This is a genomic window from Novosphingobium sp. PASSN1, assembly GCF_002278815.1.
This window is the reverse complement of record NZ_NKIS01000002.1, coordinates 226,083-283,753: the sequence shown is the minus strand read 5'-3', so window position 1 is coordinate 283,753 and position 57,671 is coordinate 226,083. Positions and strand designations below refer to the sequence as shown.

General features: G+C 67.6%; 32 protein-coding genes (2 of these 32 cut by a window edge). 18 read left to right on the top strand and 14 right to left on the bottom strand.

The features are described 5' to 3' along the window. Positions 1–14, bottom strand: partial view of a helix-turn-helix transcriptional regulator gene (locus CFE35_RS04160; protein ID WP_292928248.1) — the beginning only. Its footprint begins 832 nt before the window's first position; only the first 14 of its 846 coding nucleotides appear in the window; it begins with the start codon at positions 12–14; its stop codon lies off the left edge, out of view. Positions 15–207: 193 nt separating this feature from the next. On the opposite strand from CFE35_RS04160, the gene CFE35_RS04155 reads away from it, so the two are divergent. From CFE35_RS04155 to CFE35_RS04145, 3 genes are all read left to right on the top strand, one after another. Further along, positions 208–2,469 carry a TonB-dependent receptor gene (locus tag CFE35_RS04155; RefSeq protein ID WP_292928246.1) on the top strand — a complete coding sequence of 754 codons (2,262 nt, stop codon included), beginning with the start codon at positions 208–210 and terminating at the stop codon, positions 2,467–2,469. A 46-nt stretch (positions 2,470–2,515) separates the two neighbouring features. Continuing rightward, a complete protein-coding gene (locus tag CFE35_RS04150; protein ID WP_292928244.1) occupies positions 2,516–3,244 on the top strand; it encodes a tRNA (guanine(46)-N(7))-methyltransferase TrmB in 729 nt (242 codons plus the stop codon). A gap of 195 nt (positions 3,245–3,439) precedes the next feature. Beyond that, positions 3,440–3,988 (top strand): hypothetical protein, encoded by a 549-nt coding sequence (locus tag CFE35_RS04145; protein ID WP_292928242.1) that lies wholly within the window; start codon positions 3,440–3,442, stop codon positions 3,986–3,988. Positions 3,989–4,069: 81 nt separating this feature from the next. On the opposite strand, the gene CFE35_RS04140 is transcribed toward CFE35_RS04145, so the two are convergent. Then, complete coding sequence (locus CFE35_RS04140) at positions 4,070–5,806, bottom strand: DEAD/DEAH box helicase (protein WP_292928240.1); 1,737 nt, start codon at positions 5,804–5,806, stop codon at positions 4,070–4,072. Positions 5,807–6,034: 228 nt separating this feature from the next. Between CFE35_RS04140 and adh the strand changes: the two genes are divergently transcribed. Together adh and CFE35_RS04130 are read left to right on the top strand one after the other, a co-directional pair. Beyond that, entirely contained in the window at positions 6,035–7,540 is a 1,506-nt protein-coding gene (gene adh, locus CFE35_RS04135; protein WP_292928238.1) for an aldehyde dehydrogenase, read from the top strand. Between the two features lie 4 nt (positions 7,541–7,544). Further along, entirely contained in the window at positions 7,545–7,886 is a 342-nt protein-coding gene (locus tag CFE35_RS04130) for a DUF779 domain-containing protein (RefSeq protein WP_292928236.1), read from the top strand. A gap of 304 nt (positions 7,887–8,190) precedes the next feature. On the opposite strand, the gene CFE35_RS04125 is transcribed toward CFE35_RS04130, so the two are convergent. From CFE35_RS04125 to CFE35_RS04095, 7 genes are all read right to left on the bottom strand, one after another. Continuing rightward, complete coding sequence (locus tag CFE35_RS04125; RefSeq protein ID WP_292928235.1) at positions 8,191–10,953, bottom strand: calcium-binding protein; 2,763 nt, start codon at positions 10,951–10,953, stop codon at positions 8,191–8,193. Positions 10,954–11,093: 140 nt separating this feature from the next. Next, positions 11,094–31,631, bottom strand: a complete 20,538-nt coding sequence (locus tag CFE35_RS04120; protein ID WP_292928234.1) for a hypothetical protein — start codon at positions 31,629–31,631, stop codon at positions 11,094–11,096. 133 nt (positions 31,632–31,764) lie between these two features. Next, positions 31,765–33,903, bottom strand: coding sequence for a TolC family outer membrane protein (locus CFE35_RS04115; RefSeq protein WP_292928232.1), 2,139 nt, complete (start codon positions 33,901–33,903; stop codon positions 31,765–31,767). 127 nt (positions 33,904–34,030) lie between these two features. Then, positions 34,031–34,378, bottom strand: a complete 348-nt coding sequence (locus CFE35_RS04110) for a PilZ domain-containing protein (RefSeq protein WP_292928230.1) — start codon at positions 34,376–34,378, stop codon at positions 34,031–34,033. Further along, on the bottom strand, positions 34,378–36,054 hold the full coding sequence (locus CFE35_RS04105) for a hypothetical protein (protein ID WP_292928228.1): 1,677 nt from the start codon (positions 36,052–36,054) through the stop codon (positions 34,378–34,380). The genes CFE35_RS04110 and CFE35_RS04105 overlap by 1 nt, the downstream gene beginning before the upstream one ends. Before the next feature lie 80 nt (positions 36,055–36,134). Continuing rightward, positions 36,135–36,881 (bottom strand): hypothetical protein, encoded by a 747-nt coding sequence (locus tag CFE35_RS04100; protein ID WP_292928226.1) that lies wholly within the window; start codon positions 36,879–36,881, stop codon positions 36,135–36,137. Between the two features lie 91 nt (positions 36,882–36,972). Next, on the bottom strand, positions 36,973–39,225 hold the full coding sequence (locus CFE35_RS04095; RefSeq protein WP_292928224.1) for an ATP-binding cassette domain-containing protein: 2,253 nt from the start codon (positions 39,223–39,225) through the stop codon (positions 36,973–36,975). Between the two features lie 156 nt (positions 39,226–39,381). On the opposite strand from CFE35_RS04095, the gene CFE35_RS04090 reads away from it, so the two are divergent. The 4 genes from CFE35_RS04090 (at position 39,382) to CFE35_RS04075 (ending at position 46,049) form a co-directional block, all read left to right on the top strand. Further along, positions 39,382–40,788, top strand: coding sequence for an HlyD family type I secretion periplasmic adaptor subunit (locus CFE35_RS04090; protein ID WP_292928222.1), 1,407 nt, complete (start codon positions 39,382–39,384; stop codon positions 40,786–40,788). 217 nt (positions 40,789–41,005) lie between these two features. Further along, positions 41,006–43,666 carry a TonB-dependent receptor gene (locus CFE35_RS04085; RefSeq protein WP_292928220.1) on the top strand — a complete coding sequence of 887 codons (2,661 nt, stop codon included), beginning with the start codon at positions 41,006–41,008 and terminating at the stop codon, positions 43,664–43,666. Positions 43,667–43,786: 120 nt separating this feature from the next. Then, on the top strand, positions 43,787–45,511 hold the full coding sequence (ggt, locus tag CFE35_RS04080; protein ID WP_292928218.1) for a gamma-glutamyltransferase: 1,725 nt from the start codon (positions 43,787–43,789) through the stop codon (positions 45,509–45,511). Between the two features lies 1 nt (position 45,512). Next, positions 45,513–46,049 carry a GNAT family N-acetyltransferase gene (locus tag CFE35_RS04075; protein ID WP_292928216.1) on the top strand — a complete coding sequence of 179 codons (537 nt, stop codon included), beginning with the start codon at positions 45,513–45,515 and terminating at the stop codon, positions 46,047–46,049. Positions 46,050–46,051: 2 nt separating this feature from the next. On the opposite strand, the gene CFE35_RS04070 is transcribed toward CFE35_RS04075, so the two are convergent. Continuing rightward, positions 46,052–46,342: a GNAT family N-acetyltransferase gene (locus tag CFE35_RS04070; RefSeq protein WP_292928214.1), complete on the bottom strand. Its 291-nt coding sequence runs from the start codon at positions 46,340–46,342 to the stop codon at positions 46,052–46,054. A 59-nt stretch (positions 46,343–46,401) separates the two neighbouring features. Here CFE35_RS04070 and CFE35_RS04065 point away from each other — a divergent pair, with 59 nt between their 5' ends. After that, complete coding sequence (locus tag CFE35_RS04065; RefSeq protein WP_292928212.1) at positions 46,402–47,418, top strand: beta-eliminating lyase-related protein; 1,017 nt, start codon at positions 46,402–46,404, stop codon at positions 47,416–47,418. Then, the gene (locus tag CFE35_RS04060) at positions 47,415–48,365 is read left to right on the top strand and encodes an EamA family transporter (protein WP_292928210.1); all 951 of its coding nucleotides are present in this window, start codon (positions 47,415–47,417) and stop codon (positions 48,363–48,365) included. Before CFE35_RS04065 ends, CFE35_RS04060 begins: the two co-directional genes overlap by 4 nt. Here CFE35_RS04060 and CFE35_RS04055 read toward each other — a convergent pair. Then, a complete protein-coding gene (locus CFE35_RS04055; protein ID WP_292928208.1) occupies positions 48,275–49,123 on the bottom strand; it encodes an SDR family NAD(P)-dependent oxidoreductase in 849 nt (282 codons plus the stop codon). The genes CFE35_RS04060 and CFE35_RS04055 overlap by 91 nt on opposite strands. 113 nt (positions 49,124–49,236) lie before the next feature. Between CFE35_RS04055 and pepN the strand changes: the two genes are divergently transcribed. After that, positions 49,237–51,870: an aminopeptidase N gene (gene pepN, locus CFE35_RS04050; protein ID WP_292928206.1), complete on the top strand. Its 2,634-nt coding sequence runs from the start codon at positions 49,237–49,239 to the stop codon at positions 51,868–51,870. Continuing rightward, a complete protein-coding gene (gene pgeF, locus CFE35_RS04045; RefSeq protein ID WP_292928204.1) occupies positions 51,867–52,634 on the top strand; it encodes a peptidoglycan editing factor PgeF in 768 nt (255 codons plus the stop codon). The genes pepN and pgeF overlap by 4 nt, the downstream gene beginning before the upstream one ends. On the opposite strand, the gene CFE35_RS04040 is transcribed toward pgeF, so the two are convergent. From CFE35_RS04040 to galE, 3 genes are all read right to left on the bottom strand, one after another. Continuing rightward, the gene (locus CFE35_RS04040) at positions 52,631–53,239 is read right to left on the bottom strand and encodes an HAD family phosphatase (protein ID WP_292928202.1); all 609 of its coding nucleotides are present in this window, start codon (positions 53,237–53,239) and stop codon (positions 52,631–52,633) included. The genes pgeF and CFE35_RS04040 overlap by 4 nt on opposite strands. 142 nt (positions 53,240–53,381) lie before the next feature. Next, on the bottom strand, positions 53,382–53,507 hold the full coding sequence (gene ykgO / locus CFE35_RS04035) for a type B 50S ribosomal protein L36 (protein WP_054122357.1): 126 nt from the start codon (positions 53,505–53,507) through the stop codon (positions 53,382–53,384). A gap of 96 nt (positions 53,508–53,603) precedes the next feature. Next, complete coding sequence (gene galE / locus CFE35_RS04030) at positions 53,604–54,611, bottom strand: UDP-glucose 4-epimerase GalE (protein ID WP_292928200.1); 1,008 nt, start codon at positions 54,609–54,611, stop codon at positions 53,604–53,606. Between the two features lie 136 nt (positions 54,612–54,747). Here galE and CFE35_RS04025 point away from each other — a divergent pair, with 136 nt between their 5' ends. From CFE35_RS04025 to CFE35_RS04005, 5 genes are all read left to right on the top strand, one after another. After that, the gene (locus CFE35_RS04025; RefSeq protein ID WP_292928198.1) at positions 54,748–55,452 is read left to right on the top strand and encodes a DUF4136 domain-containing protein; all 705 of its coding nucleotides are present in this window, start codon (positions 54,748–54,750) and stop codon (positions 55,450–55,452) included. Further along, positions 55,449–56,033, top strand: coding sequence for a DUF4136 domain-containing protein (locus tag CFE35_RS04020; protein ID WP_292928196.1), 585 nt, complete (start codon positions 55,449–55,451; stop codon positions 56,031–56,033). The genes CFE35_RS04025 and CFE35_RS04020 overlap by 4 nt, the downstream gene beginning before the upstream one ends. Beyond that, on the top strand, positions 56,030–57,175 hold the full coding sequence (locus CFE35_RS04015; protein ID WP_292928194.1) for a M14-type cytosolic carboxypeptidase: 1,146 nt from the start codon (positions 56,030–56,032) through the stop codon (positions 57,173–57,175). The genes CFE35_RS04020 and CFE35_RS04015 overlap by 4 nt, the downstream gene beginning before the upstream one ends. A 42-nt stretch (positions 57,176–57,217) precedes the next feature. Further along, the gene (locus CFE35_RS04010; protein ID WP_292928192.1) at positions 57,218–57,343 is read left to right on the top strand and encodes a hypothetical protein; all 126 of its coding nucleotides are present in this window, start codon (positions 57,218–57,220) and stop codon (positions 57,341–57,343) included. Between the two features lie 160 nt (positions 57,344–57,503). Continuing rightward, positions 57,504–57,671 carry the beginning of a TonB-dependent siderophore receptor gene (locus tag CFE35_RS04005; RefSeq protein ID WP_292928190.1) on the top strand. 1,950 nt of this gene lie beyond the right edge of the window, so only the first 168 of its 2,118 coding nucleotides appear in the window; the start codon lies at positions 57,504–57,506; its stop codon lies off the right edge, out of view.

The following is a 57,671-nucleotide window of genomic DNA, read 5'->3' as shown; positions in this document are numbered from 1 at the left end:
GCCATGGACGACATGATGCCTGATCACCACAGGCCCCGGTACGCGTCCATCCCAATTTTCTTGGGGCCGATGGTGCGCGTTGCCTGAGTTGCCGCAAGCCCCTAACCGGCAGGGACCTGCCAACCACGCTTGAAGGACCCATTCGACGTGCGCCGCGCTTCCTGTCTCCTCCCCGCTGCCGCTTTGCTTGTCGTTGGACTGCCCGCGATGTCTTCTGCGCAGGAGGCCGGAGATGCCGCCGAACAGCCCATTCTCGTCACCGCCCCCGGCGCCGGGATGGATAGCGACGATGCGCTGGGCCTGTCCCGCGCAGATCTGGCGCGTGGCGGGCAGCCCGATCTGATTGGTGCGCTTACCCGTCAGCTGCCCGGCGTCACCGTGCAGGATGCGCAAGGCAATCCGTGGCAGCCGGTGCTGGTCTATCGCGGGCAGACCGCCTCGGGCGCGCAGGGCCAAGCGCAAGGCCTTGCCGCCTATCTCGATGGCGCACGGTTCAATCTGCCGTTCGGCGATACGGTGTCGCTCGATCTCGTGCCCGATGCCGCGCTGCGCAGCGTGGAACTGCTCGATTCGAGCCCGGTCTACGGCCTCAACGCGCTGGGCGGCGCGCTCGTGCTCGAAACCGCGACCGGGCGCAGCGATCCCGGCCTGACCGGCAGCGCGTCCTACGGGGCCTATGGTGCGCATGATGTCAGCCTGGCAGCGGGCGGCGCTGCCGGGCGGTGGAGCGGCTTTGCGGCAGTGCAACTGCGCGGCGAGAATGGCTGGCGCGATTTCAGCTCATCGCGCCTCGCCAGCGGCTACCTCGATGCGGGCTATGATGGCGCGGCGGCGGGGCTTCATGCCAAGCTGCTCCTCGCCAGCACTGGCCTCAGCGGCAATGGCGCTGCACCCGAAGAACTGCTGGCGGTTCGGCGCAGCGCGGTGTTCACCCACCCAGACCGCACCGAAAACCGTTTTGCGCGGTTCAGCCTGCACCCCTGGGCCGATCTTTCGCCGACCACGCGGCTGCAGGCGGCGTTCTATGCGCAGTGGCAAAGGAGCCGCGCGCTCAACGGCGATGCCGCCGATATCGAAGCCTGCGAGGACGAGCCTGCCCTGCTTTGCCTCGAAACCGCGAGTGAGGGCGAGGAAGCATCGCAGGTCCTGACCGATCGCCTTGGCCGCCCGATCCGCGCACTGGCGGGCGACCCGACTTACGCCGTGTTCAATCGCGGCGCGCTGCGGTCGCGCGCGTTCGGCGTTCTGGCTCAGATCACCGACCGGCGGCCGCTGCTGGGCGGCAAAAACGTCCTCACCATCGGCACCAGCCTCGATTATGGCCGCAGCGCGTTCGCCGCCTCGACCACGCTCGGCACGCTTGATGAAACGCGCGGGGTTGAGGCGGCTGGTCCGGACATCGCGCAGGCAGACAACGCCATTGCCCCGGTCTCGGTCATCACGCGCAATCTCTATGCCGGGTTCTTCGCGGCGGAAACGCTGCCGCTGGGGCCGAACTTGCGGCTGGAGGCGGGGCTGCGTTTCAATCTCGCCGCCATCAAGCTGGAAGACCAGATCGGTACCGCGCTCGATGGGCGGCACCAGTTCACCCGGCTCAATCCAGGGCTTGAGCTGGATTGGGACGCCGCCCCCGGCCTTTCACTGCGCGCGGGCTATGCCGAAACCAACCGCGCGCCCACCCCGGCAGAGCTATCCTGCGCCGATCCGGAAGCGCCATGCAGCCTGGCCAACTTCTTCGTCGCTGATCCGCCGCTGCGGCAGGTGGTGGCGCGCACGTGGGAACTGGGCGCTGCGGGGCGGAGCACGGCCGGCGGCTGGCGGCTGGAATGGCTTGCCTCGGCCTACCGCGCCGATAGCCGCGACGAGATCCGCCGTGTTGCTGCGGGCGTGCGGGGCCGTGCCTATTTCCAGAACCTTGGCGATGCGCGGCGGCAGGGGATCGAGCTTTCATTCACGGCGGAGCGTGGCGGGCTGCGCGTGGGGGCGAACTATGCCTTCAGCCATGCGACAAATCGCTCGCTGGTGCGCATCGCCAGCCCCGCCAATCCGGCGGCGGAAGCGGACGGGGCGATTACCGTGCGGCCCGGCGACCGGCTTCCCGGCGTGCCCCGCCATACCGCCAATCTCAATCTCGATTATGCCGCAAAGGCCGGGGCATGGCGGCGCTTCAGCGTGGGCGGCACGCTGGCGGCGCGCTCTGGCCAGATCCTGCTGGGCGACGATTTGAACCGCGCCGCGCCGGTGCCGGGCTATGTGGTGGTTGATCTGCGCGGCCGCATCGAACTGCTGCGCGAACTCGCGCTATTCGGCGAAGTGCGCAACGTGCTGAATCGCCGCTTCGGCACGTTCGGCACGTTCGGAGAGATCGGCGAAGTGGCGCTGGCCGAAGCGCCCCATGCTGCCTCGCCGCGCTTCCTTGGCCCGGGCGCGCCGCGCCGCTGGACGATCGGCATCCGGCGCGGGTTCTGACTGCCCGGTTGACCACCAATGGCCGCCCTGCCAGAGGCCCCGCACCATGACCGCACACAAGCCGGGCGATCCGCTCACCATCAACCGCCTCTATGGCCGCGCCAAAGGCAAGCCGCTGCGCACCGGCCAGCAGGCGCTGATCGATACGCTGCTGCCGCAGATTGCCGTGCCGACCGAAGGGCCGGTGACGGCGGAGGCGTTGTTCGGCCGCGATTGCCCGCTGCACTTCGAAATCGGCTTTGGCGGCGGCGAGCACATGGCGGGCCGGGCGGACATGCTGCCCGATCATGGCTTCATCGGGGCCGAACCCTTCCTCAACGGCGTGGCGCAGGCGCTGGTCCATGTCGATGGCGGGCGCGGCTCTGATGGCACGGCCACGGGGATGCCGATCCGCAACGTGCGCATTCACCACGGCGATGCGCTGGAAGTGCTGGCCCGTGTGCCCGATGAGGCGCTGTCGTTCGTCTATCTGCTCCACCCCGATCCCTGGCCGAAGGCGCGCCACGCCAAGCGCCGGATGATGAACGACGGGCCGGTTGATCTGATCGCGCGCAAGCTGAAGCCGGGCGGTGAGTTCCGCTTCGGCACCGATCACCCGGTCTATCTGCGCCACGCACTGATGGTGATGCGCCGTCATACGGACCAGTTCGAATGGCTGGCGCAGACGGCTGCCGATTTCCAGAAGCGCCCCGGCGGCTGGCCCGAAACCCGCTATGAAGCCAAGGCCCGGGCGCAGGGGCATGAGGTCTGGTACTTCCGCTTCCGCCGCCGCTGAAGCACTTGCCCGTCATCCCGCGCGAGGCATCGCCCCTCCGGGATACCCAAGTCATGGCTTGCAAAACCTTGGCGCACCCACCCGGCCTGCCGCGCATTAACCAGTTAACCTGTTCCTAACCAACGAGGCGTACCTTCATCGACAAGGCCGGGCGAAATCTTGGGTTTCCGGCGCGAGAAGCGGAGCGAAGGGCCCATGGCCACGATCGACACAGCGCAGACCATTCTGTCCGAAATGCGGGAGTTCGCCGGATTTTCGCCGAGCGAACAGCGCTATATCCGGCGCAGCCTTGATGTCGGCCTTGGCCGCCACGATGCCTTCCGGCTCTGGGCTCGTGGTCCTGCCGAAGCCGCCTCGATCCGCACGCAATATGTGATCTATCAGGATCTCAAGCTGCTGCGCGGCCTGTTCCGCAGCGATGAGGAAAACGGCGAAGGCGCTGGTCTTGAAGATCTCGAAACCGTGATGGGCCCGCTGCTGCGCGTCACCACCTTCGATCTCGCGCAAGGCCGCCTCGAAAGCTTTTCTGCCTACCGCTTCCTCTACGAACGCCTGCTGGGCGCGGAAGTGCGGCCATGGCTGCCCGGCGCGTTCTGCGGAGCTGCCGCGCTGCCGCATATCCGCCCGGAACGCCGCAAGGAACTGCTCCAGTCGATCAGCGAAGCCGCCGCGACCGCCCCGGGCTGGTCGATGCGCGCGCCGCGCTTTTTCCCGGAGTTCGTGGAGCTTGAAGACGCGGCCTGAGGTCTGGCGTCTTCAGGTCTGGCCTCTTCAGGCCTGCGGCGGGAAAGGTGAAACCCTTGCCCGCCAGCGGCCTGTTCACCCTTACTTAGCCCGATCCGGCTTGGCCTTCCACGCGCCCTTGCGGTGGGGCTTTTTCGGCGCTTCGGGCCGGCCCGTCTGGCGAAAGGGCTTGGGCGCGTAGTTCGGCTTGCCTTCGCGGCGATGGCGGCGGGCGTCATCGCGCGGGGCACCGTCCATCACCGCAATCTCGAACTCGTCGGCTTCTTCGGTCGTGCGGCGCACTGCGTCCATGAAGCGCGCGGCGATGGCAGTGGGCACTTCGAACAGGGTTTCGTGCGCGGTGATGCGGATCGCGCCGATCTCGCTGCGGCTCACGTGGCCGCGGCGGCACAGCAGCGGCAGCACCCAGCGCGGATCGGCGTTCTGGTCGCGCCCGATGTTGAGACGCATCCACGTGCTTTGTTCAAACCCGGCGCGCGGTTCGCGCGGGGGCGGCGGCCCGCCCGGATCGCTGACCATCAGATCTTCCGGCTCGGGCATCCGGGCGCGGTGGACTTGCACCAGCGCCATGGCGATATCCTCGGCGCTGCGTTCGGCCAGCAGGCGGGTGGCGAGTGCGCGGTCTTCCTCGGTCGCTTCGACCGGAGCGAGCAGCACGGACATCAGGCGCGTGGAGTCTGCCTCGCGGATGTCGGCGGCGGAGGGCACCGGCACCCAGCGTGCAGGAATGCGCGCGCCGCGCAGCATGGCTTCCACGCGCTTGCGGCGCGGATAGGGCACGATCAGCACGGCGGTGCCCTTCTTGCCCGCGCGCCCGGTCCGGCCCGAACGGTGCTGGAGCGTTTCGGCATCGCGCGGAATCTCGACATGGACGACGAGGCTGAGCGTGGGCAGATCGATCCCGCGCGCGGCGACATCGGTGGCGACGCAGACGCGGGCGCGGCGATCACGCAGGGCTTGCAGCGCGTGGTTGCGCTCGTTCTGGCTGTGCTCGCCCGAAAGCGCGACCACGGCAAAGCCGCGCTCGGTCAGGCTGGCGTGGAGGCGGCGCACGTTGTCACGCGTGGCGCAAAACAGCATCGCGGTTTCGGCTTCGTGGAAGCGCAGCAGATTGACGACAGCGTTTTCGATATCGGCAGGCGCCACGGCCATGGCCTGATAATCGATATCGCCGTGGCCGCGCTCTTCGGACACGGTCGAGATGCGCAGCGCATCGCGCTGGTAGCGGCGGGCCAGCGCCACGATGGGCGAGGGCATGGTCGCGGAGAACAGCAGCGTGCGGCGTTCATCCGGCGTGGCATCGAGGATCGCTTCCAAATCTTCGCGGAAGCCCATGTCGAGCATTTCGTCCGCTTCATCGAGCACGGCGGCGCGCAGGGCCGAGAGCTGGAGTGCCCCGCGTTCGAGGTGATCGCGCAGGCGGCCCGGCGTGCCGACCACGATGTGCGTGCCTTGCGCCAGCATCCGCCGTTCGCGCGAGGCGTCCATGCCGCCGACGCAAGTGGCAATGCGTGCGCCGGTCTGTTCGTAAAGCCAGGCCAGTTCGCGGCTGACCTGCAGCGCGAGTTCGCGAGTCGGCGCGATCACCAGCGCCAGCGGCGCACCGGCATAAGGCATGCGGTCTTCGCCGCCGAGCAGCTCTGCCGCCATGGCAAGGCCGAAGGCAACGGTCTTGCCCGAACCGGTCTGCGCCGAGACGACGAGATCGCGGCCAGCGGCCTCTGCTTCGAGAACGGCGGCCTGAACCGGGGTGGGCGCGGCATAGCCGCGTGCTGCCACGGCGGCGCCGAGGGCGGGGGGAAGCTGTGAAAAGGGCATGGTGTTTCCGGGGAGTCTGAACAGTGGCCCGATCAAGCGGCGGAGGCCTTCATGGCCAGCTCCCGCGCCGGGCGAAGCGCGGCCCATAGCGCAATCGCAGCGGTTTGGCTTCAACTGATTGCAGGAGAAACGGCAGCACTTGTTTCTGGCCCGCCCAGCGATAGACTTCGCCGGGTCAAACCACGTGCGGACGCCAGATTCCGTGCGGGACACACGAGAGGAACGAGCATGACCGGCGCACTGCCCCCGCATCCCTTCAAGGACTATTACGGCAACTTCATCGGCGGACGCTGGGTCGATGCCGCAGACGGGCGGCGGTTCGACAATCCCTCGCCGATCACCGGCAAGGTGATCACCTCGCTCGCGCGCTCGTCCGCCGCCGATGTGGAAGCCGCGCTCGATGCCGCGCACGGGGCGAAGGACGCGTGGGGGCGGACGAGCGCCGCCGAGCGCGCGCTCATCCTGAACCGCATTGCCGACCGCATGGAAGCCAACCTCGCGCTGCTCGCCACGGCGGAGACGTGGGACAACGGCAAGCCGATCCGTGAGACGATGGCGGCGGACATGCCGCTCGCCATCGACCACTTCCGCTATTTCGCGGGCTGCATCCGCGCGCAGGAAGGCGGCATTTCGGAGATCGACAACGATACCGTGGCGTACCATTTCCACGAGCCGCTGGGCGTTGTCGGCCAGATCATCCCGTGGAACTTCCCGATCCTGATGGCAGTGTGGAAGCTTGCCCCGGCGCTGGCGGCGGGCAATTGCGTGGTGCTGAAGCCCGCCGAGCAGACCCCGGCCTCGATCCACGTGCTGCTGGAACTGATTGCCGATCTGCTGCCGCCGGGTGTGCTGGGCGTGGTCAACGGCTTCGGGCTGGAGGCGGGCAAGCCGCTGGCGCAGAGCCGCCGCATCGCCAAGATCGCCTTCACCGGCGAGACGACGACCGGGCGGCTGATCATGCAGTACGCCAGCGAGAACCTGATCCCGGTGACGCTGGAGCTGGGCGGCAAATCGCCCAACATCTTCTTCGCCGATGTGATGGATGCGGACGACGATTTCTTCGACAAGGCGCTCGAAGGGTTTGCCATGTTCGCGCTCAACCAGGGCGAAGTCTGCACTTGCCCGAGCCGCGCGCTGATCCAGGAATCAATCTACGACCGCTTCATGGAGCGCGCGATCGCCCGTGTGGAGAAGATCGTGCAGGGCAGCCCGCTTGATGCATCCACGATGATCGGCGCGCAGGCCTCCTCGGAGCAGATGGAGAAGATCCTCTCGTACTTCGAGATCGGCCGCAATGAAGGCGCGAAGGTGCTCACCGGCGGTGAGCGTGCGCTGATGGCGGGCGACATGGCGGGCGGCTTCTACATCAAGCCGACGATCCTTGAAGGCCACAACAAGATGCGCGTGTTCCAGGAGGAAATCTTCGGCCCCGTTGTGGCGGTGACGACCTTCAAGGACGCCGACGACGCGCACGCCATCGCCAACGACACGCTCTATGGTCTTGGCGCGGGCGTGTGGACGCGCAATGGCACGCAGGCCTATCGCACCGGCCGCGCGGTGCAGGCCGGGCGGGTGTGGACCAATTGCTATCACGCCTATCCCGCGCACGCGGCGTTCGGCGGCTACAAGCAATCGGGCATCGGGCGCGAGAACCACAAGATGATGCTCGATCACTACCAGCAGACCAAGAACCTGCTGGTGAGCTACAGCCCCAAGGCGCTGGGCTTCTTCTGAGGGCATGAGCGGCGTTTCCGCTACCCCGGCGGCGCTGGCCCTGCTTGGCGAGATCGTGGCCGAGCATGGGCCGGTGCTGTTTCACCAATCGGGCGGGTGCTGCGATGGCTCCTCCCCGATGTGCTATCCGGCGGGCGAGTTTCGCGTGGGCGAAAGCGATGTGCTGCTGGGGCAGGTGGGGGATGCCCCGTTCTACATCGGCGTGCGCCAGTTCGAGGCGTGGAGCGCCGCGGGCGAGGCGGTGGACCTGCTGCTCGATGCCGTGCCCGGGCGCGGGGGCATGTTCAGCCTCGATAACGGGCGCGAGCAGCGCTTCCTGATCCGTTCCGGAGCCTGCGCCGTCTGAGCCGGAAAAAGGGTGGCACCCGGGCAGGGGCTGCGGGGGGAGGGGGCCTGCCCGGGTGCGCTAGGCTCTGCGCGGCCGAAACCGGCCACCAGAGCGCAGAGAGCCGCCGGGAAGGGAGGGGGACCGGCGACCTGCTCTACTTAGGTAGCGTGATGCGCCTGCGGTAGGGGGATAAACCGGAACAGAATGTTTCATTTTCTGAAAGGGCGGCGAGCCGTGCCCCTGTCACGGTGATCAGGTCACGGTGATCAGGTCACGGTGATCAGGTCACGGTGATCAGGTCACGGTGATCAAGTCACGTCTTTCAGGCGACCAGAATGATATCGGCAAAGCTGAGCGCGGGGTGGCTCGAAGTGCCAAGCTGCGCGATCAGGATCGGCACGACCACGCCAAGCCCGTCGGCATCGTACCAGAGCTTCCCACTGGCGGTGTCGTACAGAATACGATCGCTGCCATCGTGCACCTGATCGACCCCCGCGCCTGACCAGAACTGATCTGCGGTGATCGGGCCGAGCAGCCGCCCCAGCCCGCGAAACGCGCTGCGGCCCAGTTCGATCGTGTCGCCCTCGGCGCTGTCGAAATCGCGGATCGTATCGAACGGATCGCCAAAGCGCGGTGCGGCGGCAAACTGGAACGCATCGCTGCCGCTGCCCCCGTCCAGCGTATCGGCCCCGGCACCGCCGATCAGCCGGTCGTTGCCGCCCATGCCCCGCAGCACGTCATCGCCCTTGCCGCCATCAAGGCGATTGATGCCGGAATTGCCGATGATGGTATTGGCATCGCTGCTACCGGTTCCGGACATATCGGCGCTGCCAGTCAGGATCAGCGTCTCCACCCCACTGCCGAGCTTGAAGCTGACCGATGCGTAGACGGTGTCTGCGCCGCCCAGTTCGCGCTCTCTGACGCGGTCCTTGGCGTTGTCGACATAGTAGGTGTCATCGCCGCCGCCGCCAGACATGGCATCGTTGCCCACGCCGCCATCGATCGTATCGGCAAAGGCGGTGCCGACGATGCGGTTGCTCCCGGCGTTGCCGATGATGGTTACCCCGTTCAGCACCTTCGAGGCGGAGACGGTAATGTCTGCGATGCCGGACGTATCGGCGCTGGCACCCGTGCCCGTGCCGATCACGATGCGCTCGATGCCGGTGTCCTTGTCGTTGAAGGTCGCATAGCCCAGTGCCGTGAAGCCTACGCGCACCTCGTCGATGCCGCTTGTCCCGGTGTCCTGGATTTCACCCTGATAGGAATCGCGGGCGGTGCGGATCATGTAGAGATCACCGCCATCGCGCCCGTCGAGGGCATCCTTGGCGCCGCCGCCGTCGATCACGTTGCGGCCGCTGTTGCCGGTGATCGCATTGCTGATCGTGTTGCCGGTTGCGGCCAGATCGGCGCTGCCCGTCAGTACGAGGTTGTCGGCAAAATCGACGAGTGCATAGGATACAGCCGCAATCACCGTATCGGTGCCGCCCCCGCGCACGCTTTCGATCACCTCGTCGGCGGTGTTGTCGACATAGTAGGTATCGGCACCGGCGCCGCCGTTCATCTTGTCGATGCCGGTGCCGCCGTCGATCACGTTGTCGCCGTCATTGCCCGTGATCGTGTTCGCAAGCGCGTTGCCGGTGCCGTTGATCGCGGCTTTGCCGGTCAGCGCAAGGTTTTCGATTGTGCCTGCAAGCGCCCAGTTGAGCGAGGCCTTCACGGTGTCGTCGCCGCTGCTGTCGGTGGTGCTGTCATTGGCATCGTCGACGAAGTAGGTGTCATCGCCTTCACCGCCGTCCAGCGTGTCTGCGCCCTTGCCGCCATCCAGCACGTCATCGCCGCCAAGGCCATTGAGCGCGTTGGCAGCGTCGTTGCCGATCAGCACGTTGGCTGCGGTGTTGCCGGTGCCGCTGATTTGCGCTGCGCCCGTGAGCGTAAGGTTATCGGTGTTGGCGACCAGCGTGTGGCTGACCGAGGCGCTGACCGAATCGGTGCCCTCATCGGCATCTTCGATGATGAGATCATCGGCCGAATCGATGACGTAGCTATCGTTTCCTGCGCCGCCGATCAGCGTGTCGCCGCTGCCGCCGCCATCGAGCGTGTCGTTGCCGCCCAGCCCGATAAGCGTATTGGCAGCGCCATTGCCGATGAGGATGTTGTCTGCCCCGCTGCCGGTGGCATTCACCGCCGCGCTGCCCGAGAGCGTGACGTTCTCGAAATCATCACTCAGCAGCCAGTCGAACCCGACAACCACGGTGTCGTTGCCCTGGTTCACTTCCTCGACGATCACGTCATCCGCGCTGTCGATCACATAAGTGTCGTTGCCCGAACCACCGATCATCGCATCGGTTCCGGAGCCGCCGTCCAGCGTATCGGCGCCAGAACCGCCGATCAGCGTATCCGCACCGCCGCCGCCCGCAAGCGTATCGTTGCCGTCCTCGCCAGACAGGATGTTCGCGCCGTCGTTGCCGGTGAGCGCATTGGCCAGCACATTGCCGACGCCGGAAAAATCGCCCGTGCCGAGCAGCACGAGGTTCTCGACGTTCTTGTCGAGTGCGTAGGAAAAGCTGGCGCGGATCGTGTCGCTGCCTTCCAGGTCTGCTTCCACGATCACATCGTTGAGCGAGCTCAGGACATAGGTGTCGTCCCCTTTGCCGCCGATCATCGTGTCGTTGCCGGCCTTGCCGTCCAGCGTGTCGTTGCCCAGCCCGCCGTTGAGCAGGTTGGCGGCGCTGTTGCCGGTCAGCACGTTGTCGAGCGAATTGCCGATCGCATTGATCGCGCTCGTGCCCAGCAGCGTCAGGTTTTCAAGGTTGGCGCCAAGCGCAATCGAAATGGAAGCGTTGACGAGGTCCACGCCCTCGCTGGCGGCTTCGATCACCATATCGCCGGCATTGTCGACATAATACGTGTCGTCGCCTGCGCCGCCGGTCATCTGGTCCGCGCCGGTGCCGCCGTCGATCTCGTCATTGCCGCCAAGGCCGCTGATGATGTCCGCACCGCCAAAGCCGTTGATCACATCATCGCCGCTGGTGCCGGTGAGCACGTTGGCGGTTTCGTCGCCATCGATTGGGGGTGGCGGGCTCATGAGCGGGGCACGCAGATGGCGGAACGGGCAACGGACATGGCGCGAATCTCCCGGAGGCAGTGCCCCTGAATGACGGTCGCCATGCCCCTCGCATGCCTGCGTGACGGTTTGGTGTCGCTGCTCTCTCTCAGGCCCCGCTCTCAGGCAACTGTCAGCTGCGCCACGGTCGTGGTCATGCTGCTGTCGCTGTAGAACGTGTAGTCGTTGCCGGACTGCGTATAGAACGCGCCGCTGCCGATCTGCAGCGTATCGCCCGCATTGAAATCCACCGTGAGGTGTGAGGCATTGCCCGCCCCCGCCACGCCCTGGATGAAGCTGGCGTCCACCGCCAGATTGGCGTTGGTGCCGCTGCCGGTGAAGTCGATCGTCTCGACCCGGCTGAGCACGCTGGACAGCTGGGCCGAAGAGACGGTGCCCGCGTTCGCGGCCAGGGTCACGCTGTCGGTTCCGCCGCCGCCATCGACCGAGAAGCCATTGCCGAGCGCGAGCGTGAAGCTATCGGCAAAGCCTGATCCGATCACGTTCTCGATGCCGGAAAGGCTGTCGCCCGCCGCATCGCCGCCGCTCCCCGTGCCGGTGCCTGCGCCGCCGCCGCCAAGGTTGAGCGCAATGGCCCCGCCCGCCTGCGAATAGTCCGCCGTATCGGTGCCGCTGCCGCCGATCAGGCTGTCGGCGCCCGCGCCGCCGGCCAGCCGGTCGTTGCCGTTGCCGCCATCGAGCACGTTGGCCCCGCCATCGCCGGTCAGGCGGTCGTTGAACGCCGAACCGATGAGATTTTCGACTGCGTTGTAGCTGTCACCGGCCGCTTCGTTGGTGTTGAACCCGCTATCCGCAAGGTTGGCGGCCACGCCCAGCGCCGAATTGGCGTATGTCGCCGTATCGCTGCCGGCGCCGCCGTCCATCGCATCGCTGCCCGCGCCGCCATTGAGGAGGTCGTTGTCCGCCTCGCCAAACAGCGTGTCGTTGCCGCCCCCGCCGGTCAGCGTGTCGTCGCCGCTGCCGCCGCGGAAAGTTTCGTCTGCCGCAGAGCCGATGAAGGTGTCGGCCAGCGCTGTGCCGATGACGTGTTCGATGCCCGAAAGCACATCGCCGGCCGCATCGCCGCCGCCCGATGCCGTGCCATCGAGCCGGGCGGTGATCGCACTGGCCGAGGCGGAATAGTCGATCGTGTCGAACCCGCCGCCGCCGGTGATGGTGTCCGCCCCGGTGCTGCCATAAAGCGTATCGTCGCCCAGCCCGCCATCGAGCAGTTCGACCCCTGCGCCGCCGCGCAGCGTATCGCCCAGCGCCGAACCGACCACGCCTTCGATCGAGGTGTAGCTGTCGCCCACCGCATCGGCTGCGGTGACCACCAGGCTGCCCGTGGCGAAGCTTGCGGTGATGGCGCTGGCCGAATTGGCGAACGAGACGCTATCGGTGCCTGTGCCGCCATTGAGCGTATCCCCGCCGTCTCCGCCGACCAGCACATCGCTGCCGGTGCCGCCTTGCAGCGTATCCGCGCCTGCCGTGCCCAACAGCGTATCGTCGAAGCTGGAACCGATCAGGATCTCGACGCCGCTGATCAGGTCGCCGGTGGCCTCGTTGCCTGTGCCTGCGGTGCCATCGAGATAAGCGGTCACGCCGCCGGTCGAATTGGCATACGTCAGGGTATCGGTGCCCGCGCCGCCATCAATCGCATCAGCCCCGGTGCCGCCATTGAGCAGGTCGTTGCCATTCCCGCCGGTCAGGGTGTCATCGCCGACGAAACCGCTGATCGTGTCGTTGCCGTCGCCGCCGCTCAGCGTTTCGTTGGAGTTCGAACCGACCAGCGTATCGGCAAAGGCCGAACCGACGATGGCTTCGACCGAGGTGAGCACATCGCCCTGGGCAAAGCCGCCGTTGGCCGAGGTGCCATCAAGATAGACCGAGACGGCCGCGTTCGAGTCCGAATAGTCCGCCGTGTCGAAGCCATTGCCGCCGTTGAGCGTATCGGCCCCGCCGCCGCCGCGCAGGAAGTCGTCACCTGCGCCGCCGGCCAGCACGTTGGCATTGCCGTCGCCCAAAAGTGTATCGGCGCTGCCCGAACCAGTCAGGTTTTCGATGCCCACATACGTGTCACCTGCCGCATCGCCCGCGCTGCCATTGCCCGCCAGAAGGCTCGCCGAAACGCCGCTGCCGGAGGCGGCATAGCTCACCGTGTCGGTGCCGCTGCCGCCGTCGAGCACGTCGTTGCCGGCATCGCCGCGCAAGGTGTCGTTGCCTTCCATGCCATAAAGCGTGTTGCCGCCTGCACCGCCCCACAGCGTATCGTCGAACTGGGTGCCCTGCAGGATCTCCACATTGGTGACGATATCGCCTTGCGCCTCGCCGCCGCTGCCAGCGGTGCCATCAAGGCCGATGGTCACCGCGCCCGAGCCATAGTAGCTGACCGTATCGGTGCCGCCCGCGCCGTTGATCGTGTCTGCCCCGCCCAGACCGCGGAACCATTCCGCTGTGCCCGTGCCGGTCACGCTGTCGGCCTGGTTCGTCAGATAGATGATCTGGAAGTTGCTGTAGGTATCGCCAGCCGCATCGCCGCCCACGCCTGCCGTCACGCCGTTCAGATTGATGGTGACGCCAGTGGTGACAGAGACGTTCTCTGGCCGAACGGGATCCGTGCCGAAGAACAGGATGTTGGTGCCGGTGCCGCCATCCAGCGCATCTGCGCCCGCGCCGCCGGAAATGCGGTCATCGCCGTTGCCGCCGGTGATCGTGTCGTTTCCGCCAAGCCCGATCAGGTTGTCGTTGCCATCGCCGCCAGTGAGCACGTTGTTGCCGCCGTTGCCCTGCAGCGTATCGCTAGAAGCCGATCCGGTCAGGTTCTCGATATTGGCGTAAGTATCGCCCAGCGCATCACCAGCCGTGCCGTTGCCAGAATTGAGATCGGCGATAACTCCGCTCGCCGCTGCGGAATAATCGACCAGGTCGGTGCCTGCGCCGCCATCCATGAAATCGAAGCCGTTGCCGCCCAGCAGCGTATCGTTACCCGCCTCGCCGCTGAGCGAGTCGCTGCCCGCGCCGCCGTCGATCACGTCGTCCCCGCCGCCGCCGCGCACGGAGTTGTTGCTCAGGCCGCCGGTCAGCGTATCGTTGAAGGCGGAGCCGATCAGGTTGACGAAGCCGGAGAAGGTATCGCCTTGCGCATCGCCCTGCGTGCCGCTGCCCGCAGCAAGGCTGGCGGTGATCGCCCCTGCCGCCGATGCGTAGCTCAGCGTGTTGGCACCGCTGCCGCCGCTCATGGTATCGGCCCCTGCGCCGCCGTCGATCGTGTCGTCGCCGTCCTCGCCCAACAGCGTATCGGTGCCCGCGCCGCCGTTGATCGTATCGTTGCCGAAGCTGCCATAGATCGTGTTGGCATTGCCATTGCCGGTCAGCGTGTCCGAACCGCTGCCGCCCGTCAGGTTTTCGAAATTTGAGAAGGTATCGCCCTGGGCATCGCCGCCACTGGCCGCGCCGGTCAGCAGGTTCACGGTGATCGAAGCTGTCGAGCCGAGGTAGCTCAGCGTATCTGTGCCCGCCTCGCCATCCATCGCATCGGCGCCAAAGGCACCGAAAATCAGATCGTTGCCGCCGCCGCCCTTGATAGTGTTGGCTGCACCGCTCCCGGTGATGGTATCGTCGAAAGCGGAGCCGATGATGTTTTCGACCGTGTTCGGCGTGAACGAATCGCCCTCGGCATCGCCGCCGGTATTGCTGTTGATCAGAAGATTGATGGTGACCGCCGCGCCCGAGGCCGCATAGTCGGCTGTATCGATCCCCGCGCCGCCATCGAAGTTGTCGGCTCCGGCCCCGCCGACGAGCAGATCGTTGCCGTTGCCGCCGAAGAGAAGATCGTTGCCGCCACTGCCATCCAGCGTGTCGTTGCCATCGTTGCCATAGACGGTGTCCGTCCCGGCCGAACCGACGAAGCTGTCGTTGAACGCCGAGAGCGAATAGTTCTCGACGTTGGTATACGTGTCACCTTGCGCCAGGCCTGTGGAAAGCGCGGCATTGGCAAGATTGACGACGAGCGCGCTGCCCGAAGCGGTGTAGTCCACCGTATCGTTGCCCGCGCCGCCGTCCAGCGTATCCGCCCCCAGCCCGGGCGCGAGCACATCATCGCCCGCGCCGCCGAGGATGGTATCGGCATTGGCCGAACCGTAGATCACGTCAGACAAGGCCGAGCCGATCACGCGTTCCACGCCGATCAGCACATCGCCATTGGCCTGGCCCGCGCTGCCCGCGGTGCCGTCCATGCGCACGATCACACCGCCCGCAGAGGAATAATCCGCCGTATCGAAGCCGCTGCCGCCATCGAGCGTATCCGCGCCGCTGCCGCCGATCAGCGTATCGTCGCCTGCGCCGCCGGTCAGCGTCTCGTTGAAGCCCGCGCCGATGAGCGTATCCGCCTGCGCAGAGCCGATCACCCGTTCCACGCCGATGATCGTGTCGCCCTCAGCGTCGCCGCCGCTCGATGCGGTGCCGTCAAGCTGGACGGTGACAGCCGCCAGGCTCCCCGAATAGTCGATGGTGTCGCTGCCGGTGCCGCCTTCGATGTTGTCGGCCTGCCCGAACGAGGCGAACGTGTCATTCCCGCCCCAGCCCAGCAGCGAAGAAGCCGCGGTGGAGCCGCCGCGCAAGGTATCGCCGTAGTTGGCCGAACCGTAGATCACCTCGATCCCCGAAAGCACATCGCCCGCAGCCCAGCCACCCGAACTGACCGTGCCGTTGTTGGTGATGGTGATCGCTGCGTTGGAATTGCGGTAATCGGCGATGTCGCTGCCGAGTCCGCCGGTCGCCTGATCCGCGCCAAGCCCGGTCACGATCGTGTCGTCGCCGTCCCCGCCGTTCAGCACGTCGGCTCCGTCCGCGCCGGTCAGCGTGTCGTTGCCGCCGCCTGCCAGAATGGTCGATCCGGTGGCCGCCGCCACGATCGTGTCGTTCTGAGCCGAACCGATCGCGGTTTCGATATCGAACAGCCGGTCGCCCGCCGCATCGCCCGTGCCGCCAAAGCCGCCGTCCATGTAGATCAGCATGCCGCTGCTGGTGGAGGCGGAATAATCCGCCACGTCGCTGCCGCCGTCGCCGCGATAGACATCTGCCCCGCCTGAGGCGACGAACAGGTCATCGCCCGCAGCGCCGACGAACTCTTCGTCGGCGCTGCGTCCTTCGAACCGGTCTGCCAGGCCCGATCCGACCACACGCTCGATATTGGCCAGCGTATCGCCCTCGGCCTCGCCGCCGCTCGATGTGCCGCCGGTGCGGATCGTCACTGCGCCAGCCGATGCCGAATAGTCCGCCGTGTCGCTGCCTGCGCCGCCGTCGATAGTGTCGGCCCCCGTGCCGCCGGAGATCGTATCGTCGCCGATCCCGCCGAGCAGAGTATCGGTGCCCGCGCCGCCCACCAGCGTGTCGTTGCCATCGAACCCGTCGAACCAGTCGTTGCCGCCCGCGCCCACGAACGTGTCGGTCCCGCGCGATCCGGTGAACCGCTCGACGGCCACGAAGGTATCGCCCGCCGCATCGCCGCCGGTGGCAGTGCCTGCCGCCAGATCGACCGTCACGCCGTCCACCGAACCGGCATAGCTCACCGTATCGGTGCCCGCCCCGCCATCGATCACATCGGCGCCGCCCTCGCCCGAAAGCCGGTCGTTGCCTGCGCCGCCTTGGATGCTGTCTGCGCCGGTCCCGCCCGAGATCGTATCGCCGCCGTCGCCGCCGCTCAGGGTATCATTGGAAAACGCGCCGGTGATGGTATCGGCAAAGCTCGATCCGATCACGCCTTCCACCCCGGTCAGCCGGTCACCTGCCGCAATATCGCCGCTGCCCGCGCTGCCATCGAGCGCCACGGTCACGCCCGCACCCGCGCCGGAATAGTCGGCGGTGTCGTTGCCGTCCCCGCCGATCAGCGTATCGGTGCCCGCGCCTGCCACCAGCGTGTCGTCGCCCGCGCCGCCATCCAGCGTGTTGGCCGCCGCGCCGCCGATCAGCGTATCGGCATAGTCGGATCCGAGCAGCCGTTCGATCCCGGTCAGGCTGTCGCCCGCCGCATCACCTGCGCTGCCACTGCCATTGCCGCCGCCTGCCGCAAGGCTGACGGTGACGGCTACGCTAGCAGATTGATAGGAGGCTGTGTCGAAGCCAGCCCCGCCATCGATGGCATCGCCGCCCGCACCGCCCTCGATCACGTCGTTGCCGTCATTGCCGGTCAGGGTCTCGGCTGCCGCACCGCCCACCAGCGTATCGGCAAAGGCCGAACCCAGCACGCGTTCGATGCCGATCAGCACGTCGCCAGTGGCCGAACCGCCCGCGCCGGGGTCCACGCCGTTGTTGTAGATCGTCACGCCCTGTGTGCTCGCGGTATAGTCCGCCGTATCCACCCCGGCACCGCCGTCGAGCACGTCGCTGCCGGTCCCACCGATCAGCGTGTCGTTGCCCGCGCCGCCCAGCAAGGTGTCCGCACCGGCCGCGCCGTCGAGCCGGTCGGTCCCCGCACCGCCTTCCAGAACGTCGGCCTGCCCGGAGCCGGTCAGACGGTCGGCCAGTGCCGAACCCACCACGCGCTCGATACCGGAAAGCACATCGCCCGCCGCATCGCCCGCGCTGCCGGTCCCTGCGCCCAGATCAAGCGTGACCGCCGCCGCCGAAGCCGCATAGTCTGCGGTATCGAAGCCTTCGCCGCCGGTGAGGGTGTCGGCCCCGGCCAGCCCGGCCAGCACGTCATCGCCTGATTGGCCGAGCAGGGTATCTGCGCCGGTGCTGCCGCCCAGTGTATCGGCAAAGGCGGAGCCACGGATCGTTTCGATGCCCGCCAGCGTATCGCCCGCTGCATCGCCGCCGCTGCCTGCGCTGCCGTCGGTCGCAATGGTCACGCCTGCCGCAGAGTTCGCATAGTCCGCGATATCGCTGCCAAGCCCGCCGTCGATGGCATCCGCGCCGAGGCCGCCCTCGATGGTGTCGTTCCCGGTGCCGCCTGCCAGCGTGTCATCGCCCGCCGCGCCCTGCACCAGATCGTCGCCCGCGCTGCCATCGATGGTATCGGTGCTGGCCGAACCCAGCAGCGTGTCAGCAAAGCCAGAGCCGACCAGGCGCTCGACACCGGTCAGCACATCGCCGAGCGCATCGCCCGCCGTACCCGAAACGCCGTCCATCCGCGCTGAAACGGCCGATCCAGCGCCGGAATAGTCCGCCGTATCAAGGCCCGCGCCGCCATCGAGCGCGTCGGCTCCCGCACCGCCAACCAGCTTATCGTCGCCCGCGCCGCCGGACAGGCTGTCGGCCCCTGCGCCGCCGGAGATCGTGTCGTTGCCATTGGCGCCAAAGATCGAATCGGCCCCGGCCGAACCGGTCGCGGTATCGGCAAAGGCCGTGCCAATGACCTGCTCGATGCCCGAAAGCACATCGCCTTCGGCGAGGCCACCAGAAGAGGCTGCGGCATCCATCCGCACAGTCACTGCCGCAGTACCCGCGCTGTAGTCGATGGTGTCGAACCCGGCCCCGCCGGTCAGCAGATCGGCCCCGGCGCTGGCGGTGAACACGTCATCGCCGGCCCCGCCGTCGATCTGATCGGCGCCCGCCGAACCGCCCAGCACATCGTTGAAGCCCGATGCGATCACCCGCTCGACATTGGCGATCATGTCGCCATCCGCGTCGCCGCCGACCGAGGCCGTCCCGTCCAGATTGATCGTCACCGCGCTGAGCGAGGTGGCGTAGGAAACCGTATCGGTGCCCGCGCCGCCGTCGATCCCGTCTGCGCCGGTGCCGCCGATCAGGGTGTCGTCGCCCGCTTCGCCCAGCAGCTGGTCGTCGCCGTCGCCGCCGGTCACCACGTCGTTGCCTGCCCCGGCGCGGAACGTCTCGTTCGCGGTGGCGCCGGTCAGGCGGTCGTCGAAGGCGGAGCCGATCAGCTGTTCGATGTTCACCAGCGTATCGCCCGCCGCATCGCTGCGGCTGCCCGCCGGGCCGCCCAGCGTCACGGTTACGCCGGACGCCGCGCCGGCATAGCTGGCGGTGTCAAAGCCCGTGCCGCCGTCCAGTGTGTCGGCCCCAGCCCCGCCGATCAGGGTGTCGTCCCCCGCTCCGCCCGAAAGCGTGTCATTGCCGGCGCCGCCGATCAGGGTGTCGTCGCCTGCTGCGCCTTGCAGCGTCTCGTTCGCGCCCGCGCCGACCAGCGTGTCCGCCTGCGCCGAACCGATCACGATCTCGATCCCGGTCAGCGTATCGCCATCGGCATCGCCGCCTGCGCCCGTGCTGCCATCAAGCGCCACGCGCACGGCCTGGATCGAAGCAGAGTAGTCGGCGATATCGCTGCCGCTTCCGCCGTCGAGCGCATCGCTGCCCGCGCCGCCGGTCAGGCTGTCGTTGCCCGCTCCGCCCTGCAAGCTGTCGTCGCCGAGCCCGCCCGCGAGCACGTCATTGCCGCCGCCGCCTTGCAGCACATCGGCATTGTTGCCGCCCGTCAGCCGGTCCGCCAGTGCTGAGCCGGTCAGCTGTTCGATGCCCGTCAGCGTATCGCCTGCGGCATCGCCGCCCAGCCCGGCGCCGGTGGCGAGGCTGATGGTGACAGCCGCGCCGCTTGCCGAATAGTCGGCGATGTCGAACCCGCTGCCGCCATCCAGCGTGTCCGCGCCCGCGCTGCCCTTCAGCGTGTCGTCGCCCGCGCCGCCCAGCAGCGCATCGGTGCTGCTGCCGCCGCGCAGGATATCGCCCGCGGCGCTGCCGATCAGCACTTCCACATTGGTGATGGTGTCGCCCGCCGCATCGCCGCCGGTATTGGCAGCGCCGTCCAGCCCAGCGTTCACCGCCCCAGTAGAGGCCGAGTAATCAGCCGTATCGCTACCCGCCCCGCCGTCGATGGTATCGGCGCCGTCGCTGCCGACGAGCGAGTCATCGCCCGCCTGGCCGAGCAGCGCATCGCCGCCTGCGCCCCCGATCAGCGCGTCGTTGCCGTCGCCGCCTTCCAGCGTGTCGTTGCCCGTGCCGCCACGCAGTGTGTCGCCTTGCGCCGAACCGATCACGCGCTCGATTGCGGTCAGGCTGTCGCCCGCCGCATCGCTGCCCGAAGAAACCGTCTCGTCCAGATTGACCGCAACTGCACCGGTCGCGCCCGAATAGTCTGCCGTATCGAAACCTGTGCCGCCGTCGAGCGTATCTCCGCCCGCGCCGCCGATCAGCGTGTCATCGCCAATGCCGCCCAGCAGCGTATCTGCCGCGCGTCCGCCTGAAATCGTATCAGCCCCTGCGCCGCCTTCCAGCACATCGGCCTGCCCCGAACCCGTCAGCGAATCCGCAAAGGCCGAGCCCACCACGCGTTCGATGCCCGAAAGCAGATCGCCTGCCGCATCGCCCGCGCTGCCGGAGCCGGCGGCGAGGTTTACGGCGACCGTGCCTGCTGCGGCGGAATAATCCGCCGTATCGAAACCGTCACCACCCATCAGGATATCGCCGCCCGCGCTGCCCAGCAGCACGTCATCGCCCGATTGACCCAGCAGGGTATCCGCGCCCGCACTGCCGCTCAGCGTATCGGCAAAGGCCGAGCCACGGATCGTTTCGATCCCCGCCAGCCTGTCGCCCGCAGCATCGCCGCCGCTACCTGCGCTGCCATCCGTCGCAATGGTCACGCCTGCCGCAGAGTTCGCGTAGTCCGCGATATCGCTGCCAAGGCCGCCCTCGATAGCATCCGCACCGAGGCCGCCCTCGATGGTGTCGTTCCCGGTGCCGCCTGCCAGCGTGTCATCGCCCGCCGCGCCCTGCACCAGATCGTCGCCCGCGCCGCCATCTATGGTATCGGCGCTGGCCGAGCCCAGCAGTGTATCGCCGAAGCCCGAACCGACGATGCGTTCGATGCTCGTCAGCACATCGCCCAGCGCATCGCCCAGCGAACCCGAAACGCCGTCCATCCGCGCTGAAACGGCCGATCCTGCGCCGGAATAATCCACTGTATCATCGCCTGCACCGCCATCCAGCGCATCGGCTCCGGCGCTGCCCAGCAGCGTGTCGTCGCCGCTACCGCCTTGCAACGTATCGGCACCTGCCCGCCCGCCCAGCACGTCCCCAAAGCCCGATCCGACGAGCACTTCGACATTGCTGATGACATCGCCAGCAGCGTCGCCGTTGCTGCCGACCGTTCCATCGAGATAGGCGTTCACACCGCTCGCCGCGCCGCCGTAGCTCACGGTGTCGATGCCGCCCCCGCCGTCGATCCGGTCTGCTCCGGCATCGCCCACCAGCGCGTCGTCGCCCGATCCGCCTTGCAGCGTATCGTCGCCCGCACCGCCCGCGATGTCATCATCCCCGGCGCCGCCCGCAAGGGTATCCGCCCCGCTGCCCCCGGTCAGACTGTCGTCGAAGGCCGTGGCGATGATCCGCTCGATGCCTGAGAGCGCATCGCCCTCGGCCTCGCCGCCGCGCCCCGGCGTGCCGTCGAGCACGATCTGCACGGCCGCGCCTGAAGTACCGTAGTCCGCCGTATCGAAGCCGTCGCCGCCAGTCAGGACGTCTGCTCCCGTGCCGCCGCGAAGCGTATCGTCGCCGAGGCCGCCCAGCAGCGTATCACCGCCGCCGCCGCCTGCCAGCGTGTCATTGCCGGCGCCGCCATCGAGCGTTTCGGCCACCGAAGCGCCGCTCATCAGGTCGTCCAGCGCCGAACCGATCACGCGTTCGATCCCGGCCAACGTATCGCCGTCGGCGTCGCCGCCGGTCGCGCTCGATCCGTCGAGCGTGATCTGCACCGCGCCCGTGCTCGCGCCATAGTCGGCGGTGTCGATCCCGCTGCCGCCGTCGATCTGGTCCGCGCCCGCCCCGCCGATCAGCCGGTCGTTGCCCAGCCCGCCGCGCAGCGCGTCGTCGCCTGCCCCGCCTGAGAGTATGTCGCTTCCCGCGCCGCCTGCGATGATTTCATCTGCCGCGCCGCCGCTGATCACGTCATTGAACGCCGATCCGTCGACCTGCTCGATGCCGCTGACCCGGTCGCCCTCGGCATCGCCGCCAAGGCCGCTGCCGGTGCCAAGATTGAGCCGCACGCCCGCCATCGAAGCGACGTAGCTCAACCGGTCGAACCCTTCGCCGCCGTCGATCCGGTCCGCGCCCTCGCCACCGTCGATGCGGTCGTCGCCTGCGCCGCCCAGCAGCGTGTCGTCGCCCGCCTTGCCCACCAGATCATCGTCGCCGTCCGCGCCTTCGAGCGTTTCCGCGCCTGTGCTGCCACCTAACAAATCGCCTGCGGCAGAGCCGATCACGCGCTCGATGCCTGCCAGCGTATCGCCTGCAGCATCGCCGCTGCCGCCCACGCTGCCGTCGGTGGCAATCGTCACTCCGCCGGTTGATGCCGAATAGTCTGCCGTATCGAAGCCGCTACCGCCGATCAGCGTGTCCACGCCGATCGATCCGGCGATCATGTCGTCGCCCGCTCCGCCGTCGAGCGTATCGTTGCCGCTGCCGCCTGCCAGCGTATCGCCGAACGCTGAACCGACGAGCCGCTCGATCGTGAACAGCCGGTCACCTTCGGCATCTCCGCCGCTGCCGGTGCGTCCGTCAAGACCCGCGCTGATCGCGGCGGTGGAGTCCGAATAGTCGGCGGTATCGCTGCCGTCGCCGCCCACCAGCACGTCGCTGCCGAGGCTGCCGCGCAGCCTGTCGTCACCCTCGCCCGCGCGCAGCGTTTCGCCACCCGCGCTGCCGCCAAGCGTGTCGCCAAAGGCCGATCCGATCAGCACTTCGATCCCGCTCAAGGTATCGCCTGCCGCAGCCCCGCTGCCAGCGGTCCCGTCGAGCGAGACGGTCACACCGCTGTTCGCTTCGGCATAGCTGGCCGTATCGCTGCCGGTCCCGCCGTCGATCGCGTCGGCGCCGTCGCCGCCCACGATCGCGTCGTTGCCAGCGCCGCCCGTCAGCGCGTCGTTGCCGCCGCCGCCGAGAAGGGTGTCACCACCCGCCCCGCCATCGATGCGGTCTGCATTGTCGCTGCCGTTCAGCTGGTCGTCGAAGTCTGAACCCGCCAGCGCTTCGATGCCCAGCAGCACGTCGCCCGCGCCGTCGCCGCCGCTGCCTGCGCGCCCATCGAGATAGGCCGTCACGGCTGCGCCCGATCCGGCATAGCTCACCGTGTCGCTGCCCCCACCGCCGTCGAGCAGGTCGTTGCCCGCGCTGCCCAGCAGGGTATCGTCGCCCGCGCCGCCAAGGATTGTCTCCGCGCCGCTGCCTCCGCCCAGCCTATCGCCAAAGGCCGAACCGATCAGGCGCGCAATGCCGGTCAGCGTATCGCCTGCCGCTTCGCCGCCAGTGCCCGCCGCGCCCGAAAGATCGACCGCGACGCCTTCCGCCGCATCGGCATAGGTCGCGGTGTTGGTGCCGGTCCCGCCGTCGATCACATCCGCGCCGAGCCCGCCCGCCAGCACGTCGTCACCGCTGCCGCCCAGCAGGATGTCGTTGCCCGCACCGCCGCTCATGCTATCGTCGCCTGCGCCGCCGTCGATCCGGTCATCTGCCGCGCCGCCGGTGATCGTGTCGCCCTCGGCCGATCCGATCACGCTTTCGATTCCGGTCAGCACATCGCCTTCCGCATCGCCGCCGCTGGCCGGAGTGCCGCCCGGCCCGCCATCCAGACTGATGGTGACGCCCGCCGCCGAATCCGCATAGCTGGCAGTATCGAAGCCGTCGCCGCCGTCCAGCCGGTCCGCGCCGATCCCGCCGCTCAGCTGGTCGTCGCCCGCGCCGCCCCGCAGCGTGTCGCTGCCGCCCTGGCCCGAAAGCGTATCGTTGCCCGCGCCGCCATCCAGCGTCTCACCTTGCGAGGTGCCGGTGATCGCGTCATCAAACGCCGATCCGATCGCGTTTTCGATGGAAGAGAGCGTGTCGCCCTGCGCATCGCCGCCCGCCGAAAGCGAACCGTCAAGGTTGATCGAAATCCCGGTGGCAGATGTCGAATAGTCCGCCGTATCCGAACCTGCGCCGCCCAGCAGCAAGTCCGCGCCCGCGCCGCCGCGCAAGCTGTCGTTGCCGATCCCGCCGTCCAGCGTATCGTTGCCGATCCCGCCTTCCAGCAGATCCGCGCCGCCGCGGCCGCGCAAGATGTCCTCGCCGTCCGAACCGCCAAGCGTGTCGGCAAATTCGCTGCCCTCCACGATCTCGATGCCGCTGTAGCTGTCGCCTGCCGCTTCGCCTCCAGTCCCGCCGCTGGCCAGGCTGAGCGCAACGCCTGCCTGCGCGCGCGAATAGTCCGCCGTGTCCACGCCCGCGCCGCCATCCAGCACGTCTGCCCCGCCGCCGCCGCGCACGGTATCGTCGCCCGCGCCGCCGCGCAGGGTTTCGTCCGCAGTGCCGCCGGTGATCACGTCGGCTTCCGCCGATCCGATCACTTCCTCGATGCTGGTCAACTGGTCGCCTTCAGCGAGGCCGCTCGCGCTTGCCCCACCCGCGAGCGTCACATCGACGCCGACGAGCGAGGCCGAATAGTCCGCCGTATCATGGCCTTCGCCGCCGTCGATGGCATCGGCCCCGGCCCCGCCGTCGATCACATCGTCGCCTGCGCCGCCGCGCAAGGTATCGTCGCCGCCTGCGCCGCGCAGCGCGTCATCGCCTGCGCCGCCGTCCAGCGTATTGTTCTGCGAGGAGCCGAGGAGCCGGTCGTCGAAGGCCGAGCCGATCACGCGCTCGATGCTGTCAAGCGTATCGCCTGCCGCATCGCCTGCCGTGCCGCGTCCACTGCCGAGCGATACGGTGACGCCCGCCGCCGCATCGCTGTAGTCTGCGGTATCGAAGCCTTCGCCGCCGATCAGCTGATCCGCGCCGCCGCGCCCGGCCAGCACGTCGTCGCCTGCGCCGCCGATCAGGCTGTCGTCTGCCGCCGTGCCGCGCAAGGTATCGGCAAAGGCCGATCCGATCAGGTTTTCGACCGCCACCAGCCGGTCGCCTTCAGCCGCGCCGCCCGTGGAGACCGAGCCATCGACCGAGACCGCAACGCCCGAACTGGAATCCGAATAATCGACCGTGTCGGTCCCGTCGCCGCCGTTGATGAGATCGCTGCCCGCGCCGCCGTCGAGGCTGTCGTTGCCTGCGCCGCCTTGCAAGGTGTCGTCGCCGCCTGCGCCGTCCAGCACATCGTTGCCAGCGCCGCCGTCCAGCAGGTTGCCGGTGTTGCTGCCGGTCAGCCGGTCGTCGAGCGCCGATCCGATCACGCCTTCGATGCGGCTTATCTGATCGCCTGCTGCGTCACCGCCGATCCCGGTCGAGCCATCCAGCGCTACCGTTACCGCGCCATCGCTGGAGCTGTAATCCAGCACATCGGTGCCGCTGCCGCCGTCGAGCACGTCGGCCCCGGCGCTGCCCTTGATGGTATCATCGCCTGCGCCGCCCTGAATCGTCTCGCTGCCCGCGCCGCCGCCAAGGCTGTCGCCAAAGGCAGAACCGATCAGGCGCTGGATGCCGGTCAGGGTATCGCCTGCGGCTTCGCCCGCAGTGCCCGCCGCACCGGAAAGGTCGATGGCCACGCCTTCGCCGGCATCGGCATAGCTCGCCGTGTTGCTGCCCGAACCGCCATCGATGACGTCTCCGCCAAGCCCGCCCGAAAGCACGTCGTCGCCGCTGCCGCCCAGCAGGCGGTCATCGCCCGCGCCGCCTGCGACGAGGTCGTCGCCCGCGCCGCCCGCGATGGTTTCGGCGGCATCCGCGCCGATCAGGGTATCGTCATAGGCGGAGCCGGTGAGGTTCTCGATGCCGATCAGCTGGTCGCCCTCGGCATCGCCGCCCGCGTTGACCGATCCATCGAGGTTGACGGTGACGGCCTGCGCCGAAGTGCCGTAATCAACCGTGTCGGTGCCGTCGCCGCCCTCGATGCGGTCCGCGCCCGCGCCGCCGTCGAGGTCGTCGTCGCCCGCACCGCCGCGCAGTGTGTCGTTGCCTTCGCCGCCCTCCAGCGCGTCGCCCCCCGCGCCGCCTTCCAGCATATCGTCATTGAGGCTGCCGAGCAGACGGTCGTCGAATGCCGAGCCGACCAGCCGCTCGATCCCGCTAAGAGTATCGCCTTGCGCATCGCCGCCGATGCCGATGCTGCCGCCAAGCCCGGCGACCAGCCCTTGGGTGGAAGCCGAATAGTCGACCGTGTCAAAGCCCGCGCCGCCGTCCAGCGTATCCGCCCCGGCGCCGCCATCAAGGCTGTCATTGCCCGCGCCGCCCAGCAGGGTGTCCGCGCCTGCGCGTCCGGCGAGCACGTCGTTGCCCGCGCCGCCTGCGATGGTTTCGTCACCCGCCGCGCCTGTCAGCGTGTCCGCGCCCGATGAGCCGACGAGCCGTTCGATCGAAGCCAGCGTATCGCCTGCCGCATCGCCGCCCGTGCCGGTGCCGCTGGCCAGATCGACCGCAACGCCCAGCGCCGATGCGCTGTAATCGGCGGTATCGATGCCGGCCCCGCCATCGAGCGCGTCCGCCCCGCCGCGCCCGGCGAGCAGGTCATTGCCGCCGCCGCCGTGCAAGGTTTCGTCCGCCCCCGCACCGATGATCGTGTCGTCGTTGCCGCTGCCGGTCACTTCTTCGATGCCCGCCAGCGTATCGCCGGTGGCAAGCCCGCCAAAGCCGGTGGTGCCATCGAGATAGACGCTCACGCCCGAGCCGGAGAGGCTGTAGTCGGCGCGGTCATGTCCCGCGCCGCCTTCGATGGTGTCTGCGCCGCTGCCGCCCTCGATCACGTCGTCGCCCGCGCCGCCCAGCAGCGTGTCATCGCCCGCTGCGCCTGCCAGCGTGTCGTTGCCGTCGGCGCCGCTCAGGCGGTCGGCTGCGGCGCTGCCGGTCAGTCGGTCGTCGAAGGCAGAGCCGAGCACGCTTTCCACGCCGATCAGCTGATCGCCTTCCGCATCGCCGCCCGTGCCGGTGCCCCCGCCGAGATCGACGGAAACCGCTGCGCCCGAAGCGCCATAATCGGCGGTATCGAAGCCGAGCCCGCCGTCCAGCTTGTCCGCCCCCGCGCCGCCATCGAGCAGGTCCTCGCCCGCATCGCCGATCAGCGTATCGGCGCCGTCTGCGCCGACCAGCCGGTCATCGCCCGCGCCGCCTTCCAGCGTCTCGTCCGCGCCAACCCCGGTGATGCGGTCGTTGTAGTCGGAGCCGAGCACGATCTCGAAGCCCTTGACCGAATCGCCCTCGGCATCGCCGCCTTCGCCCGCCGTGCCATCCAGCACCAGCGTGATCCCGCTGCGGCTTTCCTCGAAGCTGACCGTGTCGGTCCCTTCGCCGCCATCGAGGATATCCGCGCCGCCGCGGCCTTCGATGATGTCATCGCCCGCGCCGCCCAGCAGCGTGTCGTTGCCCGCCGAACCATCGAGCGTATCGCCAAAGGCTGTGCCGATCACGCCTTCGATCCCGCTGAGCTGATCGCCTTCGGCATCGCCGCCGCTGGCGCTGCCAAATGTGAGGTCGACACTGATCCCCGCGCGCGATGCGCTGTAGTCGGCCACGTCCGAACCCGCTCCGCCGCTCAGCACGTCGGCCCCGGCGCTGCCATGAAGCGTGTCGTTGCCGCCCTGGCCAAGCAGGGTGTCGGCATCGGCTGAACCGCGCAGGGTATCGCCAAAGGCCGAACCGGAAATCCCTTCGATCCCGGCAAAGCGGTCGCCCTCGGCATCGCCGCCGGTGTTCGCCCCGCCATCCAGCCCGGCGTTCACCCCGGCTTCGGACCGGGCATAATCGGCGGTATCGCTGCCCAGCCCGCCGGTCAGAATGTCTGCGCCTGCCCCGCCGTCGAGCCGGTCGTTACCCGCGCCGCCGTCCAGCGTGTCCACGCCCGCGCCGCCGCTCAGGCGGTCGTCGAAGCTGGAGCCCAGCACCCGTTCGATCCCCGAAAGCGTATCGCCCTGCGCATCGCCGCCAAGGCCGACCGAACCATCGTTGCCCACCACCACGCCCGTGGCGCTGCGGCTGTAGTCTGCGGTGTCGAACCCTGCGCCGCCGATCAACCGGTCCGCGCCGCCAAGGCCCGCCAGCGTGTCGTCCCCCGCGCCGCCGTCCAGCGTGTTGGCGCTGTCGTTGCCTGCCAGCTGGTCGCCAAAGGCCGAACCTGCCAGCGCTTCGATCCCTTCAAGCTGGTCGCCCGCGGCATCGCCTCCGGTTCCGGCCGTGCCGTCCAGCGCCACGGTCACTGCACTGCGCGATCCGGCATAGTCCGCCGTGTCGAACCCTTCGCCGCCCTGCAGCAGGTCGGCCCCGCCGCCGCCGGTCAGCACGTCGTCGCCCGCGCCGCCCGCCAGCCGGTTGGCCTCGCCATTGCCGATCAGCCGGTCGGCGAGGTCGGAGCCGCTCGCGTTCTCGATCCCCGCCAGCGTATCGCCCGCCGCGCTGCCGCCGCTGCCCGTGCCCAGGCCGAGATCGACTTGCACCGCACCCGTCGAATCGCTGTAATCCGCCGTATCCGCGCCGGTTCCGCCCATCAGCGCATCCGCGCCCAGCCCGCCGCGCAGCGTATCGTCGCCTGCGCCGCCTTCGAGGCGGTTGTCGCCGCTGTCGCCCAGCAGGGTATCGGCATAAGCGCCGCCGATCACCCGCTCGATGCCGGAAAGTCGGTCGCCCTCGGCGATCTCGCCGGTGGAGGCATTGCCATCGAGCCGCACCGTCATCGCGCCGCCCGCTGCTGAATAGTCGGCGGTATCATCGCCCTCGCCGCCGCCGAGCATATCCGCACCGAGATCGCCGGTCAGCGTATCGTCGCCTGCCTGCCCAGCCAGTGTGTTGTCGCCCGCATCGCCGCCCAGCCGGTCGGCAAAGGCCGAACCGCGCAAGCTTTCGATCCCGCGCAGCACATCGCCCGCCGCATCGCCGCCGCTGCCCGCCGCACCATCGAGCGCGATGGCAATGCCTGCGGCCGAGCTTCCGTAGTCTGCAGTATCGCTGCCGTCTCCGCCGGTCAGCGTATCCGCGCCCGCTCCGCCCGCAAGCAGATCGTTGCCCGCGCCGCCGATCAGCGTCTCGTCCGCGCCTGCGCCCAGCAGGGTATCGTCTTGCGCGCTGCCGATCACCTTTTCGATGCCAGTGAGCTGGTCGCCATCGGCATCGCCGCCTTCCGAAACGGCTCCGTCCAGCCGCACCGTCACGCCAAAGCGCGATCCGCTGTAGTCCGCGGTATCGAACCCGGCTCCGCCTGCGATGGCGTCAGCGCCGCCCAGCCCGACAAGCAGGTCATCTCCCGCCAGCCCGCGCAGCACATCGCCGCCCGCCGAACCGATCAGGGTATCGCCAAAGCGCGAGCCTTCGAGGCCCTCGATGCTGGGGAACACATCGCCCACCGCATCGCCGCCATCGCGCAGCGATCCATCGAGCGCGACTTGCACCGCCGCGCTCGAACCGGCGTAGCTCGCGATGTCGAAACCTGCGCCGCCATCCAGCGCATCGCCGCCGAAACTGCCTTCCAGCACATCGTCGCCCGCGCCGCCGTTCAGCGTTTCCGCGCCGCGCGCGCCGGTCAGGCGGTCGTCGAAGGCGCTGCCGTCCAGCACTTCGATAGCGGCGTAGGTATCGCCTTCGGCCTCGCCGCCATGGCTGGTGCGGCCATCGAGATAGACTGCGACCGCCGTCTCGCTTGCGCTGAAATCGACCGTATCGGTGCCGCCCGCGCCGTCCACGTGGTCTGCGCCTGCGCCGCCGGTCAGGCGGTTGTCGCCGCTGTCGCCGGTCAGCGTGTCGCCGTGCGCCGATCCGATGAGGTTCTCGATCCCGCTGGCCGTATCGCCCGCCGCATCGCCGCCCTTGCCCGTCGTCCCGTCCAGCCGCGCATCGACGCCCTTCGCCGAACCGCTGTAGTCGAGCGTATCGGTGCCCGCGCCGCCGTCGAAGCGGTCGGCCCCGGCGCTGCTCGTCATCCGGTCATCGCCTGCGCCGGCCTCGATCCATTCTTCGGCTGTGCCGCCGTGAAGCGTGTCATTGCGGGCGGTCGCGATCACGTGCTCGATGCCGGTCAGCGTATCGCCTTCGGCCTCGCCGCCCCGGTTCGCCTGCCCGTCGAGGAACACTTCGATGCCGTCGGCCCCGGCGGGCGCGCCATCGAGGGCGTGGGTATAGTCCGCCGTATCGCTGCCCGCGCCGCCATCGAGCACGTCCGCGCCCTTGCCGCCGATCAGCGTGTTGTCCTTGCCGTCCCCGGTCAGGCGGTCAGCGAAGTCAGACCCGATCAGCCCTTCGACATTGGTGTAGCTGTCCCCTTCCGCAGCGCCGCCCTTGCCCTTGCCGGAGCCAAGGTTCGCGTCCACGCCCTCGCCCGAGAGGTGGTAGTCGACCATATCTGTGCCGCTGCCGCCGTCGATGCTGTCCGCGCCTGCACCGGCGTGGATATGATCGTCGCCGCTGCCCGCAGAAATCGTGGTGCCGGGCGGATTGGCAAACAGCACGTAGATCGGCTCGCCGGTTACGGGATCCTTCACCGTCATCCCGGCGTCGTCGGTCACGTCCCTGATGCCGAAATGCGTCGAGACCCCCACCGCGAAAGTCGAGGTCTCGCCATCGGACGAAAGGCCGAGCAGCACGGGGAAGTAGAACTCGTCCTTGAACCCGCTCGTGCCTGGCTCGGCGCTCGTTGGCGGCAGCTTGTAGGTCAGTTCGATCTCGAACGAGAAGTGCGACTGGCTTGCGGGGACGGGCACGGTCTTGCCGGTCTCGTCGGTGGTCGTCGTCAGCTTCTCGATCTTGCCCTGGTCGATCTTGACCAGCCAGCCCTTGTCGGTGAGCGTGCCGTTGACCACCGCATAGCCATCGGGAAGCGAGGGGATCAGCACTTCGAGCAGATCGAGCCCCTTGGCCGGGACTTCGGCCACCACGTTGAGCACGCGCAGGCTGGTGCCCGGCGGGGCCTTGGCCGGATCATCGGCATAGATCACATCATTGCCCGATGTGCCCTCGATGCTTTCGGGCGCAGACTGCGCCTTGAAGCCGGAATCCTTGGAGGAACCGGGGCCGCCAGTATCGCCCTTGATCACGGTCTCGCCGTTTTCGGTGGTGCGGGTTACGCCTTCGGAGTTGAACAGCTCGAAGGTCAGCTTGGGCACGAGCTTGCCGATGCCTGCCGGGCCCAGCGCATCGTCGGGCGCGGGATCGGCCGCGCGCGGGGATTGCACGCCGGGGGTGGACGGGCTCTGCGGCTGCGAATCGCTGATCTTCTCGGTCAGCGCCTTGCCACTCTCGTCGGACTTGTGCTGGTTGTCCTCCTTGGCAGCGGCTTCGGCTTGCGCCTGTGCTGAATCCTCGGGCTGCACGGCTCCTTCCGGCTTGATCTGCTCGGCGGGCTTGGTCGCATCTGCGCTGGACAAGTGCAGTTCGAGCGCCGGGCTCTGCGGGCTGATCTCGCCCACCATGCCCACGGCCTGATCGGAGGAGAATTCCTTGTCGGTGAACAGGATGACCGGCTTGCGCCCCGAAAACGCGGCCAGCGCCATGCCCGGAATGATGATGCGCGATCCATCGGTGAACACCAGCACGACGTCGACGTCGGCGATCTCGACCTTGAAGGGCGCATACTTGATGCCAAGCTTGGCCTTGTCGTCGGCATCGAGCGCGACGACCTTGGCCGCGCCGTAGGCCTGCTTTTGGACCGCGACCTGCGCGCCTTCGCCGGGGGCTGGGGAGTCCGCTTCGGGCGCAAGCCGAGCCGAGCCCTTGGTTCCCTTGGACTTGCCGGCGGATCCCGATTTGGCGCGAACGATCTTGACCATGTGACCTCTGTTGCTGGGCGCCCGGTTCTACAGTCCGCGAGCTTAGGGCTTGGGCCGGAGCGGGCTCCGGGACTTCACGTATCCACCCGGTGCCGCGCGCCCTGATCGGGGAACGGCACGGGGCGGGGAAATTTCAGTCATCGCTGCCCGGCGCAGGCTGGGCGAGGGCGGGCAGCGGGGTGCCGCCGCTGACCAGATCGAACAGCCCGCCCAGCTTCTGCAGCACGCGGTATTCCGCGGCGCGCAGCGCGATCTGGTTGGCGGTCTGCTTGGCGCGGGCGGCAAACAGCAGTTGTTCGGCATCGAGCAGGTCGAACACCGTGCGCCGCCCGCCGCGGAACTGCTGCTTGTAAAGATCGGCCACGCGCTCGGCAGAGCCGATTTCGGCCTCGATCGTGGCGATCTTCTCGCGCGCGGCACCAAGGCTGGCGTAATCGATGCGGATGTCCTGCTCCACCTCGCGGCGGCGGCGGTCCAGCTCGTAATCGGCCTGGCGCAGCCGCGCGCCGATGCGGCGCTTGGTCGCAGTGGCGGCGCCGCCGTTGTAGAGCCGGTAGGAGAACGTCACCATCGCGCGCGCATCCACCGCCCGCCCGGTCATGCCGAGTACGTCTTGCCGGTAATCGCTGGCGATGGTCAGGCCGAGGCGCGGCAGCGCGGTATCGGCCTGGCTGTCGTATTGCTTGTCGAGCGAGCGGCGGTCTTCCACCGCCTGCGCAAGGCGCGGGCTGCGCGTGTCGATCAGGTCAACCGCGACATCGGCGCTTTCGGGGAGCGCGGTGCCGGCAGGCGGCACTTCGGCGGCGCGCAGTGGCATGTGATTGGTCAGCCGCTTGTAGGCATTGCGTGCCTGCTCCAGCGCGCTCTGCCGATCCAGCAACTGCGAACGCACGTTGTCGAGCCGGGTCTGTGCGCGCTCGACATCGGCGGGTGTGGTGAGGCCAAGGTCCTTTTGCACCGTCACGATGCGCAGGATCTTCTTTACCGAAGCGATCTCGCCTTCCGCCAGCGAGACGAGATTCTGCTGCAACAGCACGCCGAGATAGGCACTGGCGATATCGTAGGAAATCGCCTCGATCCGCTCGCGCGTACCCCATTGCGCCGAACGATAACTGGCGCGCGCGCGCTTGATATCGTTGATGGTGACGCCGAAGTCCCAAAGGTTCTGGTTGAGCGCGATGGTCGCTTCGCTGCGGAAACGCTGGGTGGGCGCTTGCGGGATGTTGCGCGCAAACTCGCGACCCCATGCACCGGTGACGTCGATGCGCGGCAGATAGTTCGCGCGCGCCTCGTCCACGCCGTAGCGCGCGTCATCCTGCTGGGCGAGCGAGATCTGGATTTCCGGATTGCCCTTGAGCGAGGCGATGATCGCATCTGTCAGCGATTCCGCCTGATCGGACACTGCAGGCAGCGGTGCCGGGGCCGGATCGGATGCGTCCAGCTCAGCCAGAGCAGCGGGATCGCCGGTGGCGACCGGGGGGCTAGCTGCCGGGGGGTCGATCATGGCCGCAATCGGACGCCGGGCTGGGAGCGGTCCCGGTCCATCGAGCCGGGACAGCACGGTGACCGGCTGCTGGCCGGGATCAAGCGCTGGCAGTTCGCCGTCTGCACCGATCTCGCCAAGGCTTGCTTCGTTCCGGCCCGGTTCTGCCGCGACAGGCGTTGGCCCCGGCAAGGCTGTCATCCGATGCGCAGCCAGCGTCGAGCCATCGGCCATCGGCCCTTGCGGCAAGACTGCTGCCGGTGAGGCTGGGGGCGATTGCTCCTCACCGGTCGGTGCAGCCAGAAGGTCGGGCAAGGGAGGAAGGGCGGCCAGCGCAGCCGCAATCGGCACAGGAGCCGCAACAGGAGCGGCAGCCGAGGGAAGCGCGGGGACGAATGCTGTGGCAAGTTCCGGGGCCATTGTTGCGGCGGATGGCGGGTCCGGCTCGCGCACCGAAATGAGTTCGGCCAGCGGCATGGACGGGACCACAGGCGCGGCGAACGGGGATGCAAAGATCGCGGGCACGAGCGGCGCAGACATGGCATAGCGGATTGGCCGAGGCGCTTCGGGCACCACCGGCGATCCCGCGCTGGGCGCAGTCGCAAAGTCCGGCCCGTCGAGACCATCGAGCACATAAGCAATGAAAGGGGCATCCGCCGCGCCGCCCGCAAGAGCAGGGGGGAGGGCGACAGGTTCGGCAGCGCGGGCCTGCGGCGCCGCAAGCGCGGCCCCGGCGGCAAGGCCGGTGGCGAGCGCTGTCAGCGGCAATCGGGCAAGAGAATGCGGCACCTGGGCTTCCTTTGAGTGACGTTTTGAGTCCCGCCCTGATGTGCGGCCATCGTGGTTAACCGCCGCGCAAACGGGGCCTACGGGGAAACCCTTGCGGGTCTTCGGCCGGCGTCTTTGGCCCGCGTCTTCAGGCTGCGGCGGCTTCGCTCGCGCCGTGGCCCAGCAGGTGCGCCAGTTCGGCATCGCTCAGCGGCTGGTCGAAGCGCACGCCAAAGCCGAGCGGGGTCGTCGCAACGATCTCTCCGGCAAGGGCAAGGCCCGCTGCCTGCACTTGCACCGCATCCCCCCGGCGGTTCATCAGGTAGGCAAGGCGCGGGCGGAACATCGCACCGCCGCGCGAAAGGTTGATCAAGCGGCCTTCATAGCTGACCATCTTCTCGGTCAGGATGATCTCGCCCTCGATGCGGCATTCGTGGCGCGCATCGGCGCGGGCGAAGATCTTCTTGCGATTGAAGGGGTTGGAAAGCAGGGCCATCACATCGCTCCGCGCTTGGTGGTGGGATCGGCGGCATCGCCGGCAGAAGCGGCGGGAGCCTGCTCCTCGAACCGCATGCCGAGCCGGCGGCGCAGGCGCTCCATTTCGGTGCGCGCATCGCCCAGCCCGATCGCGTTCTCGCCACATGCGTTTTTGGTCGCTGCGCCTTCCAGCGCGGCGGCAAAGGTCTCGAACGAAGCGCGGTGTTCGGCGCTGCGCATATCGAGCCGCGCTAGCGCGTCGCGGTGCTGCGCGGAGGCAACCGCCAGCCGTTCCATCCGCCGGTCGAGCCGCCCGGCCAGCTCGCGCATCGCGCGGCGATTGGCGGCAAGGCTGCCTGCAACGTCATGCCGCATCCGCCGTGCTTCGTTCAGCTGCCGCCGCGCCGCCCGCCGGGTCGAAAGCCCCAGCCATCCGGCCAGCCGCAGCGTCCATCGGCCCAGCTGCGAGACCGGCTCCCGTGCCACTGGTACAAGCGGCTCAGCCGCCACGCGCGGCGCGTGCTGCGCCTCGCCCATCAGCGTGACAAGGCTCTCCAACTGGCGGTGAATCTCGTCGCCATCCAGCGCGGCAGACCGCTCTGCCAGCACGCCCATGGCGGCCAGGGTTGCGCGGATATGCGCGCGATCGGCTGCGGCATCTTCGTGCAGCGCGCGCAGCTGCGCCAGCATGGCAGACTGGTTGTGCGCCAGTTCCGCCACGGCATCAGCCACCGGCCGCATGATCTGGCGCGGATCGGAAAGCCCGGCGACAACATCGATGAGGCTGCCGACCGCACCGGTCAGCCCGGCGATCTCGTCCTTGTTGGCTGCCGCGCCGTGCGCCATGCCGATGATCGCACCGCGCAGTTCGGCGAGTTCTGCTGCCCCCGCCTCGATCGCCCGGCGCACCGAACCGAAATCGCGCGAGGGGCTGGCGGCGGTTTCATTCTGTCCGGATTCGAGCTGGGCAAGGTTCGAAAGCCAGTGCTCGAACTCATTGCGCAAGGTCTTCATCGCGCTCGTCATGCAGCGTTCGAGCGCGCCGAGCACCATCGAGGTCATCAGGCCGAACAGCGATGAGGAGAAGCCCACCGACATGCCGTTGAGCGGGGCCTTCATGCCCTCGATCATCTTGCCGAAGCTGTCCGAACCGGCATTGCCCGAAACGTCCATCGCGCCGATCAGATCGGACACCGAATGCACGGTCTTCATCAGGCCCATGAACGCGCCGAGCAGGCCGAGGAACACCATCAGGCCCGAAAAATAGAGGATGGTCGACTTGCGGTCGTTGATGCGCTGGTCGACATCGTGGAGCAGCGTCTGGACGGTGTCCGCGCCGATCTCGAGGTTGTCCTGCTTGCCCAGTTCCTCGGCGATCAGGCGGTAGCCCTGGCCCAGCAGTTCGGGTTCGTGGAACACCACGGCGGGCCGCGCATAAGGATCGCGCGGGCGCTTGGCGCGCTCGCCATAATCGACCTGCAGCGCGTGCAGCGCGACCACTTCGTTGCGCAGCGAGAGCACGTTGCGAAAGGCAATGCCCGCCGCCACCCCGAAGATCGCGAAGATCGAGAGGTTGAGCGCCACTTTGGCCTTGATGCCCTCGATCACGAATTCGTGGGCATAGATGCCCAGCCCGATGAGGACGACCATGATCAAGGTCATCTTGTAGAGTTCGGAACGGAGTTTCTTTTCCATTGCACTGGATCCGGTTGCAGGCCCGGCTGCGCCTGACGCGCTCACCGGGCGGGACGCTGCCTTGCGCAGGAGCGCCGCGATCATGGCTTGATCACCACGCGGACCATGTGTCCGTCGGCCGATGCCGCATCGGTGACGCGGATCTGGGTGGTGACATCTGCCGGGGAAAGCCCGGCGCGCAGCAGGAGGTTGCGGGTCATCGCTGCGCGGTAGAACGCCGTGCGCTGCGCTTCGGAAACCGAGCGGGTTTGCGGGGCGAACGACCAGATTTCATACTTCGTGCCGGGGCGCGCCTTGCTTCTCACGAAGCCGATCACGCGGGCCGAATTGGTCTCGTCATACGTCGCGGCATTGGGCGCGAAGGCGATCTTGATCAGCGTGTCGGCGGTCTTGACCTCGACACCCTTGGCATCGTCGGCCTCTTCCACGGCCTTGACCTGGAGCTTTAGCGTATCGGGCGTCTCGCGCGTGCGGATCGAAAGGCGCTCGGCCCCGTCGGTCACGGTTGGCGAACGCAGCACGGCGCCCAGTTCGGCCACGGACGTTCCAGCCTCGGCATCGCGCGGCGAAAGCACGGCGGGGGTGCCCGGCGCGCAAGCTACGGGCTTGCCATCCTTGCCGATCTGTTGCTGGACGCCGGTTTTCTGCTGCACCTGCTGCTGCTGGACCAGCTGTTGCTTGAAATTGGCGATAACGCGCTGCGAGAGTTGCATCACCGCCGCGCTCATGATGACGAGCAGGAACGTCACCACCATGATCACGGTGGTGAGCACGTCCACGAAGGCCGGCCAGTGATTGACTTCGCCATCGGCGGATGCCCCTGCCACGTCTTGCTCCTGTCAGGCGGCGGACTGAAATGCGCGCCGTCATGCTTAATCGGCCATAAGCCATCGTATTTAAGGGGTGGCGCGGGCGCGCTCAGGCAGCTTCCCTAGGTCCCTGTTTACCTTTGGCCTGCCCGCCAGCCTGCGCAGTCTGGGCGGCCAGCTGGGCCAGCACTTCGGCCTTGGGCCGGTCTGCCACGATGCGGCCCTCTTCCAGCCAGATCACCCGGTCGACGATTTCGAGCAGTGCGAGGCGGTGCGTCGCCACGATCAGGGTCTTGCCCTGCGTGGCCTCGGCGAGACCCGCGATCACCGCCTGTTCGCTCGCGATGTCCAGCGAAGCGGTGGGTTCATCCAGCAGCAACACGGCAGGATCGCGCACCAGCGCCCGGGCCAGCAGCAGCGATTGGCGCTGCCCGCCCGAAAGCGCCGCGCCGCGCGCGCCCACTTGCCGCATGTAGCCTTCTGCCGTCCGCGCGACAAAGCTGTCGAGCCCCGAACAGCGGATCGCGCGTTCGACCACGGCGGTTTCCGGCTCGGGCATGCCGAGCAGGATGTTGTGCCACACCGTGCCTTCGAAGATCACCGCGTCCTGCGCGCTGTAGATCACGTTCTGGCGCAGGTGCGGGATGGCGAACCGGTCGAGCGCGTGGCCATCAAGCGTGATCAGCCCTTCCTGCGCGGGGACCAGCCCGGCCAGCAGCTGGAGCAGGGTCGATTTGCCCGATCCCGATTTGCCGATGAGCGCCACGCGTTCGCCTTCCGCCACGCTGAACGTCAGGCCGGAAAGGCTCGGCGCGCCGCTGCCGGCAAACGTGTGCGAAAGGCCTGCCACGCGCACAGCGCCCCGCACCGGGGCAAGGCTGACGGCGGGATCGGAGACATCGCGTTCGGGTTCGGACTGGAGCAGCCCGGCCAGCGCCTGAAACTGCGCCAGGCTCTGATAAGCGCGGGCGAACATGCTGACGGTGGCGGCCACGGGCACCATCGCGCGTCCGGTGAGCAGCACCACCGCGATCAGCGCGCCGGTGGTCATCAGGCCCGCCTTGATCTGCAAAACGCCGATCACGACCACCATCACCGTCACCAGCTGGACCAGCAGGCCCGATGCCGATGCGGGCATTTCGGACCAGTGGCGCACATGCTTATTGCCCATCGCAAGATGATCGGAAATCAGATCCCAGCGCCCTTCGAACAGGCCTTCGGCGTGGTTGGCCTTGATCGTGGTCCAGCCAGAAGTGAGTTCGGCGGTCAGATCGCTGCGCGCCTGAAGCAGTTTCGAAGCGCGGCGGCTGGCGAGTTTCAGCGCATAGTTGCTGATCATGCCGACGAAGATCAGGCCCACCGCGCCAAGGATCGGGCCGAGCACGGTGAAGCCGCCGATCGCCGCGATGAGTGCGAACAGCAGCACCACGAACGGCAGGTCCACGCAGAACGTAGCCACAGCCTGCGGCACCAGCAGCGAAAGTTGTTCCAGATCGCGCAAGCCCGTCAGCATCGCGCCAAAGCCCATGCCCGGTGTCGGCGCGCGGGCGCGCAGCACGGAGACGACCGCGCGGTGCTGCACCGCCTGCCCCACCCGCGTCGCCACGGCATCGACAAAGCGCGCCTTGATCTTCTTGAGCAGCAGTTCGAACACCAGCACGATGGTGACGCCGATGGACAAGGCCCACAGGCTCTCGATCGCGAGATTGGGCACGACCCGGTCGTAGATCGCGCGCATGTAGAGCGGGATGGTCAGCGCACACAGGTTGAGCAGCGCGCTGGCGATCAGCATCTGGCCCAGCGGGCCGCGTTCGCCGAGATAGGCGCCCAGCAACCAGGCCTTGGGATTGCGGCGGATCAGGTCGCGTTCGTGCGCATCGCTGGCGCCGTTCACCGGATCGACCGGACCGCTGTGGAGCGCCTCCCCATCCAGCAGCGGGCGCAGCGCGGCGAACGGAAGATCCTGCCAGCCAGACGCATCGCGAACCGAAATCTGTCCTCCCGTGCCGCCTGCGGCAAGGACCACCGCGCCGCCGGAGCCCAGCGTCACGATCAAGGGCAGGGCAGACGCTTCGGGCAGGCCCTGGTGCAAGGGCCGCCAATGCGCCTCAATGCCGATGCGGGCGAGGGCGAGCGGGGCGAGCTTCGCGGCGAGCCTGTCCTGCGCCATGGGCAGCGCGGCACTGAGCGCCGCCTTGGCAGACGCGATGCCGCGCAGCTCGGCCAGCGCTTCGAGCGCCGCCAGCATGGGCATGGCGGTGATGAAGGGCTGATCGGTGATCCTGGCTGCAGGCGCGGGTTTGCGGCGGCGCAAGAGCCGACCGATGATCGCCGCAGGCCGGTCCGATGATGTGTGTTGCATGGCGTTTTACCCCAGTTCGGGGCGGGAGTGCCAGTTTATGGAAAACGCCGGGTGAAGTGCGCCTTACGGGAATGCGCGTAAGGGCGGGGCAAGCCAAAACAAGGATAATGAACGGTAAAGACCGGCCAACGCACTCACATTGACCGGGGTTCAGCCATGCGCTTTGCGCGCCTTCGCCAATCGCTCATCGTCTCGCTCGGCGGGGGCAGCCTGTTCGATGACTTGCGCCCGGGAGAGGCGGATGCCGTGCTCGGCGGCAAGTTCGCGCTGCCCAGCCAGCCCATCGGCGCCGCGCTGCCGTGGAGCGCGCGGCTCGGCATTGCCGCGCCCTCGCGTCTGCTCAAGGCGCTGCTGATCACGTTCGGCCTCGTGGCGCTGTGGATGGCGCTGTTCACCGTGGACAAGGTCACGCGCGGCGCGGGCCGCGTGCTGCCTTCCACCCAGAACCAGCTTGTCCAGCATCTGGAAGGCGGCATCGTGAAGGAAATCCTCGTTTCGGAAGGGCAGCGGGTGCGCAAGGGGCAAGTGCTGATGCGGATCAGCAATGCCTCCACCGGCGCGGCCATCGAAAGCGCGCGCACCGATCTGGTCGCCAAGCGCATCATGCTGGCGCGGCTCGACGCTGAAATTTCAGGCGTGGGCAGCTTCGTGCCGCCTGCCGATCTGGCAGCGCAGGCCCCGGAAATCGCCGCAAGCGAGGCCGGGCTGTTCGCCTCGCGCCGCGCCCAGCGCAACAGCCAGGTGGGCGTGATCAACCAGCAGGCGCGGGCCAAGTCCGCCGAAGTCGGCTCGCTCCAAGCGCGGCTGGGCAACTTGCGCAGCGAAGAACGGCTGGCGATGGAGCAACTGGCCAAGCTCGAACGCGCCTATGCCGAAGATGCCGTTTCGGAACGCGATGTACTTGACAAGCGCGCCATGCTGCTTTCGCTGCGCACGCGGATTGCCGATGTCGCCAACCAGATTCCGCAGTCCTCCGCCGGGCTGGGCGAATCCGCCGCCCGGCGCGGCGAGATCTGGGCCAGCGACATGGAGCAGATCCGCGCGCAGGCCGCCGCGCTGCGGCTCGAACTCGCCAAGGCCGATGAACAGTTCGGGGCGGTAGAAGACCGCGTCGCGCGCGAGGAAATCCGCGCGCCGGTCGATGGCGTGATCAACCGGCTCAATGTGCGCACCGCGGGCGGCGTGATCCGCGGCGGCGAACCGGTGGCAGAGATCGTGCCGGCCGCCAGCCAGGTCATCATCGAGGCGCGCATCGCACCCAAGGACCGCAGCAACATCTGGCCGGGCCTGCCCGCACGCATCAAGATCTCGGCCTATGATTCCACGGTCTACGGCTCGCTCGAAGCCAAAGTCGTCGATGTTTCGCCCGATGCGATCCAGGACCCGCGCGGCGGGCTCTATTATCGCGTGCGCCTGGATGCCGGGCGCGCCAGTTTCGGTGCGGGGATGCCGGTGATCCCGGGCATGACCGGTGAAGTGGCGATCCGTTCGGGCCGCCAGACGATCCTGAACTACGTGCTGGGGCCGCTTATCCGCATCTCGCAGGAAGCGCTGCGCGAGTAAGCCTAGGCCGCGGAAAACCTAGTAAAAGTGTCTGTGGCGGAGGTGCACGCGGCAATAGCAAAAATGTCACACATGGCGCGGTTTCGCACTTGGAGATCAGGGTTTGCCCCCCAAACCTGTTTACTCTTGCAATCGAAAGAATATCCACAGCGCGCTTCAACCGAAGGCAGGCCGGGGGGACAGTTGTGTCCGGCTGCTCAATTCAGGGGTACCTATCGTGCGTAACCTTTCCAATCTCGCCCTGCGCGGCGCGCTCATGGCTTCGGCCGCGGCATTTGCCGGCGTGGCCGCTCCGCAGGCCGCTTTCGCGCAGCAGACCGCCGCTGCGACCGACGATGCCGCCGCTGCGCAGAGCATCGTGGTCATCGGCACCCGCCGTACCGACCGCACTGTCGCTGACTCGGCCTCGCCGATCGACGTGATCAGCGCGGCTGATCTCACCACGCAGCCGACCGCGAACCTGCTGGACTCGGTCCGCAACCTCGTGCCCTCGTTCTTCGTCGGCCAGAACTCGATCTCGGACGCCTCGACGTTCGTGCGTGCGCCGTCGCTGCGCGGCCTTCCGGGCGACCAGCTGCTCGTCATGCTCAACGGCAAGCGCTACAACCGTTCGGCGCTGGTGCAGGTCTACAACGGTGGTGACACCGGCCTGTCGTTCGGCTCGCAGGGTCCCGACATTTCGGCGATCCCCGCCATCGCGATCAAGGGCCTCGAAGTCCTGCGTGACGGCGCGACCGCGCAGTATGGTTCGGACGCCATCGCGGGCGTGCTGAACTACGGTCTGCGTGATAACGCCGGCTTCGAAATGGTCGGCCGCTACGGCCAGTTCTACGCTGGCGACGGCGAAAGCTACCAGATTGCCGCCAACGGTGGTCTGAAATCGGACCGCGGCTTCATCAACATCTCGGGCGAATATAACAAGGATGGCCGCACGAGCCGCGGCGTGACCCGCCCGATCGCCGCGCGCTTCGCCGCTGAAAACCCGACGCTGGCCGACAAGCTTCCGTTCTACCCGCTGCCCGCGCAGATCTGGGGTAACTCGCCGAGCGAAGGCTGGAAGGCCGTTGTCAACGCCGGCTATGACGTGACGGACAACAGCCAGATCTACGCTTTCGGCAACTTCGCGCACAGCAAGGCCGAGCAGAGCTTCAACTTCCGTTCGTCGTACCAGGGTTCGAGCAGCTTCGAGTATGACGATGGCAGCGGCACCAAGAAGACCGGCACGATCGGTGGCCGCAACTTCTTCCAGGTGCCTTACTACCAGACGCAGTGCCCGGCCGGTAACCCGACCTGCCCTGCTGGCGGTTATGTCAAGGACGGCAATGTCTTCAACCTGACCTCGCTCTATCCGGGCGGCTTCACCCCGCTGTTCATCGGCAAGACCGATCAGGCCATCGGCACGCTGGGCTACAAGGGCAAGACCGACGGTGGGTTCACTTACGATCTTTCGGCCTCGCTCAGCCGCAACCAGCTTGATCTGTCGATGGACAACTCGATCAGCCCGTCGTTCGGCAAGGCTTCGCAGACCAGCTTCGAATTCGGCAAGCTGATCCAGAAGGAATTCGATGCCAACCTCGACCTGACGTATGCGGTCGAAGCCGGCCTCGCCAGCCCGATCACGTTCTCGGGCGGCGCGGAATTCCGCCGCGAAAGCTACACCGCTACGGAAGGCGATTTCCAGTCCTACGGTGCAGGCCCCTACGCCATTCCGCACGATCTCTACGCAGAGACCGCGCCGGGTTCGGGCGTGTTCACCCAGCTTGAGGAGCAGACCGCATCGTATGATCCGGCTGCGAGCGGCTACGGCGGCACCGCGCCGACGTATGCCGGCACCAACAGCCAGAAGAGCTGGGGCGTCTATGTCGGTGCAGAAGCCGATATCACCAAGCAGCTCACGCTGGGCGCGGCCGGCCGTTATGAACACTACGATTCGTTCGGTGGCCGCTTCGTCTACAAGTTCAACGGCATCTACCACGTGACCGATGAACTGGCCCTGCGCGCTACCGTCGGTTCGGGCTTCCACGCCCCGACGCCGGGCCAGAACAACGCCCAGGTCCTCACCACCAACTTCCTCGCCGGTCAGTCGGTGCAGGTCGGCACCTTCCCGGTGACGAGCGCGGTGGCGCAGTACTTCGGTGCCAAGAACCTGAAGCCTGAAACCTCGACCAACTTCGGCTTCGGTTTCGTGTTCCAGCCGACCAGCGCGCTGACGCTGACGGTCGACGCCTACCAGATCAAGGTTTCGGATCGCATCTTCATCTCGAAGTCGTTCGTGGTGTCTGCCGCCGATATCGCCAATCTGTCCGAGCTCGCTTCGGTCGGCGTGGGCGGCAACGTCCAGTACTTCACCAACTCGCTCGACATCCGCACCCGCGGCGTCGACGTGGTCGGCAGCTACCGGACCGATCTTGCTGGCGGCAAGCTGAACCTGACGCTGGCCTACAACTACAACAAGAACAAGGTGACCAAGTTCGACCCGGCCTCGATCGGCCTGGCCCAGCGCGTGGATGCGCAGAACCTGGCACCGAAGCATCGCCTCAACCTCCAGGGCAACTGGACGAGCGGCAACTTCTCGATCGGCGCTGCCGGTCGCTACTTCGGCCAATGGCGCGCCGAGACCGACTACCCGGGCCAGCAGTTCGGGGCGAAGGTCACGGCCGACATGGACGTGAGCTACACGTTCATGGACAACTTCACGCTGACCGTGGGCGGCAACAACATCTTCAACACCAAGCCCGACCGGGTGAAGGCTTCGCCTTCGAACCCGATCTACACGCTGACCAACAGCACCGGCGACGGCCAGATCTATCCGCGTAACGGCGGTCCGTTCGGCTTCAACGGCGGCTTCTGGTACATCCGGGCCCGTGTGAAGTACTGAGTTCGGCACCACCGTCCAACCGGATGGGGCCTAGCAGGATCGGGCGGGGAAGTTTCGGCTTCTCCGCCCTTTTCTTTTGGCCTGCCGGGAGGCACAGGTGCGCACGAGAGGATAAGACCCATGGCCCTGCGCAAGACTGCAATTGCTGCCCTCGCGGCATTTTCCCTGATCTCCGGTACGTGCCTGCAAGCGGCCTCGCCGGTCCCTGTCGGCGCAGAACACGGCATGGTCGTGTCCGCGCACCGGCTGGCCAGCGATGCCGGGGTCGAAGTGCTCAAGGATGGCGGCAACGCGGTCGATGCGGCCATCGCGGTTGCCTATGCGCTGGCCGTCACGTTCCCGGAGGCCGGAAACATCGGCGGCGGCGGCTTCATGACCGTGCGCTTTGCCGATGGCCGCACCAGCTTCATCGATTTCCGCGAAACCGCGCCCGGTGCCGCCACGCCGACGATGTACCTCGACAAGGCGGGCAAGGTGATTCCACTGCTCTCCACGCGCGGCCACAAGGCGGTGGGTGTGCCGGGCACGGTCGCAGGCCTCGAACTCGCGCGTGAAAAGTTCGCGGTCCTGCCGCGCGCGCGGCTCACGGCTCCGGCGATCAGCATGGCGCGCGATGGCTTCGTGCTGGATCAGGGCGATGCCACGTTCCTGGCCGAAGGCGCGCAGGATTTCGCCAAGGACGCCCCCAGCGCCGCGATCTTCCTCGATGCCGGCAAGCCTTGGGAAAAGGGCCACAAGCTGGTGCAGGCCGATCTGGGCCGGATGCTCCAGCTGATCGCCGACAAGGGCGCCGACGTGTTCTACAAGGGCGAGATTGCCGACAGGATCGTCGCCGCCAGCAAGGCCAATGGCGGCATTCTCGCCAAGGCCGATTTCGCCGCCTACCGCGCCATCGAGCGCGCGCCGCTCGAATGCAATTACCGGGGCTACCACGTCATTTCCGCCCCGCCGCCCAGCTCCGGCGGCGTGGTGGTGTGCGAAACGCTGAACATTCTCTCCGCCTATCCGATGGGCGAGCTTGGCTGGCATTCGGCGCAGAACATCCACTACTTCACCGAAGCCCTGCGCCGGGCGTTCCATGATCGCAATGTCAGCCTCGGTGATCCGGGCTTTGTGAAAGCCGATGTCGCCAAGCTCATCTCGCCGGAATACGCGGCGCAGATGCGCAGCGGGATCAGCGCCGACAAGGCGACGCCTTCGGTCTCGCTCGGTGTGCCGGGGCAGAGCCTCGAAGGCGCGAGCACCACGCACTTTTCCATCGTCGATGCCGCAGGCAACGCCGTCTCGCTCACCTACACGCTCAACGACTGGTTCGGTGCGCGGGTGACGGCTGCGGGCACCGGCATCTTGCTGAACGACGAGATGGACGATTTCTCGTCCAAGCCTGGTGAGCCCAACATGTACGGCCTTGTCGAAGGCGCCAACAACGCCATCGCGCCGGGCAAGCGGCCGTTGTCCTCGATGACGCCGACCATTGTGACGAAGGACGGCAAGCTTGCCATGGTCGTCGGCACTCCCGGCGGCAGCCATATCCCCACCGGCGTGCTGCAGGTCATGCTCAACGTGATCGACCACGGGATGACCGTGACCGAGGCGACCGATGCCTCGCGCATCCACGCGCAGTGGCTGCCCGATGTGATCTTCACCGAACCCAACGCGCTGAGCGCCGAAACCCGCGCCGCGCTGGAGGCCAAGGGCCACAAGCTGGAGCCGATGGATTACTGGAACCAGGTCGCCGCGATCCTCGTTGGCGGCCCGGCACTGGGCAAACCGCCCGTAGGCCGCGACCAGCTTTACGGCGCGATTGATCCGCGCCTGCCGGTGGGCAGCGTAGCCGGGTACTGACATGGCGGCGTTGACGCATCGGCCCGCGACCGAGGCGGACCTGCCCGCCCTGCGCGCGCTGATGACCCGCGCCATCGAGGAGCTGCAGCGCGATTTTCTGACGCCCGAACAAGTGGCGGCCAGCCATCAGACCATGGGGCTGGATACCCAGCTGGTGAAGGACCGGACCTATTTCATGATCCTCGATGGCGGCGAGCTTGTCGGCTGCGGGGGGTGGAGCTGGCGCGCGACGCTGTTTGGCGGGGATGACAGCATCGTCGCGCGCGAACCGTTGCCGCTCGATCCGGCGAAGGATGCAGCCCGGATCCGCGCGATGTATGTCGATCCCGCCCACGCGCGGCGCGGTATCGGCAAGCGGATCATGGCGATCTGCGAGGACGCCGCGCGCACCGCAGGGTTTGCGCGAGTGGAGCTGATGGCAACGCTGGCGGGCCTGCCGCTCTACATGGCCTGCGGCTATGCCGAGATTGAAGCGGTCGAGGCCACTTCGCGCGAGGGCGTGGTTGTGCCGCTCGTCCGCATGGGCAAGGTGCTCTGAATTCAGGCCAGCAGGTCGGCCCACTCCGGATGGCGCTTGAATGCGGCGGCAACATAGCTGCACTCCGGCACGATCTTCCAGCCATGCGCCTGTGCATCGGCCACCAGCGCCGCAACCAGCTTGCCCGCAATGCCGCGCCCGCCGATTTCGGTGGGCACCAGCGTGTGCTCTGCTGTCAGCACATTGCCGCGGCGCACATACGTCAGCCGTCCGAACGCCGCATTGTCCGCCACGCGCGCCTGATATTCGCCTTCCGCGCCCTGATCCACATGGGTGATCACTGGTTCGTCCATGGCTCTCGTCCTTTTCGCGCACCTTCCAACCGGGCGACTTGCCAGCTAAGACCGCGCCCATGAAGTTCTTCTCCGACAACGCCGCCCCTGTCCACCCCAAGATCTGGGCGGCGATGCAGGGGGCCGATGCGGCCGATACCGCCTATGATGGCGATGCGCTGTCCGCCCGGCTCGATGCCGCGTTTTCGGATCTGTTCGGCGCGCCGTGCGCCGCGCTTTGGGTGGCGACGGGCACGGCGGGCAATTGCCTTGCGCTTTCGGCCATGGTCCCTCCACATGGCGGCGTCGTCTGCCACACCGAAGCGCATATCGAGATGGACGAAGGCGGCGCGCCGGGCTTCTTCCTCCACGGGGCCAAGCTGCTTCTCGCGGGCGGCGAAGGTGCAAAGCTGACGCCGGAGACGACCTGCGCAGTGCTCGATGCAATCCGCCCCGGTGTCCATCAGGTCCAGCCGCACGCGATCTCGATCACCCAGGCCACGGAATGCGGCCGGGTCTACATCCCCGCAGAAGTCGCTGCCATCGGCGCGCTGGCAAAGGCGCGCGGGCTTGGCCTGCACATGGACGGCGCGCGTTTCGCCAATGCCGTGGCGCACCTCGGCTGCCACCCGGCTGATGTCACGGTCTGCGCCGGGGTCGATGCGCTCACGTTCGGCTGCGTCAAGAACGGCGGGATGAGCGCGGAGGCCATCGTGTTCTTCGCGCCCGATCTCGCCGATGTGGTCCGCTTCCGCCGCAAGCGCGCCGGGCACCTGCAATCGAAGGGCCGCTATCTCGCCGCGCAAGTCCTCGCGATGATCGAGGGCGGCCTCTGGCTAGAGAATGCGCGCGCCGCCAACGCTGCCGCGCAGGAAATCGCCGCTGCTTGCGTGGACCGGCTGATCCACCCGGTCGAAGCGAACGAAGTGTTCATCGTCCTCTCCCCCGCCGAACAGGCGGCGCTGCGCGCGCAGGGCTTCGATTTCTATGATTGGAACGCGCCGCCCGGCGCGCCCGGTGCCGCGCGCCTCGTCACCGCGTGGAGTAGCCCTGCCCACGAAGTCGCCGCGCTCGCCCGCGCGCTGGCTGCGTTATGAGCGTGGATCATCAGACGGGGGGGCAGGCTGGCGAGGCCCGGTTCCTCGAGGCGCGCATCCTTGTGCCGTTCCTGCTCACGGCGCTGATCTGGGGCTCGACGTGGATCGCGATCAAGTACCAGCTGGGCGATGTGCCGCCGAGCTGGTCGGTCACCTGGCGCTTTGCCGGTGCGGCGGTCGGGATGTTCGCGTTCGCTGCGTTCAAGCGCCTGCCGCTGCTGCTCGACAAGCGCGGGCTGATGGTCGCGGTGGTCATGGCCTGCAGCGTGTTTAGCCTCAACTTCCAGTTCGTCTACCGCTCCGAACAGTATGTCACTTCGGGCCTCGTCGCGGTGCTCTTCGCGTTGCTGCTGGTGCCCAACACGGTGCTTTCGCGCGTGTTCCTCGGCCAGCGCATCACGCGCGGTTTCCTTGTCGGCACGGCCATCGCGCTCGCCGGGATCGGCTTGCTGATGCTCCACGAATACCGCCTCGCGCTGGCGCAGAACGCCGCGATGGGCGCGCAAGTGCTGATCGGCGGGCTGATGGTGATGGTGGCGCTGCTGTTCGCCTCGGTCGGCAATGTGGTGCAGGCCAGCCCCGCCGCGCGCAGCCAGCCGGTGCCGACGCTGCTGGCATGGGCCATGCTGATCGGCGCGCTGGTCGATGCCGTGATCGCATGGGCGCTCTCCGGCCCGCCGCGCTTCGATTGGACGTGGTCCTATGCGGGCGGCGTGGCCTATCTCGCCATCATCGGCTCGGTCGTCACTTTCCCGATGTACAATGGCCTGCTGCGCGCTTTGGGTCCGGGCCGCGCGGCTTATAACGGCGTGCTGGTGCCGGTTGTCGCGATGCTGATCTCGACCGCGTTCGAAGGCTATCGCTGGTCCTTGCTGGCGGGCGCGGGGGCCACGCTGGCGATGATCGGGCTGGTCGTGGCGTTGAGGGCGCGCAACCCTTCGCGGTAGGTGGGATAGCGCAGCTGCCAGCCCAGCACGCGCTTCGCCTTGCCGTTCGCCACGCGCCGGTTTTCCGCATAGAACGCCAGCGCCATCGGGGATAGCGCGGCCTCCTCCAGCGTCTGCAGCGGCGGCGGGGCAACGCCGAGCAGCCGCGCGGCTTCCTCGATCACGGCGTTCTGGCTCGATGGTTCGTCGTCGCCCAGGTTGTAGACGCCGCCCGGCCCATCCATCCCGGCGATCACGCCGCCCGCGATGTCCTCCACATGGACCCGGCTGAACACCTGATTTTCCAGCGCAATGCGCTTCGCCGCGCCGTCACGCACGCGGTCGAGCGCGCTGCGGCCCGGGCCATAGATGCCGGGCAGGCGGAACACGCGGACTCTTGCGCCGAGCCATTCCTGCCACGCCAGATCCGCCGCCGTGCGGGCAGAGCGCCGCCCGGTGCCGACTTCGGCTGTCTCATCCACCCACGCTCCGCCGGTATCGCCATAGACGCCGGTGGAGGAAAGGTAGCCGATCCAGCGTGCTGGCGCGGCGGCCAGTGCTTCCCCATAATGATCGAGTACCGGATCGCCGCCCTCTCGCGCTGGCGGGACGGATGACAGCACATGGCTCGCCTCGGCCAGCGCCGCCAGCACCGCCGCACGGTCGTCGAACCGCACCGTGCCTTCGCGCCCCGTACTGCTGACGTCCCAGCCTGATGCGCGCAGCCGCGCCGCGATGACCTGCGAGGTATAGCCCATACCGAAGATGAACAGTTTCATGGCCTCGGTTCCTGACTGTCCGACCGTCCCGCCGTCAAGGGTTCATGCCGCGAAGTTTGCCCCGCCGCCGTTTTTGCGCTTCCCCATGCGCTCCGGCTCCCTACATTGGGGCCATGAACGATCTGTCGAACGCCCCCGCCCTGCCTGCCACCGTGATCCAGCGCGCCGATTATCGCCCGCCCGAATGGCTGATCCCTGAAATCGCGCTCGATTTCGCGCTCTCGCTCAACGCCACGCGCGTGAAGGCCGATCTGGTGGTGGAGCGGGCTGGTGCCGCATCCGGCCCGCTGCGGCTCGACGGCGATGGCCTCACCGCGCAGGCCGTGCTGGTGGATGGCACCGCGCACAACGATTGGCGCATGGACGGCCCGGCCCTCGTGATCGACCTGCCGGGGACACGCCACACGGTGACGATCGAGACCGAGATCGATCCTGCCGCCAACACCCAGCTTTCGGGCCTCTATGCCTCGAACGGCATGCTCTGCACCCAGTGCGAGGCCGAGGGCTTCCGCCGCATCACCTTCTTCCCAGACCGGCCCGACGTGCTGAGCCGCTACACGGTGCGCATGGCGGGCGACAAGGCGGCGTTTCCGGTGCTGCTCTCCAACGGGAACCCCACGGCCAGCGGCGACAACGGCGATGGCACGCCCGAAGGCTGGCACTGGGCCGAATGGCACGATCCCTGGCCCAAGCCTTCGTACCTCTTCGCGCTCGTCGCAGGCGATCTGGTGGCCGCGCGCGACAGCTTCACCACCCGCTCTGGCCGCAAGGTCGACCTCGCCATCTACGTCCGCGCCGGGGACGAGACGCGCACCGGGCACGCTATGAAGGCGCTGATCGATTCGATGCGCTGGGACGAGGAGGTCTATGGCCGCGAGTACGACCTCGACTTGTTCAACATCGTCGCCGTGGCCGATTTCAACGCGGGCGCGATGGAGAACAAGGGCCTCAACGTCTTCAACACGCGCTACATTCTCGCCGATCCCGAAACCGCGACGGACGGCGATTACGATGCCATCGAAGGCGTGGTGGCGCACGAATATTTCCACAACTGGTCGGGCAACCGCGTGACGTGCCGCGACTGGTTCCAGCTGAGCCTCAAGGAAGGCTTCACCGTGCTGCGCGACCAGCAGTTCAGCGCCGACATGGGCTCCGCGCCGGTCAAGCGGATCGAGGATGTGCGCGTGCTGCGGGCGGCGCAGTTCCCGGAGGATTCCGGCCCGCTGGCGCATCCGATCCGGCCCGACGCCTATCAGGAAATCAGCAACTTCTACACTGCGACGGTCTACAACAAGGGGGCCGAAGTCATCCGCATGATGACCGTGCTGGCCGGACCGGAGCGGTTCCGCGCGGGCACCGATCTCTATTTCGACCGCCACGACGGCGAGGCGGCGACGTGCGAGGATTTCGTCCGCGCCATCGAGGATGGGGCGGGGCTGGACCTCACGCAGTTCCGCCGCTGGTACGAACAGGCCGGGACGCCGCGCGTGACCGCCAAGCTGACGCATGAAGGCGAAACCGCGACGATCACCCTCAGCCAGACGGTCCCCGCCACCCCCGGCCAGCCGGACAAGCAGCCGATGGTGATCCCGCTGCGCACCGCGCTGTTTGACCGCGCCACCGGCAAGCACGGCGGCGAGGAGCTGCTGGTGCTGACCGAGGCAGAGCAGACCTTCACCTTCACCGGATTTGCGCAGCCCCCCGTGCTCTCGATCAACCGGGGCTTCTCCGCCCCCGTTGCCATCGACATGGCCTTGCCCACCGCCGATCTCGTGTTTCTGGCGGCGCATGATGATGATCCCTTCGCGCGCTATGAAGCGATGCAGCAGCTCATGGTCGGCCACCTTGTTGCTGCCGTATCGGGCGATCTGACCGAGGCCGCGCGCGCCGAAGGCCTTGCCGCGATCCGCGATGTCTATGCGGCGGTTCTGGCCGATACCGCGCTGGATGACCTCATGCGCGGTGAACTGCTGATCCTGCCCGGCGAAGGCTATATCGCCGAGCAGCTTGCCGAGGCCGATCCTTCGCGCATCCATGCCGAGCGGGAGGCGCTGAAGTGCTGGCTGGGCGGCGAACTCGCCGCGCAGTGGCACGCGCTGCATGATCGTTGCAGCGCTGTGCCCTACAGCCTCGAAGCCCCCGCACGCGGCGCGCGCAAGCTGAAGACGCAGGCGCTGGTCTATCTGGCGGCCAGCGATCCGGTGGAAGCCGCCCGCCGCGCCAAGGCGCAGTATGATGCGGCGGACAACATGACCGACCGGCAGGGCGCGCTGATGGTGCTGGCCGGGATCGGGGCCGCCGAATGCAATGCAGCGCGGCAGGCGGCGCTGGCCGATTTCCACGCGCGCTTTGCGGGCAATGCGCTGGTGATCGACAAGTGGTTCTCGATCCAGGCGGGCGCGCTGCATCCCGATACGCTTGCGCATGTCACCGCGCTGGCGGAGCATCCGGACTTCACGCTGACCAACCCCAACCGCGTGCGCGCGCTTTACATGGCGTTTGCCGCCAATCCCTCGGCGTTCCATGCGGCGAGCGGCGCAGGCTACCGGATGATCGCGGACCTGATCCTCAAGCTCGATCCGATCAACGGCAACGTCGCCGCACGCTTCGTGCCGCCGCTGGGCCGCTGGCGGCGGATCGAACCGGCGCGCGCCGCCTTGATGCGCGCCGAACTGGAACGCATCAGCGCTGCCCCGGACCTTTCGCGCGATGTGCGCGAACAGGTGAGCAAGAGCCTGGAAGGATGAGCGAGCAGCAGCCGGAAGTCCTCACGCATCCGGCGCTGGCGGGCGCGGCGCACGGCTTTCTGGGGCGGCGCGGCGGGGTGAGCCTTGGGCTCCATGCCGGGCTCAACGTGAGCTACAGCGAGGACGATCCCGCGCACACTGCCGAGAACCGCCGCCGTGCGGGCGCAGCGGTGCTGCCGGGCGCGCGGCTGCTCACCTGCTATCAGATCCATTCGCCCGATGTGGTCACGGTCAGCGCGCCGTGGGACGATGCGGACCGTCCTGAGGGCGATGCCCTCGTCACCAACCAGCCCGGGCTGCTGCTGGGCGTGCTCACCGCCGATTGCGCGCCGGTGCTGTTTCACGATCCCGAAGCGCGCGTGATCGGCGCGGCGCACGCTGGCTGGAAAGGCGCGATTGGCGGGGTGACGGACCGCACGGTGGAAGCGATGGAAGCCCTCGGCGCGGACCGCGCACGCATCGCCGCCGTGGTCGGCCCGTGCATCGCGCAGAAGAGCTATGAAGTGGACGCCGCTTTCGAAGCGCGGTTCACCGCCGAAGACCCGGATAACGCGCGCTTCTTCCGCGCCGGGCGGGCGGGGCATTCATGGTTCGATCTGGAAGGCTATGTCGCGGCCCGGCTGGCGGGCTTTGGCGTCGGCACGGTCGGGATGCTGGGCGAGGACACCTATTCGCAGCCCGAGCGGTTCTATTCCTTCCGCCGCTCCACCCATGCGGGGGAAGCGGGCTACGGACGGCTGATTTCGCTGATCGGGCTCGCCTAGATCAGCCCCAGTGCGCCGAGGTCTGCCGCCAAGGCTTCCGCGCCCCGCGTGAAGTGATGCACCTGCCAGCCCAGCGCGCGGGCGCTGGCGATGTTCGCCGCGTTGTCGTCGATGAACAGCATCCGCTCCGGCGCGTGGCCGAAGCGCTGCGCGGCGAGGCGGAAGATTGCCGGATCGGGCTTGGCGAGGCGTTCGATCCCGCTCACCACGATCTCGATCATCGGGTCCAGCACCGGGAAAGCCGGGCGAAACATCGCAAAGGTATCCGCGCCGAAATTGGTGATCGCGAACTGCGGCACGCCCTTTGCGGCGAGCGCTTCGACCAATGCGGGGGTGCCGGGGATGAGGCCGGGGATCGTCTCAAGCCAGCGCGGGCCATAAGCCTCGATCAGTGCGCGGTGATCGGGGTATTCGGCGACTTTCTCGGCGATCAGGTCGGCCAGCGGCTCTCCGGCATCGTGCCGGAAGTGCCACGGCAGGGTGACGACGTGTTCGAGGAACCAGTCCAGCTCTGCCGGGTCGTCGATCAGCTTTTCGTAGAGCCCGCGGATCGACCATTGCACCAGCACATGGCCGATATCCCAGACGACTGCATCGACGCCCATGATCAATACGTCCTAACCACAAACAAAGGCGGCACAAACAAAGGCGGCACAAACAAAAGCGCCCCCGCAATCGCGGAGGCCTTCTGCCGGTTCAACACCGTTCGATTGCAAGCTGCTCCGCCGAAGCAGAGCCGCGCAATGATCAGCCCTGACGCGCCTTGAAGCGCTTCTGGGTCTTGTTGATGACGTAAGTGCGGCCGCGGCGGCGGATCACGCGGTTATCCCGGTGGCGATCCTTGAGCGACTTCAGGCTGTTGCGAATCTTCATGGCGAATCCTTATGCCCGAAACCGACCGGGCTGAAATTTGAAGGGTGGCGGTTATGCGCGGAGGTGGGGAAAGTCAACCGGGGACTCTGGTGTCCCTTAATCGGCCAGCGGGCGGATCTCGGTCAGTTTCCTCTCCCACGCCAAGGCGTGGCTGACGATCACATCGAGATCGGCATAGCGCGGCACCCACGGCAAAGTCGCCTTGATGCGCTGGTTGTCCGAAATCAGCGAATCGGGATCGCCTGCGCGGCGGCCTTCCAACTGGCGCACGATCTTGTTGTTCGTCACGCGGTCCACCGCATCGAGCACTTCGAGCACCGAGAAGCCCCGGCCATAGCCGCAGTTCATGGTGAGCGAGCGCTGCGGCTGATCGATCAGGGCTTCCAGCGCCAGCACGTGTGCAGCGGCGAGGTCTGACACGTGGATGTAGTCACGCACGCCGGTGCCATCGGGCGTATCGTAATCGGTGCCGAACACGCCGACATGGCCGCGCTTGCCGAGCGCGGCTTCGACCGCGACCTTGATGAGGTGGGTGGCCCCCGCCGTCGATTGCCCGGTGCGGGCCTCAGGGTCTGCACCCGCCACATTGAAATAGCGCAGCGCGCAATAGTTGAGCGGATGGGCGCGCGCGGTATCGGCCAGCATCGTCTCGGTCATCAGCTTAGACATGCCGTAGGGATTGATCGGCTGTTTCGGGCTGTCTTCCGTGACGGGCGAGACTTCGGGGATGCCATAGGTCGCGGCGGTGGAGGAGAAGATGAAGTGCTTCACCCCGCCTTCGACCGCCGCCGCGATCAGCGCGCGGCTCTTGGCGGTGTTGTTATGATAATACTTCAGCGGGTTTTCGACCGATTCGGGCACGATGATCGAACCGGCGAAATGCATGACCGCGCCGATGCGCTGCTCGGCAATGATCCGCGCCACCAGCGCGCCATCCTCGATATCGCCTTCATAAAGCGGCACGCCTTCGGGGATCGCGAAGCGGAAGCCGGTGGTCAGGTTGTCGATCACGGCAACCGGCCAGCCTGCATCTTTCAGCGCCAGCACGGCATGGCTGCCGATATATCCGGCACCGCCGGTAACGAGAACGGGGACCTTGCCCATGCGAATCAATCTCCTCGTGGTCTGCGTCGCAGCACTAGCAGCCCCGTGCCTAGTGGGAATCGACAAACGAACCGTTCATGACCAAGACAGCCCGCAGGACGTAGTTTCGCCGCCCGTCCGTCCCGAAAGGCTTTGCATGAAGTTTATCCTGCCCTCGTTCGCCGCACTGCTGGTTTGCGGCGCGGCTCCCGCGCTGGCGCAAGGCATGCCCGGCGAGCGTGGCTGGGGCGGGGGTGGCGGCTGGCAGGACACCGATCCGCGCTATCCGTCCGCCCGCCAGAGCGCGCAGCCTTCGAAGAAGATCGACGTCACCGCCTACCGCGCCGCCGATGCCGGGGAACTGCTCGGCAAGGGGCGTATCGTGGTGAGCCGTATGGCAAGCGATGCCGGTGATAACGAGGACGGCAAGCTGCCCGTCTACGAAGCAGCGGTGATCGACGAACTGGCCCGGCGCGGTTACGATACTGCAACTGCCAACGATCCGGGCCAGATTGCCGAAATCGGGGTCAGCCACAGCGTGGCCGTTCCCGAGGAAGCCCCGCGCAAGAAGGTGAGCGGTGCCATGAGCACAACCGTCAGCAATCGCGGCAGCGGCTTCGGCCTCGCGCTCGCGGTCGATCTTACCAAGCCCGCCAAGGCCATCGTCGCTACCCGGCTCGATTTGCGCATTCGCGACAAGGCCACTGGCCGCGTCCTGTGGGAAGGCCATGCCGAAGGCGAAGCCCGCGAGGACGACGGCGGGATCAACAACAGCGAGATGGCCGCCCGGCTGGCAACCGCGCTGTTGAAGCGCTTTCCCGATGGACAGGTGGTCCAGCCGCTTGCGGCGGTGATGCCGTGAAGGCCCGCATCCTTCTTGCAGCGCTTGCGCTGGCGGCAAGCCCGGCCCTGGCCGCGCCGGTCGAAGTGACCCGCTTCCACACGCCGGAAAGTATCACCACGCTTGGCCGCAGCGCGGTTGCCGTTGTCGCCGCACCGGGTGCCGATGCCGCCAGCCTTGAAACCCGCGTCTGGCTGCAGGCGGTCGAGGCCGAGCTGGCCGCGCTGCATTTCGGCACGGCGACCCCCGGCGCGGCCGATGCGGTGGCGGAAGTGCGTGTGGAGCGTGAAGTCCAGCGCGCCGAACGCCAGCGCGGGCCGGTCTCGGTTGGTGTCGGCGGATCCACTGGCGGCTGGAACAGCGGTGTGGGCCTTGGCCTCGGCTTCAATCTTGGCGGCGGCCCGCGCACGCGGGTGATCACGCGCCTCACCGTCACCATCCGCAGCCGCGCCACCGGGCTTTCGCTATGGGAAGGGCGGGCCGATAATATCGAGCGCGAGAAGGCGAAGGACGCAAGCGTGGATCGCGCTGCGCCGCGGTTGGCCCACGCGTTGTTCTCGGGCTTTCCCGGAACCTCCGGGGCGACTATCACGGTGAAATGACTTCAACGCAGACCAGCACTTCCATCACCATCGACGCAGGCTTTGACAGCGGCAACATCGAGGTCCTGAGCATCGACGGCGCCGCCGCCCGGCTCGCCATCCGGCGCGACCATGCGTCCGAGTTCTTCCAGTGGTTCCATTTCCGCGTCGGCGGCTGTGCGGGCCGCGCGCTGGAGCTGAAGATTACCGGCCTTGCTGCGGCCGCCTATCCCGATGGCTGGATCGGCTACCGCGCCTGCGTTTCGGAAGACCGCGACTACTGGGCGCGCGCCGAAACCAGTTATGATGCCAGCGCCGAGAGCGGCACGTTGACGATCCGCTATACGCCGCAGGCCGCCACGTGCTCGTTCGCCTATTTCGCGCCCTATTCGATGGAGCGGCATCACGATCTTGTCGCGGAAACAGCCGCGAGCGAGGGCGTGGAGCACAAGGTGCTGGGCCGCAGCCTCGATGGCCAGCCGATCGATTGCCTCTCGTTTGGGGAAGGCGACAAGCAGGTGTGGCTGATCGCGCGCCAGCATCCCGGCGAATCGATGGCCGAATGGTGGATCGAAGGCGCGCTCGACATGCTGACCGATCCGGCGGACCCGCACGCACGCAAGCTCCGCCAGCTCTGCCGCTTTCATGTCGTGCCCAATTGCAATCCCGATGGATCGCGGCGCGGGCATTTGCGCACCAATGCGGCCGGGGTGAACCTCAACCGCGAATGGCACGAGCCGAGCGCCGAACGCTCGCCCGAAGTGCTCGCGATCCGGGGCGCCATGGACGAAACCGGCGTCGATTTCGCCATCGACGCCCACGGCGATGAAGCGATTCCGGCGGTGTTCTTCGCCGGGTTCGAAGGCATCCCCGGCTGGACCGAAGCGCAAGGCGAAGCCTATCGCCGCTACCGCGCGATTCTCGAACGGCGGACGCCCGATTTCCAGACGAAGCGCGGCTATCCCGTGGCGCGGCCGGGCAGGGCGAACCTCGCCATGGCCACCAACCAGATCGCCGAGCGCTTCGGCGCGGTTTCCATGACGCTGGAAATGCCGTTCAAGGACAACGACGACTTGCCCGATCCGGCGCAGGGGTGGAGCCCGGAACGCAGCAAGCTCTTGGCGCGCGAATGTCTGGCCTCACTGCTCGAATGGCTGGCGTGAGGCCTTAACGCTTCGTTAGGACTGCGGGCGCATGACGAACGCATGGCCCGCGCTATCGCTCTTGTCGCTGCTCCTGCCGCTCCTGTTGTGGAAGTCCTGCGCTCGGCCATCGTGCTCGGATGCGCGCTAGCGCTGATCCTCGCGGACCGCGCTTTCCCGCTGCTCTGAGGCAGGGGCTTCCTCTCATTTTTGTGTAGCGCTGACCGGCCACTGGCTGGTCCGTTTGCATGCGCGGAGAAATCGCGAGCGATTTGCAATAAGGTGCTTGCAAGTGCGAATGACTCGCAATAGACGGGCTCTTGAGAATGTCTCTCAAGAAGGATTGCCTGTGACGACCCCGGCCCGCTCGATCTCCGCTGCCCTGCTCCTTGCATCCAGCGCGCTGCTGCCGATCTGTGCGCGGGCCGAAGTGATGCCGATGGCCGAAGAAGGCGATGTGGGAGAGGGCGTGGATCGGCGGCCGATCATTGTCACTGGCCATGTCGACAGTTACCGC

What these genes read in the sequence shown, in the direction of transcription:
- CFE35_RS04025 (WP_292928198.1), top strand. Translation starts at nt 54,748, where the DNA reads ATGAAGTTTATCCTGCCCTCGTTCGCCGCACTGCTGGTTTGCGGCGCG.
- CFE35_RS04015 (WP_292928194.1), top strand. Translation starts at nt 56,030, where the DNA reads ATGACTTCAACGCAGACCAGCACTTCCATCACCATCGACGCAGGCTTT.
- CFE35_RS04110 (WP_292928230.1), bottom strand. Translation starts at nt 34,378, where the DNA reads ATGGCCCTGCTTTCCAACCCCTTCAATCGCAAGAAGATCTTCGCCCGC.
- adh (WP_292928238.1), top strand. Translation starts at nt 6,035, where the DNA reads ATGACCGGCGCACTGCCCCCGCATCCCTTCAAGGACTATTACGGCAAC.
- CFE35_RS04150 (WP_292928244.1), top strand. Translation starts at nt 2,516, where the DNA reads ATGACCGCACACAAGCCGGGCGATCCGCTCACCATCAACCGCCTCTAT.
- CFE35_RS04065 (WP_292928212.1), top strand. Translation starts at nt 46,402, where the DNA reads ATGAAGTTCTTCTCCGACAACGCCGCCCCTGTCCACCCCAAGATCTGG.
- CFE35_RS04105 (WP_292928228.1), bottom strand. Translation starts at nt 36,054, where the DNA reads ATGGAAAAGAAACTCCGTTCCGAACTCTACAAGATGACCTTGATCATG.
- CFE35_RS04155 (WP_292928246.1), top strand. Translation starts at nt 208, where the DNA reads ATGTCTTCTGCGCAGGAGGCCGGAGATGCCGCCGAACAGCCCATTCTC.
- CFE35_RS04095 (WP_292928224.1), bottom strand. Translation starts at nt 39,225, where the DNA reads ATGCAACACACATCATCGGACCGGCCTGCGGCGATCATCGGTCGGCTC.
- CFE35_RS04055 (WP_292928208.1), bottom strand. Translation starts at nt 49,123, where the DNA reads ATGAAACTGTTCATCTTCGGTATGGGCTATACCTCGCAGGTCATCGCG.
- CFE35_RS04040 (WP_292928202.1), bottom strand. Translation starts at nt 53,239, where the DNA reads ATGGGCGTCGATGCAGTCGTCTGGGATATCGGCCATGTGCTGGTGCAA.
- ggt (WP_292928218.1), top strand. Translation starts at nt 43,787, where the DNA reads ATGGCCCTGCGCAAGACTGCAATTGCTGCCCTCGCGGCATTTTCCCTG.
- CFE35_RS04130 (WP_292928236.1), top strand. Translation starts at nt 7,545, where the DNA reads ATGAGCGGCGTTTCCGCTACCCCGGCGGCGCTGGCCCTGCTTGGCGAG.
- ykgO (WP_054122357.1), bottom strand. Translation starts at nt 53,507, where the DNA reads ATGAAGATTCGCAACAGCCTGAAGTCGCTCAAGGATCGCCACCGGGAT.
- CFE35_RS04120 (WP_292928234.1), bottom strand. Translation starts at nt 31,631, where the DNA reads ATGGTCAAGATCGTTCGCGCCAAATCGGGATCCGCCGGCAAGTCCAAG.
- CFE35_RS04010 (WP_292928192.1), top strand. Translation starts at nt 57,218, where the DNA reads ATGGCCCGCGCTATCGCTCTTGTCGCTGCTCCTGCCGCTCCTGTTGTG.
- CFE35_RS04070 (WP_292928214.1), bottom strand. Translation starts at nt 46,342, where the DNA reads ATGGACGAACCAGTGATCACCCATGTGGATCAGGGCGCGGAAGGCGAA.
- CFE35_RS04145 (WP_292928242.1), top strand. Translation starts at nt 3,440, where the DNA reads ATGGCCACGATCGACACAGCGCAGACCATTCTGTCCGAAATGCGGGAG.
- CFE35_RS04090 (WP_292928222.1), top strand. Translation starts at nt 39,382, where the DNA reads ATGCGCTTTGCGCGCCTTCGCCAATCGCTCATCGTCTCGCTCGGCGGG.
- pgeF (WP_292928204.1), top strand. Translation starts at nt 51,867, where the DNA reads ATGAGCGAGCAGCAGCCGGAAGTCCTCACGCATCCGGCGCTGGCGGGC.
- CFE35_RS04140 (WP_292928240.1), bottom strand. Translation starts at nt 5,806, where the DNA reads ATGCCCTTTTCACAGCTTCCCCCCGCCCTCGGCGCCGCCGTGGCAGCA.
- pepN (WP_292928206.1), top strand. Translation starts at nt 49,237, where the DNA reads ATGAACGATCTGTCGAACGCCCCCGCCCTGCCTGCCACCGTGATCCAG.
- galE (WP_292928200.1), bottom strand. Translation starts at nt 54,611, where the DNA reads ATGGGCAAGGTCCCCGTTCTCGTTACCGGCGGTGCCGGATATATCGGC.
- CFE35_RS04060 (WP_292928210.1), top strand. Translation starts at nt 47,415, where the DNA reads ATGAGCGTGGATCATCAGACGGGGGGGCAGGCTGGCGAGGCCCGGTTC.
- CFE35_RS04075 (WP_292928216.1), top strand. Translation starts at nt 45,513, where the DNA reads ATGGCGGCGTTGACGCATCGGCCCGCGACCGAGGCGGACCTGCCCGCC.
- CFE35_RS04125 (WP_292928235.1), bottom strand. Translation starts at nt 10,953, where the DNA reads ATGAGCCCGCCACCCCCAATCGATGGCGACGAAACCGCCAACGTGCTC.